Annotated in this window: 50 protein-coding genes and 4 pseudogenes (1 of these 54 cut by a window edge); 10 read left to right on the top strand and 44 right to left on the bottom strand. The window is 35.5% G+C overall.

The genetic code is table 11. The annotated features are described in order from the left end of the window. The 7 genes from ACFOZ1_RS02200 to ACFOZ1_RS02170 all read right to left on the bottom strand — a co-directional run. Nucleotides 1–5,679: the 5' portion of a Cna B-type domain-containing protein gene (locus ACFOZ1_RS02200; protein WP_390195347.1), read on the bottom strand. The gene continues 4,080 nt to the left of window position 1, outside the view; 5,679 of the gene's 9,759 nt are visible here — the first part of the coding sequence; it begins with the start codon at nt 5,677–5,679; its stop codon lies beyond the left edge, outside the window. 541 nt (nt 5,680–6,220) lie between these two features. After that, nucleotides 6,221–8,272, bottom strand: coding sequence for a beta-galactosidase (locus tag ACFOZ1_RS02195; protein WP_390195345.1), 2,052 nt, complete (start codon nt 8,270–8,272; stop codon nt 6,221–6,223). Nucleotides 8,273–8,293: 21 nt separating this feature from the next. Continuing rightward, nucleotides 8,294–9,346 carry a glycoside hydrolase family 53 protein gene (locus tag ACFOZ1_RS02190; RefSeq protein ID WP_390195343.1) on the bottom strand — a complete coding sequence of 351 codons (1,053 nt, stop codon included), beginning with the start codon at nt 9,344–9,346 and terminating at the stop codon, nt 8,294–8,296. A 23-nt stretch (nt 9,347–9,369) separates the two neighbouring features. Continuing rightward, a complete protein-coding gene (locus ACFOZ1_RS02185) occupies nt 9,370–10,212 on the bottom strand; it encodes a sugar ABC transporter permease (RefSeq protein WP_390195341.1) in 843 nt (280 codons plus the stop codon). Continuing rightward, entirely contained in the window at nt 10,212–11,459 is a 1,248-nt protein-coding gene (locus ACFOZ1_RS02180; protein ID WP_390198019.1) for a carbohydrate ABC transporter permease, read from the bottom strand. The genes ACFOZ1_RS02185 and ACFOZ1_RS02180 overlap by 1 nt, the downstream gene beginning before the upstream one ends. Nucleotides 11,460–11,603: 144 nt before the next feature. Further along, nucleotides 11,604–12,890, bottom strand: a complete 1,287-nt coding sequence (locus ACFOZ1_RS02175) for a sugar ABC transporter substrate-binding protein (protein WP_390195339.1) — start codon at nt 12,888–12,890, stop codon at nt 11,604–11,606. 124 nt (nt 12,891–13,014) lie between these two features. Next, complete coding sequence (locus ACFOZ1_RS02170; RefSeq protein WP_390195337.1) at nt 13,015–13,851, bottom strand: AraC family transcriptional regulator; 837 nt, start codon at nt 13,849–13,851, stop codon at nt 13,015–13,017. Nucleotides 13,852–14,378: 527 nt separating this feature from the next. Between ACFOZ1_RS02170 and ACFOZ1_RS02165 the strand changes: the two genes are divergently transcribed. Further along, on the top strand, nt 14,379–14,633 hold the full coding sequence (locus ACFOZ1_RS02165) for a helix-turn-helix domain-containing protein (RefSeq protein WP_390195335.1): 255 nt from the start codon (nt 14,379–14,381) through the stop codon (nt 14,631–14,633). A gap of 36 nt (nt 14,634–14,669) precedes the next feature. Here ACFOZ1_RS02165 and paiA read toward each other — a convergent pair whose 3' ends face one another. The 4 genes and pseudogenes from paiA to ACFOZ1_RS02145 all read right to left on the bottom strand — a co-directional run bounded on the left by paiA (nt 14,670) and on the right by ACFOZ1_RS02145 (nt 16,944). Further along, nucleotides 14,670–15,188, bottom strand: a complete 519-nt coding sequence (gene paiA / locus ACFOZ1_RS02160; protein ID WP_390195333.1) for a spermidine/spermine N(1)-acetyltransferase — start codon at nt 15,186–15,188, stop codon at nt 14,670–14,672. A 14-nt stretch (nt 15,189–15,202) separates the two neighbouring features. Beyond that, on the bottom strand, nt 15,203–15,658 hold the full coding sequence (locus ACFOZ1_RS02155; RefSeq protein WP_390195331.1) for a MarR family winged helix-turn-helix transcriptional regulator: 456 nt from the start codon (nt 15,656–15,658) through the stop codon (nt 15,203–15,205). Nucleotides 15,659–15,887: 229 nt separating this feature from the next. Beyond that, nucleotides 15,888–16,223: pseudogene (locus tag ACFOZ1_RS02150) on the bottom strand (nuclear transport factor 2 family protein). Next, nucleotides 16,216–16,944, bottom strand: a complete 729-nt coding sequence (locus ACFOZ1_RS02145; protein ID WP_390195329.1) for a class I SAM-dependent methyltransferase — start codon at nt 16,942–16,944, stop codon at nt 16,216–16,218. Before ACFOZ1_RS02145 ends, ACFOZ1_RS02150 begins: the two are co-directional and overlap by 8 nt. Nucleotides 16,945–17,080: 136 nt before the next feature. Here ACFOZ1_RS02145 and ACFOZ1_RS02140 point away from each other — a divergent pair, with 136 nt between their 5' ends. Both ACFOZ1_RS02140 and ACFOZ1_RS02135 read left to right on the top strand, forming a co-directional pair. After that, entirely contained in the window at nt 17,081–17,359 is a 279-nt protein-coding gene (locus ACFOZ1_RS02140; protein ID WP_390195327.1) for a helix-turn-helix domain-containing protein, read from the top strand. A 105-nt stretch (nt 17,360–17,464) separates the two neighbouring features. Continuing rightward, complete coding sequence (locus tag ACFOZ1_RS02135; protein ID WP_390195326.1) at nt 17,465–17,959, top strand: competence protein ComK; 495 nt, start codon at nt 17,465–17,467, stop codon at nt 17,957–17,959. A gap of 1 nt (nt 17,960) precedes the next feature. Here the strand turns inward: ACFOZ1_RS02135 and ACFOZ1_RS02130 are convergent, their stop codons facing one another. Next, nucleotides 17,961–18,422, bottom strand: coding sequence for an ASCH domain-containing protein (locus ACFOZ1_RS02130; RefSeq protein ID WP_390195324.1), 462 nt, complete (start codon nt 18,420–18,422; stop codon nt 17,961–17,963). 295 nt (nt 18,423–18,717) lie between these two features. On the opposite strand from ACFOZ1_RS02130, the gene ACFOZ1_RS02125 reads away from it, so the two are divergent. Beyond that, nucleotides 18,718–19,194: a CarD family transcriptional regulator gene (locus ACFOZ1_RS02125; protein WP_390195322.1), complete on the top strand. Its 477-nt coding sequence runs from the start codon at nt 18,718–18,720 to the stop codon at nt 19,192–19,194. Nucleotides 19,195–19,623: 429 nt separating this feature from the next. Here the strand turns inward: ACFOZ1_RS02125 and ACFOZ1_RS02120 are convergent, their stop codons facing one another. From ACFOZ1_RS02120 to ACFOZ1_RS02110, 3 genes are all read right to left on the bottom strand, one after another. Next, nucleotides 19,624–19,827 carry a cold-shock protein gene (locus ACFOZ1_RS02120; RefSeq protein ID WP_390195320.1) on the bottom strand — a complete coding sequence of 68 codons (204 nt, stop codon included), beginning with the start codon at nt 19,825–19,827 and terminating at the stop codon, nt 19,624–19,626. A 249-nt stretch (nt 19,828–20,076) separates the two neighbouring features. Next, nucleotides 20,077–20,496: an OsmC family protein gene (locus ACFOZ1_RS02115; protein WP_390195318.1), complete on the bottom strand. Its 420-nt coding sequence runs from the start codon at nt 20,494–20,496 to the stop codon at nt 20,077–20,079. A gap of 18 nt (nt 20,497–20,514) precedes the next feature. Beyond that, entirely contained in the window at nt 20,515–22,056 is a 1,542-nt protein-coding gene (locus ACFOZ1_RS02110; RefSeq protein WP_390195316.1) for an AbgT family transporter, read from the bottom strand. A 372-nt stretch (nt 22,057–22,428) separates the two neighbouring features. On the opposite strand from ACFOZ1_RS02110, the pseudogene ACFOZ1_RS02105 reads away from it, so the two are divergent. After that, nucleotides 22,429–22,593, top strand: a pseudogene (locus tag ACFOZ1_RS02105) (IS3 family transposase); the annotation flags it as partial. Between the two features lie 367 nt (nt 22,594–22,960). Here ACFOZ1_RS02105 and ACFOZ1_RS02100 read toward each other — a convergent pair. From ACFOZ1_RS02100 to ACFOZ1_RS02055, 10 genes and pseudogenes are all read right to left on the bottom strand, one after another. Beyond that, nucleotides 22,961–23,562 (bottom strand): annotated as a pseudogene (locus tag ACFOZ1_RS02100) (nucleotidyl transferase AbiEii/AbiGii toxin family protein). Between the two features lie 152 nt (nt 23,563–23,714). Beyond that, the gene (locus ACFOZ1_RS02095; RefSeq protein ID WP_390195314.1) at nt 23,715–24,308 is read right to left on the bottom strand and encodes a type IV toxin-antitoxin system AbiEi family antitoxin domain-containing protein; all 594 of its coding nucleotides are present in this window, start codon (nt 24,306–24,308) and stop codon (nt 23,715–23,717) included. Nucleotides 24,309–24,728: 420 nt separating this feature from the next. Next, a pseudogene (locus ACFOZ1_RS02090) lies at nt 24,729–25,261 on the bottom strand (IS3 family transposase); the annotation flags it as partial. 468 nt (nt 25,262–25,729) lie between these two features. Beyond that, entirely contained in the window at nt 25,730–26,728 is a 999-nt protein-coding gene (locus ACFOZ1_RS02085; protein WP_390195312.1) for a hypothetical protein, read from the bottom strand. A gap of 86 nt (nt 26,729–26,814) precedes the next feature. Continuing rightward, nucleotides 26,815–26,988 (bottom strand): hypothetical protein, encoded by a 174-nt coding sequence (locus ACFOZ1_RS02080; protein WP_390195310.1) that lies wholly within the window; start codon nt 26,986–26,988, stop codon nt 26,815–26,817. A gap of 292 nt (nt 26,989–27,280) precedes the next feature. Then, the gene (locus tag ACFOZ1_RS02075; RefSeq protein ID WP_390195308.1) at nt 27,281–28,537 is read right to left on the bottom strand and encodes a DUF2800 domain-containing protein; all 1,257 of its coding nucleotides are present in this window, start codon (nt 28,535–28,537) and stop codon (nt 27,281–27,283) included. 20 nt (nt 28,538–28,557) lie between these two features. After that, on the bottom strand, nt 28,558–28,899 hold the full coding sequence (locus ACFOZ1_RS02070) for an rRNA biogenesis protein rrp5 (RefSeq protein WP_390195306.1): 342 nt from the start codon (nt 28,897–28,899) through the stop codon (nt 28,558–28,560). Beyond that, nucleotides 28,874–29,050, bottom strand: a complete 177-nt coding sequence (locus tag ACFOZ1_RS02065) for a hypothetical protein (protein WP_390195304.1) — start codon at nt 29,048–29,050, stop codon at nt 28,874–28,876. Before ACFOZ1_RS02065 ends, ACFOZ1_RS02070 begins: the two co-directional genes overlap by 26 nt. A gap of 75 nt (nt 29,051–29,125) precedes the next feature. After that, the gene (locus ACFOZ1_RS02060; protein WP_390198016.1) at nt 29,126–29,368 is read right to left on the bottom strand and encodes a sigma-70 family RNA polymerase sigma factor; all 243 of its coding nucleotides are present in this window, start codon (nt 29,366–29,368) and stop codon (nt 29,126–29,128) included. A 539-nt stretch (nt 29,369–29,907) separates the two neighbouring features. Beyond that, entirely contained in the window at nt 29,908–30,114 is a 207-nt protein-coding gene (locus tag ACFOZ1_RS02055; RefSeq protein ID WP_102348331.1) for a hypothetical protein, read from the bottom strand. A gap of 333 nt (nt 30,115–30,447) precedes the next feature. Here ACFOZ1_RS02055 and ACFOZ1_RS02050 point away from each other — a divergent pair, with 333 nt between their 5' ends. Continuing rightward, a complete protein-coding gene (locus tag ACFOZ1_RS02050; RefSeq protein WP_390195302.1) occupies nt 30,448–31,128 on the top strand; it encodes a helix-turn-helix domain-containing protein in 681 nt (226 codons plus the stop codon). 64 nt (nt 31,129–31,192) lie between these two features. Here ACFOZ1_RS02050 and wecB read toward each other — a convergent pair whose 3' ends face one another. From wecB to ACFOZ1_RS01960, 18 genes are all read right to left on the bottom strand, one after another. After that, nucleotides 31,193–32,290 (bottom strand): non-hydrolyzing UDP-N-acetylglucosamine 2-epimerase, encoded by a 1,098-nt coding sequence (wecB, locus tag ACFOZ1_RS02045; protein WP_390195300.1) that lies wholly within the window; start codon nt 32,288–32,290, stop codon nt 31,193–31,195. A 58-nt stretch (nt 32,291–32,348) separates the two neighbouring features. After that, entirely contained in the window at nt 32,349–33,515 is a 1,167-nt protein-coding gene (locus ACFOZ1_RS02040) for a nucleotide sugar dehydrogenase (protein WP_168864881.1), read from the bottom strand. A 37-nt stretch (nt 33,516–33,552) separates the two neighbouring features. Next, entirely contained in the window at nt 33,553–34,047 is a 495-nt protein-coding gene (locus ACFOZ1_RS02035) for a serine O-acetyltransferase (protein ID WP_168864880.1), read from the bottom strand. 74 nt (nt 34,048–34,121) lie between these two features. Then, entirely contained in the window at nt 34,122–35,255 is a 1,134-nt protein-coding gene (locus ACFOZ1_RS02030; RefSeq protein ID WP_390195297.1) for a glycosyltransferase, read from the bottom strand. A gap of 18 nt (nt 35,256–35,273) precedes the next feature. Continuing rightward, a complete protein-coding gene (locus ACFOZ1_RS02025; protein ID WP_390195295.1) occupies nt 35,274–36,638 on the bottom strand; it encodes a lipopolysaccharide biosynthesis protein in 1,365 nt (454 codons plus the stop codon). A gap of 2 nt (nt 36,639–36,640) precedes the next feature. Further along, nucleotides 36,641–37,918, bottom strand: a complete 1,278-nt coding sequence (locus ACFOZ1_RS02020; protein ID WP_390195293.1) for an O-antigen polymerase — start codon at nt 37,916–37,918, stop codon at nt 36,641–36,643. A gap of 10 nt (nt 37,919–37,928) precedes the next feature. Continuing rightward, nucleotides 37,929–39,095 (bottom strand): glycosyltransferase family 2 protein, encoded by a 1,167-nt coding sequence (locus tag ACFOZ1_RS02015; protein WP_390195292.1) that lies wholly within the window; start codon nt 39,093–39,095, stop codon nt 37,929–37,931. Nucleotides 39,096–39,115: 20 nt separating this feature from the next. Further along, nucleotides 39,116–39,739, bottom strand: coding sequence for an acetyltransferase (locus ACFOZ1_RS02010; RefSeq protein WP_390195290.1), 624 nt, complete (start codon nt 39,737–39,739; stop codon nt 39,116–39,118). Beyond that, on the bottom strand, nt 39,736–40,383 hold the full coding sequence (locus ACFOZ1_RS02005) for a sugar transferase (protein ID WP_390195288.1): 648 nt from the start codon (nt 40,381–40,383) through the stop codon (nt 39,736–39,738). The genes ACFOZ1_RS02010 and ACFOZ1_RS02005 overlap by 4 nt, the downstream gene beginning before the upstream one ends. Further along, nucleotides 40,383–41,498 (bottom strand): DegT/DnrJ/EryC1/StrS family aminotransferase, encoded by a 1,116-nt coding sequence (locus tag ACFOZ1_RS02000; RefSeq protein ID WP_390198013.1) that lies wholly within the window; start codon nt 41,496–41,498, stop codon nt 40,383–40,385. Before ACFOZ1_RS02000 ends, ACFOZ1_RS02005 begins: the two co-directional genes overlap by 1 nt. Before the next feature lie 489 nt (nt 41,499–41,987). Beyond that, nucleotides 41,988–42,347: a prepilin-type N-terminal cleavage/methylation domain-containing protein gene (locus ACFOZ1_RS01995; protein WP_390195286.1), complete on the bottom strand. Its 360-nt coding sequence runs from the start codon at nt 42,345–42,347 to the stop codon at nt 41,988–41,990. 412 nt (nt 42,348–42,759) lie between these two features. Next, nucleotides 42,760–44,595: a polysaccharide biosynthesis protein gene (locus ACFOZ1_RS01990; protein WP_390195284.1), complete on the bottom strand. Its 1,836-nt coding sequence runs from the start codon at nt 44,593–44,595 to the stop codon at nt 42,760–42,762. Nucleotides 44,596–44,616: 21 nt separating this feature from the next. Then, complete coding sequence (galU, locus tag ACFOZ1_RS01985; RefSeq protein WP_390195283.1) at nt 44,617–45,498, bottom strand: UTP--glucose-1-phosphate uridylyltransferase GalU; 882 nt, start codon at nt 45,496–45,498, stop codon at nt 44,617–44,619. A gap of 124 nt (nt 45,499–45,622) precedes the next feature. Continuing rightward, the gene (locus ACFOZ1_RS01980) at nt 45,623–46,390 is read right to left on the bottom strand and encodes a tyrosine-protein phosphatase (protein WP_390195281.1); all 768 of its coding nucleotides are present in this window, start codon (nt 46,388–46,390) and stop codon (nt 45,623–45,625) included. Nucleotides 46,391–46,584: 194 nt separating this feature from the next. Further along, a complete protein-coding gene (locus ACFOZ1_RS01975; RefSeq protein WP_390195279.1) occupies nt 46,585–47,328 on the bottom strand; it encodes a CpsB/CapC family capsule biosynthesis tyrosine phosphatase in 744 nt (247 codons plus the stop codon). Between the two features lie 187 nt (nt 47,329–47,515). Then, the gene (locus tag ACFOZ1_RS01970; protein ID WP_390195277.1) at nt 47,516–48,220 is read right to left on the bottom strand and encodes a CpsD/CapB family tyrosine-protein kinase; all 705 of its coding nucleotides are present in this window, start codon (nt 48,218–48,220) and stop codon (nt 47,516–47,518) included. Beyond that, nucleotides 48,195–48,968, bottom strand: a complete 774-nt coding sequence (locus ACFOZ1_RS01965) for a YveK family protein (protein ID WP_390195275.1) — start codon at nt 48,966–48,968, stop codon at nt 48,195–48,197. Before ACFOZ1_RS01965 ends, ACFOZ1_RS01970 begins: the two co-directional genes overlap by 26 nt. Before the next feature lie 371 nt (nt 48,969–49,339). Beyond that, complete coding sequence (locus ACFOZ1_RS01960; RefSeq protein WP_390195273.1) at nt 49,340–54,655, bottom strand: InlB B-repeat-containing protein; 5,316 nt, start codon at nt 54,653–54,655, stop codon at nt 49,340–49,342. Between the two features lie 259 nt (nt 54,656–54,914). Between ACFOZ1_RS01960 and ACFOZ1_RS01955 the strand changes: the two genes are divergently transcribed. Together ACFOZ1_RS01955 and ACFOZ1_RS01950 are read left to right on the top strand one after the other, a co-directional pair. Continuing rightward, complete coding sequence (locus ACFOZ1_RS01955) at nt 54,915–55,139, top strand: AbrB/MazE/SpoVT family DNA-binding domain-containing protein (protein ID WP_390195272.1); 225 nt, start codon at nt 54,915–54,917, stop codon at nt 55,137–55,139. A 90-nt stretch (nt 55,140–55,229) separates the two neighbouring features. Continuing rightward, entirely contained in the window at nt 55,230–56,168 is a 939-nt protein-coding gene (locus tag ACFOZ1_RS01950) for a nuclease-related domain-containing protein (protein WP_390195270.1), read from the top strand. 457 nt (nt 56,169–56,625) lie between these two features. Here ACFOZ1_RS01950 and ACFOZ1_RS01945 read toward each other — a convergent pair whose 3' ends face one another. After that, a complete protein-coding gene (locus ACFOZ1_RS01945; protein WP_390195268.1) occupies nt 56,626–57,177 on the bottom strand; it encodes a nitroreductase family protein in 552 nt (183 codons plus the stop codon). Between the two features lie 113 nt (nt 57,178–57,290). Here ACFOZ1_RS01945 and ACFOZ1_RS01940 point away from each other — a divergent pair, with 113 nt between their 5' ends. Together ACFOZ1_RS01940 and ACFOZ1_RS01935 are read left to right on the top strand one after the other, a co-directional pair. Then, nucleotides 57,291–57,455, top strand: a complete 165-nt coding sequence (locus tag ACFOZ1_RS01940; RefSeq protein ID WP_390195266.1) for a hypothetical protein — start codon at nt 57,291–57,293, stop codon at nt 57,453–57,455. A 59-nt stretch (nt 57,456–57,514) separates the two neighbouring features. Further along, a complete protein-coding gene (locus ACFOZ1_RS01935) occupies nt 57,515–57,670 on the top strand; it encodes a DUF1540 domain-containing protein (RefSeq protein WP_390195264.1) in 156 nt (51 codons plus the stop codon). Nucleotide 57,671: the final 1 nt, after the last annotated feature.

Raw genomic sequence — 57,671 nt, 5'->3', positions numbered from 1 at the left:
TTTTTCTAAATTTGCGAATGTATAGGCCCAATTGCCATCCGTATCTGGTTCAATTACTTGTGTGTCAAAAGCTTCTGTATCATCATTTTTGAAAAGTTGCACTGTAATACTTTCAGGTCGAGCTTCTGTTTCTGGATTGTCTTTCCATTCCTTCGTTACAGCAATGGATGTTTTTTCACTTCTTACATTGGTGATTTGGAATCCTTCTTCTGTTTCCTCTATACCTTGTAGCTGATAACCTGCTACATCTGATTCTTCTACTGAATAGGTATATGCAACACCCGAATTATTGTATAGTGGCATATCTTCAAATGTGTATGACCAATTGTTAGCTTTAGTTAATGCTTCACTACGAACTTCTTGGCCATTTCTCAAAAGCGTTACAGATATAGACACAGGTCGTGCTGTATCATTCTCATCTAACCACGCTTTTTCTATCTTGATATCTTTGTTTTCAGCTCGTGTGTTTGTAATGTTGTATCCATTGACTTTCGCTTCATATCCAGTCGGAACATTAGATTCAGCAATAGAGTACGTATATCTGTTTCCATCATTATCTACTTGCTCTAAATCAGTAAATGTATGTGCCCATTCGTTACTTGTTGCATCACCACTTAAATCAAGCGATTCAACCGTCTCAACTGTGCCACTTCCTACTTGTCTGCGTAATTCAATTGTTACTTCACCTGGTCTAGTACCTTCCGCATCATCATTATCATTCCATGTTTTTGTAATTGGAATATCAATGAGTTTAAAATTCTCTACTGTTACCGTTTGTTCATGAGCTGTGTTGGCTAAATTAATTTGGAAAGATACATTTTGAGCACCAGTTGGTAATTGGTATCCGTCTAATGTCTTTATTTCTTCTAGATGATACGTTCCTGGTGTAAGATCAGTAACTTCGAATTCACCATTTTCATTTGTTATGAATGGTCCACCTGAATACGTAGCACCATTTACTAAAGAGTCAGAAACTAAATTAAATTCTACACCTTGAAGACTCTCGCTTGTATCTCCATCTACTTTTGTTACTTTTACAGAGCCTTTGATGATTGTATTCGTCATTTCTCTTGTGAAAGTTTCCGTTACTATACTTGTATCATCTATCGTGAATGGTAACGTAAATCCATCTCCATCAATAGAATAACCGAACGGCGCTTGCGTTTCTTGAAGCTTATACTCTCCTCTGGATAAGCCTGTAATCGTAATTTGCCCAAATGCATCTGTTGTTAGATTTTGATAACCATTTATCGGCATTTCACTTGATGCATCAACTACTTGATACACTGCACCTTGTAATAATTTATCTGTTTCTTCATCTTTTTTCGTCAATACTACTTTGCCGTATGGTGCATTTCCGATAGAACCTGTTACAAGCGTTCCATTCGCTACATCGTCAATAGTTACTTCGACTGTAATAGGAACGGAATTTAAAATATAACCAGTTGGCGCGTTGATTTCTCTAATCTCATACGTACCTGGTTTTAAATCTTCAAATACAGCTTTACCAGTACTATCCGTCGTTTTCACTTGAGTAGGAATCGTATAGTCACTTCCGACATATGTGAGTTCTAATTCTGCACCTGCTAAAAATTTACTCGGTAATTCTGTGTCATATTTTGTGATTTCGATATTTGTTGACTTGACTTCATTACGGAATTTTTCATTTACATCAATCGTCTCAACCGTATCACTTTTCGCAATAGTAAAAGGAATACTAGGTTGATCTGCAGGTAAATGATACCCATGAGGTGGCGTCACTTCTTTGACCGTGTAATCCCCAGGTTGCAATTCTTTTGTGACTGCATAACCGTCAGCATCAGAAGTCAGCGTGTCTACACGTTCTCCCGTACTATTAAAAACATGGAAAACCGTACCCGCTAAACCATTACCAGTTTCTATGTCTACTTTTTGTACTCTGGCTTTTCCAGGAACTAATTGATTGTCAACAGTCACCTGTATTGGCTCACGTTCTTTTTCTCCAATACTTACCTGAATTTTTTCTGTATTAAGCTGATAAAATTCTGGTGCTTTTGTTTCTTCTAAATAATACGTACCTTCACTTGGTAAATTCTCAAATGAAAGTTCACCACTTCCATCTGTTGTAGCAGTTCCCATTACATTATTATCTGCATCATACAACGTGAATTCTGCACCTGCTAATAGAATGTTCTCATCTACATCATCCGTTTTTAATAAATCAATCTGATACACAGGTTTGTAATTATCTACTGTTAAAATAGTTTTACTTTCTTCACTTCCTGCGACATATTCTTTATTGATTGTGATGGTTTGCTCTTCATTTGGTGTAACATATCCAGTTGGAATTCCACTTTCACGTAAAATGTATTCTCCAAAAAGTAAGCGTCCAAAATCAATCTGTCCAGTTGAATCTGTTGTCGCAGTTTTTAACAATTTACCATTATGTGCATCAATTAATTCAAATTCTGCACCTGCTAACTTAGATTCAGGCACACCATACGTTGAATCAATCTTATCGATGACTAGATAACCCGCTTGACCTGTCGCACCACCTGATGATAATTGTCGAATGGTCACATTACTTGTATCCTCAGTAGTATCATTAGCAACGATGTTACCACCTGTTATCTTATAATCATTGGATACACTTTCGTTATGACCTGCAAAAAATAGTGTCGAATACTCCACTACAAATGCATCATTGATTTGGTTGTACCACACTACTTGAAAACTACGGTTATCTGGACCAAATGTAATTTCATATTCACTATTTGGAACTTCTTCACCTTTTGTTACATCACCATTACCATCTACAATTCCCTCAAAGACATGTATAGAATCCTTCAAATAATCTTGATTATCAGAAATGGAATCTTCTAAGACTAAATTATCAATTAATTGCTGCCCAGGGTTCACATCAATCTTCCAATGTACTTGTTTTCCATCTTGAACCCCTGACTTATCTGCATATCTATCCGCTTTCGCTATCCCTACATTTGCTTCAATAGATTCTAAGTTAGTAGAACCATCTTTAATTGTTGCAGCATTCTTATAATTAATCGCAACATCAACTAATCCTGCTAGACTAGTCTTATACTCAATTTTGTATGCTTGATTTGTTTCACCAATGGTTACATTTAGTGAATTCGTATTCGTGTTAACACTCGCCACACTAGGATCGAGTGCATCTCCTTCTGTCATGCTCCCATCTGCATCAATAGTTAATGGTGTCACAACGACAGAGTCTTCTACAATTTTCTGATTGCCTAATGGTGTATCTTCAATAATCAAATTTCCGATTTGATTTTCACGGTAATTCGTATAAATAGTCCATGTAATCTCTCTTGAACTTGGATCATAGGAACCACTTTTCCAATGATTGTTCTTTGTCTTGTCATTTAATTCGGTGTTTACCGTAATATCTTTCGTAATCGATCCATCTTCACCCTCAGGCGTCCATGTTATTGCAGCTGTATTTGTAGGTCGTTGATTTGGAACCTCATCTGCTACAAAAATCGTTTGATAGTCGATAATGATTTTCTTGTCTGTTGTAAAATCATTTGGAAAAGCAATAGTAAAAGGATTACCTTCCGTTAAAGTAAAATCATGATATGCTTGACCATCGATTGTCACTGAGATAGAATTTGCATCTAACGCCAATCCCGCGCCTAATGTATCTTCAACCTTAATTTTCTCCATCGGATACTCATCATGGTTTATCTCAATGCGCCAGTCAATTGTTTTTTCGGCATAATTGATTGTACCAACTGATTTGGACCCGTAATATGCCCCAATTTGTGTACCTGTTCCTGTTTGGTACTCTCCAAATCCAGCTGTATTACTTACGTCAAAACTATCTAAAACACGTCCTGTCACTTTTGTTTGATACGTAATTTTGTATGGTTTATCTGTTGTGATGCCAGTTATCTCAAACTGGTCCTCCCCTTTCACAACTTCAGCACCATTAGGAAGTCCTGTCGTTCCTGTTTCCGAAGCATTCCCATTCTCATCAATGGTCATTTCTTTAAAAACGACACTACTTTCAACTAATTCAAGCTTTCCTGTTGGTGTCCATGCGTCTTTTAACGTAACATCTGTTAAACTTTTTTGATTGTAATTAAACTCAATTTCCCATTCTATGATCCCTGTTTTAGGGTCATAGCTTTTCGCAGCTTTCTTTTTAATTGGATCGCCACGATTAATCGTAACCGTTGCACCTGTATTCAGCTCATCCAAACCGTCTGCTGTTAAGCTTGCTTGATTAACAAATTGAGTAACATCTTCGTCTGTCACTGTTGTTACATATTCGATGCGATATGGATCATCAATATCACCTAGTGGAATCGATAAAGTACCATTTTCAAAAGTTGCATTAGAAACAGGAATTTCTTCTAGATCACCAATGATATTCCCATCGATATTGGCCTTAAGCTTCGTTACCTTAAGGCTTCCTTCTTTAAACGTCGTGCCTTCAGGAAGTAAATCCGTAATCGTTGCATTTGTTAAATCATTTTTCTCTTTATTAATAATTACTTCCCAGTTTATTTCATTTGCATTATAAGATTTATTAGGTGCCCCTTTTTTTTCAATGGTTGTTTGTTTTTGGTCATAGATAATCGGAATTCGCAATTGATCCTCATCACCAATCGGTTCAATAATTGCTTCTCCATCTTCTACTTCTACATTTTCCTTATCTAACATGGAAACAATTTGTAACCAACCAGTTACATTACTATTGTTCATCACATAATCTGTAAATGTTAATGTCACTTGTTTATCTGTTGAAATCGTATAATTTGCCACTACATTATCAAGGCTGTCTTTTAATTCTCCTGTCATTTCTTGGAGAATTGCTATGGCATTTGGCAATGTAAATGTAACCTGGTCTCCCACTTTATATGTGTGGCCATCTTTCAATTGCCAAGCTAACTTTAAATAAAACTCATCGGATGGATCTAATAATTGATCTTGAGTAAATGCATTTCCATTAAGATCTGTTAGTTGATCTAAAGTTAATTGGAATCCATCGTCTACCGCTGTTGCTGCTTGTTGCATATTGAATGAATTAGTTTCTGTTGTTGCGTTTGTCTCTTCTTTTACGGGTTGCTCTTCCTGCGTTAATGGTTGCTCCGTGTCTGTTGTAGTTGGCGCATCTGCTTGAGTATCATCCGTCTGTGGTTGTTGTTTAGTATCAGTTGGTGTCTCCTCAGCAGGCAACTGCTCCTCTTCTGTTACAATGGGAGCTTCCTCTGTGACGACTTCCTCAGTACTCTCTATCACAACCGCTTTAACCTGGAAGCTACCATTTGCATCAGGATATGTTGCTATTTCTTCTGTCAATTCAACAGTAACTATCCCATCTGTTGTTGCAAGATACGTACCGACTTCTTCTTCCTCAAACGTTAATACTCCAGCCTGTTCTGTATCAACACTTAAATTAGAAGGTACCGTAAAACTCTCCGTACTGCCTGCTTCCATCTCTAAATCAGCAATCGACCAATCGACAAGAATAGTCGCATTGGTTCCAGCTACCGCATCATCTTGCAGCATATTCCCCTCATCGTTCACTACTGCGATATTTGTGAAAACACTTGGTTGATCACTATTTGTTATCGCCTGTATTGGAATCAATAAGGAACTAGAGATTGTTTGAAAAAGCAACAATGCCATTAATAACACACTTACATTCTTTTTCACTGCTTCATTCCGCTCCTCTCCTATTGTCTTTATCTCAAAAATAAAAACCACACAAAAATAAATCACATCATTTCTATTTAATGTGACATATTGTGTTATACGTGATAAAAATAACGATTACTCTATGTTGTCTCGCGCTGTTTATCTCAGTGATGTATGTATGATTATTGCGTATCATTATTTATACGATGTTATTTTCATCACTAAGTACTTATATTAATAGACAACTCTTAACAATTTCTAAAATAATTACAGCACTCAAATACGAGTGTTAGTTATTAAGAACTAAATTATCAGAATATTCAATTAATAAAACGCATACTTAAAAAAATAAGTTAATCCAACAACCCCACATAACAATTCAAATAACCACACTGGAATTATCTGAGCCACGCAGGAATTCCTCCAGCCACACTGGAATTATCCGCACCACGCAGGAATTCCACACACTCACGCAAGAAATCCCACTCCCCAAAAAAAACAAAAAAAATAACAAAACCCATCCAAAAAGAACAGGTCTTGTTACTCCTTTAATAAAATATCACTTCTTCAACACACGAACCCCATAGCCTTCCACAACAACAGACTTCCCAACTTCCTCATCATTCAATAAATCTTCATACACTGCATCCACCAACTGAACTTCCTTCTCCTGATCAGAGAAATTCATCAAGAATACAAATTCATTCTCTCCGTCCGTTCTCACTTGCACACTCACATCTTTCGGTAACTGCCCATCAACTGCTTTCTTCAATCCAAGTTCTTCTGCTAACTTACCAAAAAACGCCTGATGAAACGCCTTATCATTTCTAGAAGCAATGTAATATGCTTTTCCTTCACCAAAATGATTAACAGTTAATGCTGCTCTACCTGCATAAAAATCTGAAGTGTATTCTGCTAGCACTTCTGCACCTTCTACATGAATTAAGTCGCATAATTCTCTTGCTTCAAAAGCACCCTCTAATCCAAATGAATTCTCACCAACTGCTTGAATTCCATTTCTTTCACTATCATATAATCCATCGATTTCTTCAGACCAAATACCTAAAGTTTTACGTAATGGACCGGGGAATCCACCTAAGAAACATAAATCATTTTCATCGACAATACCTGACCAATATGTCGCTACAAATGTTCCACCATTTTTGACAAATTGCTCAATTTTTGCTCCAACACCTGGGCGTACCATGTACAACATTGGCGCAACAAGTACTTTATATTTAGAAATATCTTTGTCCATGTCAATTACGTCCACACTGATTCCTTGTTCCCAGAATGCTTGGTAGTGTTCTCTGACTGTTCGTTCATAATACACGCCAGCATTTCTAGGCCCTTGTGCATCTTTTACAGCCCATCTATTTTCTGTATCAAAAATAACTGCAACTTCTGCATCTACAGTAGATCCAACTACTTGATCTAATTTACTAAGACCTTCGCCTAGCTCTTTCACTTCCTCAAAAACTCTTGTATGCTCATGACCTGCATGATCGACTACCGCTCCGTGGAACTTCTCACTGGACCCACGACTTTTGCGCCATTGGAAATATTGAACAGAATCAGAACCATGTGCAACTGCTTGTAATGAAGAAAGCATATGCATGCCAGGTTTTTTCAATTTACTAATAGATTGCCAGTTAGTCAAACTCGGCGTACTTTCCATTAGCAAAAATGGTTTGCCGTCTTTCAATGCACGGAACCAGTCATGATTCATCGCTGTCCATGCCGCTAATGCTGATTCATCTTGTTCATCATGCCATGTCGGGTAGGAATCCCATGAAACAATATCTAAATCATCCGCAAACTTTGCATAATTTAATCCTTCAAATGCTTCCATAAAATTCGCCGTTGCAGGTAAATCTGGATTTGCTGCTTTCAGTGGTTTGATTTCATGACGATAAAAATCTAGCGTCTGATCTGTAACAAATCGTTTCCAATCTAAATTCTGTCCGTGCACCATTGTTTCCCCATGAGGTGCTGGTGATTCCACTTGTGACCAACTAGTATACGTATGACTCCAAAAAGTCGTCCACCATGCGTCATTCAATGCGTCTAATGTCTTATATTTGTTCTTCACCCAATCACGAAATGCATCTTGGCAATAAGAACAATGACACTCGCCACCATATTCATTCGAGATATGCCACCCAATCACTGCTGGATGATTAGCATAACGTTCTGCAAGCTTTGTATTCATTTGCTTCGTTTTTTCACGATACACAGGTGATGTGAAGCAATGATTATGTCGCATTCCATGCAAATTACGGACACGATTCGCTCCAACACGAAGCACTTCCGGATATTTCTCCGACATCCATGTAGGTCTAGCGCCTGTTGGTGTCGCTAAAAATGCATAGATTCCATTTTGGTGAAAGGTATCTAATAATCGATCCATCCACTCAAAATTATACGTGCCTTCCTCAGGCTCTAACTTCGCCCATGAGAAGATGCCAACAGACATGACATTACAGTTCGCAAGCTTCATTAAACGAATATCGTCTTCTAATACTTCTGGATACTTCTCCCATTGTTCAGGATTATAATCCGCACCGTGAAGCATTTTTGGGATGTTGTTACTTACTGGGTTGAATTTCATAGATTGTCACCATGCTTTCTTTTATATTTTTTTGAATGCATCTAAACCTTCTAATTTATTACCTTCGTAATCAAACAATGTTAAATGTGACCAATTATTTTCGTGTCCGACAGACCATTCTTCTTTCGACGGAATCCAACAAGGTTCCCAATAATAGATTCCATGCCCTAAATTATTTGGCACATTTTTCACAGTAGCCATCAACTTAGTCAAATATTCCTTCTGCCCAACAGGTGTCGCTGGATATCCTTGAACAAGATTCTCACGGATATCTGGCGCTTCATCTACTTGTGGGATTTCATCAGGAATGGTCCACGGATACGCTACCTCTACCACATTTATTTTCTTCTGATATCGATTCGCTATATCGATTAAATTGTGTTCAAAGTCTTCATATGGCCCGTGCCACCATGGATAATAAGATAGTCCAATCACATCATAAGTAAGATTACTTTCTTCAATATGATCATAAAATTTTCGAGATCCTTCATTATCTCCACCACGATCAATATGAATCATTGTCTCCACTTTATCTGAAACAGCTCTTACTCCTTCTAGACCTGCTTGAACAAGTGCCAGAATACTGTCCCATTCTTCTATCTTCTTTCCATTTTCTTCTTTATAAATCTTTCCTTCTTCCCAAAGCATGCCGTTCGTTATTTCATTACCTATTTGGACCATGTCAGGTAGTACATCTTCCTTATCAAAAGCAAGCAATACATCCTCTGTATAGCTACGTACTTCTGCAACTAATGCATCAAAAGATAATGCTTCCCATGCCTTAGGTTTTATTTGCTTGCCAGGGTCTGCCCAATAATCCGAATAATGAAAATCTAGTAAAAAATGCATGTTATGTTTTTTTACCCTTTTCGCCATTTGAATCGTTCTATTTAAATCACAGTATCCCCCTGAAGGTGTGTGCCATAAACGAAGCCTAACTGCGTTTACCCCTGAACGATGCAACAATTCAATGACATCGACAGGCTTTCCGTCTTCGTAATAAATGCCGCCTTCTGTCTCCACTTCGTCAACAAACGACAAATCGACACCTTTTATAAAATCTATCTCTCTCATACTCTATCCTCCGTGTACCTCCATTAACCTTTCGTTCCACCTGCTGTTAAGCCAGAGATTAAGAAGCGTTGTAAGAACAAATAAACAATCGCAACAGGAATGGCTATAAGAATCGAACCAGCAGCAAATCGTGTGAAGTTATTGGAAAATTGATCATTAATGAAATTGAATAGTCCTAATGCAATCGTGTAGTTTTCGGGACTATTTAAAATAATCGATGGTAAAATGAAATCAAATAATGGTGTCATAAAGTTAAACAATGCGACAACTGCTAGAATTGGTTTTGCTAATGGAAGCACAATTCTTAGAAATACAGTAAAGTGTCCCGCACCGTCCATATATGCTGCCTCATCTAATTCTTTCGGAATCGTATCTAAGTAACCTTTTACTAACCATGCATTAAACGGTATTTGTCCACCAATATAAATCAGGATTAAACCTGTTAAAGAATCTAGCAATCCAATTAAATGTAGGAAAATATATAATGCTACCATTGCCATCATGACAGGGAACATTTGCAAGATTAGGAATGTATATAACCCGGACTGTCTCCCTACGAATTTGTATCTAGAAAAAGCATACGCAACAAAAGATGTCATAATCACAGAGAAGAACGCTGCACAAGTAGAAACAATCATACTGTTCTTGTACCACAGTAAATAATCACTTCTCGGGTCTGTAAATAACCATTTATAGTGTTCTAATGACCAATTCTCTGGAATGATAGATGAGGAATACAAACTATTCCCAGGATTTAAAGACATTCCAATTGCCCATACAAGAGGATACAGAATAATCACAGCCATGAATGCAAAAATCGTGTATATTCCAGCTAATTCTAGTTTTGATTTTGTTTTTGGATTCATTAAATATTCCCCTCCTCTTTAAATGAGCTTGTACGTCTGAATTGGAAAATGGCAAAGACAGACACAATCAATCCGATAATAAGTGAAATTGCTGCCGCCATACTGTAATTGTTTGTCTCGAATGTCAGCTTATACACCCATGAAATTAAAATATCTGTTCCTCCAGCATTCTGTCCTTGCACTGCAGGTCCACCTTCATTAAATAGATAAATAATGTTAAAGTTATTAAAATTCGTCGTATATTGAATGATAAGTAATGGCGCTGTCGCAAATAAAACATGTGGCAATGTAATATGTCTGAATTTTTGCCAACGCGTTGCCCCATCCACTTCTGCCGCTTCATACCATTCTGAAGAAATACTTTGCAATACCCCAGAAAATAATGCGAAAATAAATGGATACCCTAGCCATGTTTGAATCATGATAAGCGCAATTTTGGTGTAAACAGGATTGGTTAACCACGGTAATCCTTCTCCACCTACGAGTGGAATAATAATATCACGGTTGATTGCACCGAATTGATCATTGAACATCGCTGCAAAGATTAAGATAGACACAAATCCAGGTACAGCCCATGGCAAGATAAGAATGGTACGAATCGTTTTCTTAAACTTTACACGTGGATCATTCACTAATACCGCCAAAAATAGTCCAACAACAATTTGAAACGATGTTGCGACAAGTGTCCAAACTATCGTCCATGTAAATACACTTAAGAACGTATTTTTCCATAAATCAACGGTAACTAATTTCCCAAAGTTACTAAAGCCTACCCACTCTACTAAATTCCTCGGTGGGGAGTTATATAAGTCATAATTCGTAAATGCTAAAGCAATCGCAAATAATAGCGGGAAAACAACTGTAAAGACTAATAAAATCAGTCCAGGTGCTGTCATAATATAAGGGAATGCCTTATCATAGCCATTTCGAAGTGCTTGGCTGAATGTAGGCGGCTCCCAACCCGTATTTAATTTCATTGCTTGCTTACGTGCATCGATTACATTAAATACATAGAATGTAATTGCAAAAACTAGAATTAATATTGCAACGATTCCGTATACGAGTAAAAAGATAGAATGGTCAACACCTGGTATCGTTCCTAGTGTTGTGATTCCCCATAATCCTAAATGTAGAAAATCAAAAGTCGTTATGATAAAGGCAATCTCCAAAAGAATGAAAGAAATTCCCTTCACATAGCGCTTGTTATAGATTTGTCCCAGTCCTGCAAGTAGAATAGACAATACCATTGCTACTGTAGGATTTAATTTTTTTTGATTTTCTTTTCTATTTGTATTTATATCTTCGTTGTGGGCCACCTGAACCACCTCTTTCATCTGAAAAGTAATGATATAGAGAGTGGAAAAGAAATCATTCTCTTCCACTCCAACATGTTATTGTCCTGCAGACGCTGCAATCTTGTCTTTAATAGATTGAACGGTGTCTTTCACTGCACTTTCGACATCTGATCCATTGTTAATTAATTCAATTGCAATATCCATATCCCATACTGGATTCATTTCTGGAATATTCGGCATCAATGTACCATGTGGCACTTGCTCAGTATATCCTGCATAAATTGGATCTTCTACAGCATCTAAGATTTCTGGACGTGGTGGTAATTCACCTGTCACGTCATAGTACAATTGAGAATTCTCATCATTTGTCATGAATTTAGCCAAATCCGCTGCCCATTCCGGTGATTCACTAAAGTAAGAAACTAACCATGATTTCACACCAGAGAATGATGGTGCGATTTCTCCATTCATTTTTGGAAGTGGAGCTGTTGCTAAATCGTCACCTAATGCTTCTTTATAAATTGGCATATTCCATGGTCCACTCACTACCATTCCAACTTTTCCTTCTTTAAATAACCCATCAAGTACATCTACTGTTAATGTTTTTGGTAACACACCAGCATCAATAAACTCTTTGTATTTCTTTAACCCTTCAATAGAACCTTCATTATCTAAACCAATATCTGTTGCATCATACACGCCATCTTCTTGACCGAATACATATCCGCCATACGCATTCATGAATGAGTATAAGTAATAGAATTCAGGTGAAACCAAGAATCCATATTGGTCTTTGCTTGCATCTGTCAATTCTTTTGACATTGCTAACACATCATCGATTGTTTCAGGAACCTCATCAATTAAACTCTTATTGTAAAAAGTGAAGTATGTTTCAATTGCAACAGGCGCACCATAAATTCCACCTTCATACGTGAATGCTTCCATTGCAACATCTGTAAATTGACCTTTTTCTTCATCTGTATACTCAATTGGTACAGCTAAACCTTGTGCAACAATATCTCCTAAGCTATCTTGTGGCTGGAAGAATAAATCTGGTCCATCACCAGTAGGTCCTGCTAGAGCTAACTCTTGCACTTGATCAGGAATTGCTACCCTTTTGTATTCAATTTCAATACCTGTTTCTTCTGTATACTTGTCAAACATCTGTGTTGCCACATCTTCTGCAATATCTTCATCATTAACCCAAACAACTAATTTCTCTGGCTTGTCCGCTTCCTCTGCACCTTCTGTTTCCGTATTACCTTCTTCTCCACCATTATTTGTAGCCTCCTCCGCACCTTCACGCTCTGGCGCACATGCTGCAAGGAACAATGCAAGTGACATCATTAATACTAAACCCCATAAAGTTTTGTTTTTACCCAACTTCATGACCTCCTTAATAAATTAATTTTATTATCTCTACACACTTTATTATAAAGCGTTTTCAGATTCATGAATATATCAAATTCTTCTAAGTTACTTTCAAAAAACGAAACCTGCATCATAATTAATGCAGGTTTCGATATGTAGTAGGCGTCATACCCTCACGTTTTTTGAATGTAGAAACAAAATGACTCAATCCATTAAATCCAACTTGTTTCGCTATTTCCTTTAAAGACAACTCAGGATTTGTAATCAAAATTCGCTTCGCCTCCCGAATTCTCAATTGCACAAGAAATGAGTACGGACTAATGCCGAATGTATCATGAAACATCGAATTTAAATGCTGTGAACTAACTTGTGCCTTTTCTGAAATCTCAAGTAACCCAATATCTTGTGGATAAACTTGCTCCAACCACTCCACAACAAACCGAATCTTCTCATAAGATTGAAGAATAGATAATTTGTCATTCATCTGCCCATATTTCTTCAATCGTACTAAAAACTGGTACAAATCTGCTGAAATTTCATGTGCAATGTGATGTGGTGTGTCATTATTCTCTAATTTCCCAAGCATCTTCTCCATTTGATAAGAAAAAGAAATCTTATCTGTCTCTTCATAAAATGCAGAATAATTCATGTCAAGTGCATTCAATATCGGATCAATCGCCGCTCCAGTAAATGTAATATAGTAAGTCTCCCACCTCACGTCACTATCATGATCAGAGTAATATGCATGTGGTGTATATGGTGTTAATAATATACCTTTTCCAACAGGTAAAGGGAACGTCTGCCCCTGAAGTTCAATCACACCCTCCCCACGAACCGTCTGCAGCCAATGATAATAGGGATACCCCTCCGGACGCTTGAAATCCAATTCCTGCGGGTTGTACCCCATACTTTCAATATATAACGGCAAAGGATTCTCAGAAATAGAAAAAGTGAATCGTTTCTTTTCATTCATACAACCACTCATTTCTTAAAAAGTATCTCCATCTATTATATGAGATAATAGACATATATAAAAGGAATTATTTAATGAGACAATAGCGACACAGGGATTTCTCCAGCCACACTGGGATTATCCGCACCACGCAGGGATTCTTCCAACCACACTGGAATTATCCACACCACGCAGGAATTCCTCCAACCACGCAGGAATCCCAACAATTCGAATTTAATAAATTGCAATTCATTAAATAATTAATGATGGAATTTAATTAACTACAACATGGGCGTGCTTGGAATTCCTGCGTCCTATACTTATTCCCTGCATGGCTCATGGATTCCCTGCGTCGCACCAATATTCCCTGCGTCCCTCACACATTCCCTGCATCGCTCAAATTATCTTTGCGTCGCACCAATATTCCCTGCGTCAAACAAAAAAATAATTAAATCATTTAACAAAATCCAACATATAAGTTATAATCAAACTACACAAGTTACCTCTACAAACAAAATTTAAAAATATATATTTAAAAAGGAGTTAACATGAACGATTCAGAAAGAAAAGCATATCTAAAAGCTGTCGGTTCCTATTGTAAAGAACAACGAATCAAACAAGATGTTACACTAGCAGACCTAGCGTATATTGCAGATGTTAGTGAAGATTATATTGAGAGGTTCGAAAATGGCGAGATTGATATGCCTTTAGATAAAGTTGTTCTATTAACTCATTTCTTGAACATACCATTCGAAAAATTAAGTGAAATACATTTAGAAATCATCGAAAATAAGAAAAAATAAAGGACGAGCGTACACATCTATGTACCCTCGTCCTTTTCAATCCAATCTCTTCGTCATAATATAATCTGTCTGCTCGTCATCCCCCATATAGAAAGAATGCGCACCTGTTTGTACAAATCCAAGCTTCTTATAAAAAGCAAGTGCATTTTCATTATGCTCCCATACACCTAGCCATATCATTTTTTTATTCTGCTCCATCGCCACTCCAATCGCATGATCTATCAAAAATTTGCCCAAACCCATTTTTTGATAACGACTTCGAATATAAATCCGCTCAATTTCCAGTGATTCCGCCTCCATCTTTTCTGTCTGCGCTTCACCAGTATTCACTTTCAAATATCCTGCCACTTCTCCATTCACATAAACAAAAAAGAATTGCGACAAATCATTCTCCAATTCCGCTTCCAACTTGGCCAAATTATATGCTTTCTCTAGATAATCCTTCATATTCTCAGCTGAATTATGTGCTTCAAATGTCTCATTAAATGTCTCCACACTGATGTCTTGAAGTAATTGCACATCATCCACCGTGCATTTTCTTAATACAAATGGCATAACCAAAATCCCCCTTAATAATTTCTTTTATTTCCTTTTCTTACAAAATCCCAGTCTTTCTCCACATTCCTTCGCACTCTTTGGAGCAAATAAAATAGTGCCTCTTCTTCCTCTTCACTCAATCCATCTAATGCCATCTTATTCGAATACTCATTTTCTCTTTTGATAAATGGATAGACGCTTTTACCTTTATCTGTCGGAAAAAGTTTCTTTATCTTTTTATTATGCTGGTCTTCTCGCTTTTCGATAAAGCCATTCATCTCTAATTTCTTAATTGCACGAGCTGCTGTCGTTCGATCTACTTTGATCATTTCTGCTAATTTTTCTTGAATAATGCCTTCATTTTCACATATCCGCACAATATATAGGTACTGGCCTTTTGTTAGATTACATTCTTTGAATTCTACATTACTGATTGAATCCAGTGCTCTAGCAATCATCCCAATTTCACGTAGTGTTTCATTTTTCATCTTACATCACCTCACTTTTGTTGCAAATACAACAAAATTACCTCAAAAATATAACTCATTTTTATTGTAATTGCAATAAAAGTGAGTTTAGAATTCAATTTATGTTAACAAATTCAAGAAAAAACAACTTACAATTGCTTCATATTTCATCCGCACCAATCGATATAGCTTCTTTCGTCCTTGCATTGTTCTTTACCTTATAACACCCCTACCTCTTCACAACAGTCCCCTAATGGAAAAACAATTGCCATCTCCCATCAATATATTTCCAAATCGAACTTCTCAATGTGTTCTGTTGTCGATCCGCATCTCTTACCAGATATGTTGTCAGAACTGCCTCTCATGAAATCGAATGCATCTCAAAATCATATAGCGATAAGTCTCTAACACCAATTCCATCTTCTACTAAACAATCCTTTTTGTAAGTTACCCCACCTGAACTTCCAAATTCAAAAAAATCATCTGCCAACAATTGGTCAAGTTCCTCCACTGATGTACGTACTTCTGATTTTAGATGACTCTCTTCAAGTCCCTTCAACTGCATTTTTAGTATTTTTTCATCCATTGTGTTTTCTCTCCTTCTCATTCACCGCCCTCACAATAAGAAAATGCGGATTCCTCATCAAATAATGGTAAGCCTTCTCATCCACTTCCCTCATCACTTCCTGTGGCTTCGGCTCAATTAATTGTTCCAATCGAAAAAAACTCGTTGTTTCTTGAATGATTTGTTGCAATGGCCTTCTGTAGAAACTCACATCAATCGTAATTGTTGGTTTATGCCATGTCTCTTTTAATAGCGTCGTCTCAAAATAATTCTCACACTCAAATCGAGTAAAGTCCATAAAAGGGTGATGCACCGAAAACAAGAAAATCCCGCCAGGTTTAAGCACGCGCTGAAATTCTTGAAATGTTTGTGTCCAATTTTCAAGATAATGTAGTGTTAAGGAACTAATAATCACATCAAAAGAATCCTCTTCAAATGGCAAAGTGTCTTGCATATCATGACAGAGAAATGTGCCTTTTCCTGCTAGACGCTCTCTTGCCACTTCGATCATACGAGGACTACTATCCACACCAGTTACAACAGCCCCTTGTTTCACGCACTCAGCAGCATACCATCCAGCTGCACACCCTGCATCCAGTACCCTCTTTCCTTTTATAGAGCAAGATAACGCCTCCATCATTGCGGGACGTTCATAATATGCATTATATGGACTTCCATTATCAACATCATTTTGATAAGTAGATACTAACTGATCGTAAATTTCTCTCGTCGTATCAGACATTACCATTCCTCCATTCAACTATTCCCCACAAAAATAACCTTATTTCCATTATATTTTACAAAAAACTTATCAATATGAACTATAGTTCGTGTTATATTCGTAAAATTTCATGCATAATGGAGAGGAGGTCTAAAAAATGAACCCAAATGAACAAGCAAAATTTCTAGAACATGTTGGCGAATACTTCAGACAACAACGAATGGACAAAGGATATACGCAAAATGACATTGCATATTTAGTAAACAAAAGTATTCGTTGGGTACAGAAATTTGAAAAAGGACAAATCGATATCACTTTATCCTTATTCATTCAAGTATCACATTTCTTGGATGTTCCACAAAGCACAGTAATGGAATATTTCCAACATTTCGCTTACGAAGAGTATACCGCTCGTACCAAAGTATTAAAAAATTAAAAGAAAAAATAACACATCATACTACTGAGGAGAAGCGGCACAAAACCCTTCTCCTCAACCTATACCTACCTCCATCCCCTATATAGAAAGGACTGTTACTAGCCAATGTACCTGATCACACCACATACACTGGCATTACTACCACACTATTCAATTGACCATCAAACAAAAGTCTTAGAAACAAATCAAAGCATACTATGTAAAGAACCCCCACTTCAACTGATCAAGCTAAATTGTCTAATAGGCGGTTCTTCTTATGACGGACGGAAAGAAGCGATGACGTATCATTTTGGCTTCAAGCAACGCATTCCGATTGCAATATTCCCGCAACAAAACTTATATTTCTTCCCAACCAAATCACCTGAAGCACCTGACTGCATCTGGCTCTCCTTAGCAAATATTCGATTCATCAAACGACACGAGAATAAAACAAACGTTCAATTTCATAACGGATATATACTCACATTGGAACAATCCTTATATACTGTCAGGAAACAACATGAGCGAGCGGGAATGTGTAAATTGATGTATGAGATGGGAATGATGAGGAATCAAACAGAGTTGTATGCAGAGAAAGGTGTCTCAACATACAACTACTGATTTAAATACTATACACCACTTCAAAATCTTCAAATACTACAGGCATGTCTTCAGAGAATTCATAACCTAACATCTTACCTTCTTCTTTGTAAAACCTTATGTGTCCATTACGCCATGAATCAAGCGTATCATCTTCCCCTTCTCGCTTACATATATCATAGGTCATTTCAGAAAAGGGTAAAATTGTTACAGCTGTTGTTTCAATCACACAACGCGGATTTCCTTCCCAATCTGTAACAATGCTTAAGTCGCCTACTTCAGGCAAACGTTCCCCTTCGATTTCATAACTCCACAAACTACTAGCTGTTGCCTTTTTTTGACCGATTAGCACGAGATGTAAGAGGTCATTCGCTAGTTTTTCAGTTAGTTCGAAATGGAAAGCTTCTAGGTATGTGGTGGATTTGGGTCTGTTTGTTTCAGTTAGGAAGGTATTCCAGAAATTTGTTAGTTTTTGATTAGACATAATTGTACCTCCTTTTTGTTCGTGAATGAGTATCAATTATTAATGTTCTAGATTTCCCAAAATTCCTTATTAAGTTAAGGCTTTTATGCTTTAATTGTAGATTATTTGAGTGCAAAAGCAAGTTATACTCGATAAAAATTTCTGCGTTTCCGCTTTGCTAATCCGACACGATTCTATTGCCTTTGATTTTTTAATTATTCAAGATAAAATTGTTGACTAATAAAGTGAAATTATGATATTATTAAAAATTTGATTAAAAACAGCATCCATGTTAAGGTTAAAGAGGTTACAATATATGGAGGTGGATTATTTGTTTCAAATTGGCGAAAACATCATTTATCCAATGCACGGAGCAGGTATAATTAAAGCCATAGAAGAAAAGGAATTTTCAGGCAAAAAACAACAGTATTATATTATAAAAATGGTCATTGGTAATATGCAAGTCATGATTCCTACAGGTAAAATATCGAGTGCAAATATACGACCTGTTACTGACATTATTGCATTAAAACAAATCATGCACATTTTTCAGCATGGAGAATCAGATAGATTACTGCCATGGAAACAAAGGTATAAAGTGAATACAGACAAAATAAAAACTGGCAAAATAAAAGAATGCGCTGAAGTTGTGCGTGACTTAATGCGTATAAAGGAAGAAGCGAAACTGAATACCAGTGAAAAAGAAATGTTAGATACCGCACATGAATTATTGATTAGTGAACTGGGATGCATTAAAGGGATTACGGATAATCAAATAAAAAGTTTCTGTTAAAGTTAATGTAAGATACTATTTTATATCTCCCGAAAACACCCACAATTCTTTTGAAACATATTCATGAATACTAGTAAATCTTTTCAAGCATAGACAACTTCTCCAACTCACCAATAGAACATTCACTTCTTTTTTTATTTCTACAATTTAATTTCTTTATTATTTAAAGTTTCATCTAATAACTCGATAAAATGATCACTTGATATTTGTCATACTCACACGGATGTGGTGACAAGTATTGTAGGTCTTTCATTGTTGTAAGTATTCCATTTATTATTTTAGCGACTCGTTCTAACAGTATAATAAGGAACAGCACATAACTCAAAGCAAAAAGGGATTTCCAAATCAGGAAATCCCTTTTTTTCGCTATAAAAGAGTGCAAAAAAACAAGCTCTACGCAGAGAGCTTGTTTGTATAGTTGATTTAGAATTAAGAAGCTTTTTGAACGTTAGCTGCTTGCTCTCCACGAGCACCTTGCTCAACGTCAAATGTTACTTTTTGTCCTTCTTCTAATGATTTAAAGCCTTCACTTTGGATTGCTGAGAAGTGTACGAATACGTCGTCTCCATTTTCACGTTCGATAAATCCAAAACCTTTGTCTGCATTAAACCATTTAACTGTACCTTGTTCCATATTTGTTGCCTCCTAGTGCGTTCCCACACATGTATTACTACCCTTGCTCAAAGTATCATCAAGATGAAAGATGATATTCATACTATCCTTTACACCGAACAAAAATAATTAATCTTAACTATATCATGGTTTGTAATGAATTGCAAGTTGTTTTTAACGAATAGCATATATGTAGTGGCACAATCTATTATCTTTTTACGAATTAAAACATTTATGAAGCTATCGCAAACAACGATAGCTCCACACTACTTATTGTGCTACTTCTTCCCCGTTCAACACCAATTTATAAGAAATATCTGCACTTAATGAATCAGAGACAGAACAATACTTTTCCTCACCTAAGCGAATCGCTCGCCATACTTTCTTACTATCTACCTCACCATCTACCGTGAATGTCACAACAATATTTGTGAATCCTTTCGGTGGTTCTTCCTTACGTATGCCTTCTGTTTCTATATCAATCTTAGTAATTTTATCTAAATGCGGACGTAGAATCATCGTTACATCAATTCCGATACAGCCAGCAAGTGCACTTAAAAGCATTTCCGTAGGCGTAGCACCTTTTCCTAATCCTCCGTATGCTTCTGTTGCATCCATATTTACTTCATATCCAGAATCACCTTTTGCAGTAAAAGCTCTTCCGCCTGTCCATGTTGTGGTTACTTTCATTATTCACTCATCCTTTTCTTAGTAAGTTAAGCTTGTATCTGGTCCTACAGGTATACCTAGTAAGAACCAAATTATAAAGAAGATCGTCCAAATGACGAGTATTGCAATCGCGTGTGGGAGCATTAACGAAACAACCGTCCCTACCCCATTTTCTTTCCCATAACGTTGAGCAAAAGCGACGACTAATGGGAAAAATGGCATCAATGGTGAAATGATATTTGTCGACGCATCACCCACTCTGTATGCGACCTGTGTAACTTCAGGAGAAATCCCCATTTGCATAAACATCGGAACAAATATTGGCGCCATAATTGCCCACTTCGCCGTATCTGCTGCGATAAATATATTAATAAATGTTGTAATCACGATAAATGCAACAAGTAGAAAAACACCATCAAGATGGATTGCTTCTAACACACCCGCACCTTTCACAGCAATAATCGTTCCTAAGTTTGTATAATTGAAAAGTGCCACAAACTGCGCCGCAAAAAAGATCAATACAATAAATCCAGCCATTGTTTCTAATGAAGATGCCATTAAATTGGCGACATCCTTATCACTTCGAACCGTTTTGGTAATCATACCATAAACAATCCCTGGAACTAGAAAAATAAGCATCATGATAAATATGATACTACTCATAAATGGTGAAGAAGCAAGACTTCCACCTTCCCCACGTAATGGCGCATTCTCAGGGATCACTAATAGAGCGAGTGCGATCATTGTTAGTAAAATAGAAATATTTGCCCATCGTAAGCCCTTTTTCTCGAGTGGTGTAATGCTTGTCTGCTTTGCACTTGCGCCATCTGTCGGAAAATATTGGCCTAATTTGGGTTCGACCAATTTATCTGTAATCAGCGTTCCAATTACTACAATTAAGAAAGTAGATGCGAACATAAAAAACCAGTTGTCTGTAGGATGAACGACATAATCTACATTCAATATTCGGGCAGCCTCTGTCGTGATCCCTGCTAGTATTGGATCATTTGTTCCAATGATTAAATTAGCAGAATACCCCCCAGACACCCCAGCGAATGCAGCAGATAGACCTGCTAGCGGATGGCGTTTGAAACCTAAGAAGATGATTGCACCTAATGGTATTAATACGACATACCCAACAGAAGCTGCGACATTGGATAGTACCCCCATCAATACAACGATTGGCGTTACCCATTTTTTCGGAGCTTTGGACACCGTATTTGTCATAATCGCACTTATATAACCACTTTTTTCTGCCACTCCCACACCTAGCATCGCGACCAATACTGGACCAAGCGCGACAAAGGATGTGAAGTTATTTACAACACTAGAAAAAATATGTGCAATTCCTTCTGATGTCAACAAACTGATTGCTTCCACAGTAAGCATTTCTGTTTCCATCGTCTCGTTGTTGACTCCTCTAAATGAAACAGAAACACCCATAATATATAAAATGTGAGATAAAATAATAACTGCTAAAGTAAATAGGACAAATATCGTCACTGGATGTGGTAGTTTGTTCCCGATAACCTCTATTTTATCTAGTAACTTTACTGTGTTGAATTTTTGTTTCTTAGTCATCGTATGCCTCCTCGTGTGTTGGATGATGTTGAATCTACTTGTTGGACTTATTTTTAACCTGGATAATTTTTCGAAAAATGCTCTTTGATTTTTAGGTATGTATCATTTCGAGTTTCGAACGATTCTCACAGGACTAAAATAAAAAAACACATAATACCAAGTATACATATAATATTAATAAAGTATAATAGATTGCTTGCTCTTAATTATATTTTTTTATTTTCTTACATTTCACTGTAGTAAGAAGAATAGATTGATAATAGTCATTCTTTTCAGTTGGATGTATTTCGCAAGTTAAAAGTGTCTCTTAGGCATTTTTGGGGATGATTCCTAATAATGCGTAAGAGCTATTTCTGCATTATCATTTATACTACATGTAAAACGATCAAAACAGAATTCGTTAAAGGGGCTTATTTTACTAACCAACAAGAACATGACATTAAAGCTTTTGATTATGTTCATTGGTTTAATCGCATCCGAATTCATGGTTCATTACATTATTTAACACCGAATGAATACAAGTTAATGAACCTTTAAAAATTTGTTTAATTTAATGTTGACATACCATCAGAGCCTCCATTGACTTATACTGCTTATCAAATTGCGAAGTTACTAGATTCATCTCACTGCCTAACACCTTGACATTTCGATTGATCTCCCTAACGGAATTCTTAAATCCCTTCTCGCCTTCAACACCAATTTTGAGTCCGAAGTTATTTGGCAAGGTTCCACCACCTCTCTTTTTAGGCATAAAAAAAGACCAGCGATTAGCAAGCCTTCAAACTTATCTATAAAATTATTATTTAGATTACTAACTTTCTAGATTTGCATTGATAACATTCCACAAATTAATTAGCGAAACGTTAATATCTTCCCACGTAATATCATCGGCATAACTATTTTTCTATTGATAGTTTAACCAGTGCCTTTGCATGCCATCATCAAACCGAACCTCATCAAGAATAGCTTGTCCACTCGACAAAGTAGAAATAGACCCTCTTTTTTCAGCTGTTTGTCTTACTGCATCGCTCAATACAGCATTCTCTACTTTATGTCCTTGTAGCTTAACAAGAATGTAGATATCATAAAAACCCCTCATTCTTGTATTAGTAATGCCTCTGGTTAAAAGAGTTTCAAATTTTTCAGCAATAACTGTTTCAATGTTATATGCCAGAATATCAATGCTTCTATCCTCAAGTAATAAATCAAAAGTATAGATTACTTCTTTAGGTGTAATTAAATCACCAGTAGTAATATCCACCTTAATCGGGATTCGAGCATTGTCCATTTTAGCTTCTATTGACAAAGATAACCATTATATTGATCCTCGTCACGTATCTCATCAATTTGTTTTAGTGTCATTTCCACACCATCATCTATTGGCATACCTAAAATCACGTTAAATACGGCTTCAATTGACTCCCTATCTACTGGAAAAGATTTAATCGTTGCATCCATATCTATGGTGGAACGCATATCCACACCAACCAGGGCGGCAACCAACATGCCACCCTTTAAAATGATATTATCCTTATACTCTGATCTGGAGATTCTTTCTAGAAGTCTTTCCAACATATAGTTTCTCAGTAGTATTTGTGCATTTACTTCCTTTTCTTTTGCAAGGTTTCTTATTAAGGCTTTTATTTGAGTAGAACTCTTCATAATAAAATCTCCATATAACTTCTTAGAATTTTTTGGACCCGTAACTCTTTGGCATATTTCATTAATAAAGAAATATTCTTTTCTTTACTGTTGAGGTATCTCTTCAATGCGTCATTTAAGATGGCAATATCCATGTTATTTCGATTTCGAATAATATCACAAATGGTTCTTTCCTTGTCATAGGCCGTAACCTTTCTTCCAAACAAAGTTTCAACATCAGTAGTTCCCATTAAATGTAACGATTTTTTAACAGAATGTACTTGGATACCAGAATCCCTTAGTTTAGTAGCATTGTACCCGTTAGGTACTGTCACGGACCATTCAAGTGGATCTCTATCTGTTAAATCATGAAAAAATAACGCCGTTTCATGAGAGAATACCACTTTAGGACTTTTCACCTGAAGCATATACATTTCATCTTCAAATGACTCAGGAGTTACATAAACTCCATGTGAAGCACGATCCAACATTCCCTCTCTTGAAAGAAGCGTTAAATAATGGCGAGGGATACCTTGTTTCTCCACTTCACGCGTCACAATGATTCCATTGTTATCTGCAATTAAATTCTCTAATTGTTCACGATAACTCATATTATCGACCTCTTTTTGCTTTTATGCTTTAATTATAGATTATTTGAGTGCAAAAGCAAAATTATCAGAAGGTCATTTTTTGCATTTACGCTTTAATTATTTTCAATTTGAGCATAAACGCAAAAAATCATGTCCTCACCAGAATCACATCATCAATCGATACTTCCCTCATCGGTTTAGCAATCCCATTAAACCTGTTTATAGCATTCCCAAAGGTCTAGCAAATATCCCAATGGCATAAGCCACACTTCATCTTCATAACGATTCAATAATGCGGTTCCATAATAAATAAGTCGGATAATCAACTCTTCATCGCTTACCCGACTTCCACGTTTTTTGAGGCTTTACTCTCAATATACCTTTTTGTTCCTTTCAACGTACTGGCCATGATGGTATGTCAACACTAAATCAAACAAATTTTTAAAGGCTCATTAACTTGTATTCATTCGGTGTTAAATAATGTAATGACCATGAATTCGAATCCGATTGAATCAATGAACATAATCAAAGAGTGCAAAGTCAAGTTCTTGTTGGTTAGTAAAATAAGCCCCTTTAACGAATTCTGTTTTGATTGTTTTAAATTTAGCTTACGCAACGGCATTGTCGTATAGTGTTCCTTTTTTACTGAGTGAGCGTTCGATACCGAATGTTTCAAGTTTCTTATCGATTAATTGATTCTTAAACTCACTTTCTCTATCGGTATGAAGCATTTCGAGGTCATGTAGATTGTATGGTACAGATGCAAAAGCGCATTGAACTAAGGCAGCACCTTTGTGAGGTCCTGCACTGTGTCCGATTATTTCACAGTTATATAAATCAATTAAAATTCATATATAATGCCATCTTTATCCGACTTATACATAGGTTAGGTCACTTACAATTACTTACAATTCTTGGTCCTGACCAAACTCTCGATTCAACGTATTACCTATCATGGGTTCATTACATGGTGATAGTGACGGTTGTTGTGAATCGCATCTACTTTCGTCCCATGACCAGCTCGGCTTGCTTTAGTATGTCGTTTCTCATGACTAACTTTTCATTCTTCACGGTTTGTTATTTGAACCAAGTCTAACTGACCTTAATTATGTTATCCAATTAAGTGTAATCTTTCCAAAGTTCCTATTAAACAACTTCTCTCCTATTGCCGATAACGCTTGAACCTCTAGTAATTCTTCCGTCAACAATGACAAATATTTTTCAAATAAAAATCGCAACATTCTTATAGGTATCAGATACATATAATGCGATTGTATGATTGACATATGCAACCACACGATACTAGACGGAATTTCTTATGAAATAAGCCTCGGGCAATGTACTGCTGTTTAGTTATTTAATTAAATATAATAATTTTCTGTTCATGAAACCACTCTGTTATAAACTAGATTCACATACACCTATTTCATACTAAACGTATTCTAATCTTCCATATACATTGCTTTTTTCACCATTACTAAACTATCTTTTTCTTGATTACCATGAAGATCCTTCTGAAAATCTCTAATTAATCGCGCATAATCTGTCTTCTCGTTATATGCTTCTGCATATTTTAATATAAATTGTGCTACTGCATTTTCCAACTTGGTTTGTATTTCTTCATCTGCTTTGTAGAACTTTTCATATAGTTTCTTTGCAATCACATATTGCTGTTGTTTAGCATGACTATCTTGTATCATAATTATTTCTGCATGTCTATCTATTACGGATGATAATTCTAGATTCTCATCACTCAGAATTACCCGAATCATATATGTTGTCCATTGAATGGCTAGTTCTTCAAATAGTGCAGCTTCCTCGGTACGATCAACAGTAGAATGCCTAATAATAAATTCTACATCACCTCTAAAATAATCCATAAATTTATATGTAAATAGATTATCTGATTGACCAAATGTATTGATTTGGCTAATTATACGTAATGTATTACAAACGTAAATAATAGATTTCTTTTTACTGTCCTCATTTTCAGGACGAAAGAGATTAGCAATATATATCAGCCAACGGTCTTGTGCTTCTGAATAACGGTATAGTTGGAAGAACTCATGACTTATATCTCTTACTAGACTAGTATCTTCTCTATATACATACGGAGTAGCGTCCATCTTCATTTGTTTTAACATTTTACTTTGCTTCTTTCGATTGTAGATGATGGAATTGGGACCGAATGCTTCTTCAAATAGTATTTCTGCATCTGTATTTGTTTTATCGAAAAAGCGGATGACATTGAGTGAAAGTTTCTTATTTGTTCTCATGCCATCTTCAATCTTAGCGACAATGTCTGGGTTATATGATGTTTTATCTTTACTTTTGATATAATGTCCTAATAATTCTTGTTCCAATATTCGATTTTTTATGTATTTATTTTCTATAATGATATATGCAAAAAAGTAATAAATAGCAAAAACAAGTGATGACATGAGCACCCAGAAGTGGATGAAGCGGTATTCATAATTGTTAACGATAATAATAAAAATGGAAACGATATTAATAATTGCAAAGATAACTATACATAATAGATTCGAATCATTCCAAATAACTTATATTTTGTTAATAAGAATCTGCCATAATCTATACCAATGATAGATTTCATATCTGCTAATGATGTTAACCCGATAATCGTCATGTTAATTGCTATGATTGTGTACATTATGTTTGGATCTGTTATTATTGTTTTCATTTGGTTACCTCACTAAATATAGAAAATTGATTTTTTTTGAAGCTTTCATATTGAATAAGAATAATTGAGGATTACTTTTATAGTTCTATTATATCATTGTTTGGTAAAATTTGATGGTACTTGTCGTTTTTTTAATAAAAGTGTAGTTAATTAAAATTTGCATGAACAATTTTTATCAATGGGGAGAATGATATATCAAGAAGAAAATATTGCATTGGAGATATTAATCTATCTGAGGATTGAATTAGTAGGAATGAGTTGCTTGTTTATTCTAGCACTCAAAGTGAATTTTCTACCTATTAAAGATGAGCGGATTCTTACTAGATTTACTAGCCTCATTGAACTTTTCATTAACAACATCTACATAGGTTTTTACAGCTTGTTCAACTTCTGTGTTGTAAAATTCATTTTGTTTCATCTGCTTCAGGTAAGCTTTTATTTCTGGTTGCTTGATCTTGCCCGGCGCATTTGTAATAAGCGACCCCAGCAACTCTTGAAATACTTTTTTATCTAACCCTTTTTCTAGAGTAGTAATCGTATTGAGTGATTTCTTATAAATCACATCACTGTCATATCCTGCAGCAGTATGTGCCTCAACTACTGCATTTTCATCACTATACTTACGGCTACCTCTACCCTCAACCAGTTTCATCCCTGGCCATTGCTTGTTTTCATTCATCGCCATAGCAAAAGCATATTCTTGTACATCTTTTGCCCAGCTCATCAACTGATCAATAGAAGTTAACACTTCTACTACTTCATCATCTGTCAGTAACGGAGGGTTCTGAAAATCCATACAAGCAAGTTTCAAATTTTCCTCTGCTCTTGCTCTACAGGTCGCCTTCACCTTACAAAAGCGGCAATGCTCACCTGCTAAGAAATCACCTTCACCCTTAAATGCTAACTCCGCTTTGGGCTTGACCTCATTCTCTGCCCATTCCAATAGTTCTTCGACCTGCATTTCATCAGTGGAGATATTATCTAACCTTGGCTGCACAATGGTCATCAGTATTTTCTGAGTATCATAGAGTACACCAAAGTTGTTTAATGCACCCAAAGCGTACAGTCGCATTTGTGGGTTTTCAACTGCTGAAACCTTGACACCTTTCCCACCCTTAAGATCAATAACTTCTAATCTATCACCATAAATCAGAATAATGTCCACGGTTCCGAATCCATCTGGAACATAGGGACTAAAATCTACCCTTTCCTCAATAAGGATGAGCGGATCCTTGCTAGATGCCCTAGCCTCGTTCATTTTTTCAGTAACAACATCTACATAGGTTTTTACAGCTTGTTCAATTTCTGAGTTATAAAATTCATTTTGTTTCATCTGCTTCAGCTTTTTATTCAACTGTGCTTTTGTCATCTTTTTTAATTCATAAGACAAATAGAGTTCTGACAGCTCATGCATGAATGTACCTTCTTTGGCAAAGGTGCTTGTTGTTTCTTCGTACTGCTCTGACAACCGAACACTTGGTGGACAAGCTAACCAGCGACTCGCACCAGAAGCACTTAAACTTGCATGAGCTCTTTCTGAATGGTTCATAGAATAGTAGGAACCTCCTTTTAAAGCTTTTCAGCTTCTTCTAATAGTTCAGGATACTTTTCCGTTGGGATATCACTCAGTTTCTTGGCTCCAAACCCTGTAATCAGCTCTTTCACCTGTACCTGTTTTCCGGCCTGAGAAAGTGCTGCAAGTTTCGCTCTCACATCTTCCAAAGATGGTAATTTAGCTATAGGAGGTTGTTCCGGTTTCTTTGCTTCCTTATTTTCTTTCGTTTGTTTTTTCTCAACGGTAGCTACAGAGTCCGTTTGATTGCTTTCTAATGTAAACACCAATGATTCAATACTTCCTGCTAGATTTCGTAAGTCCGTCACTACATCAAGTGCGAGTTTGGTTTTGCTCATTTGCTTTTTCTCCTTTCTTCTCATTTTGTTCATCAAGCTGGCTCAGTCGATTAGCTAGCCTTTTAGAAACAATACTGATAGCCGTAAGAACACCAACCATCTCTTCCTGCATATCTTTATTAACACCATTCTGCTTTACTTGTGTTGTCATCCCATTCACCTCCTCGCCTTGGATATTGCCCTTCACTTATTAGCCAACGGGGATGGTTGTTTGGAAACCAAATTTTCAAAAAAACTTTTTCAATTTGTCTATAATTTTTTTATGACGTTTTACAACTGCCATGTGTGAGACGCCTATTTCTTTTCCAATTTCTCTTGTAGTTAAATTTTTATAGTAAAGATTCTCAATCAACTTTTGTTCCTCACGATCTAGCTCCGCAACAGCTTCCTGCAAGATTAATAGAGTTGCTTTATCACAAAGAATTTCTTCAATCATTTGATCATCATGAAAATCTGTACCTTTTTCCATCAAACGATTAATTGAATCTTCTTTGCTCGGGACAAAATCAACTGTTTCTGTTTTATAATCAACAGCTATCCGTCCAAGTTTGACATCCTGTTCCAGTTATCTCTGACGTCTCCCCATTTTGTAATACTCTTTGTAAATTTCTTTGCTAACACAGACCTGCGCCTTGCCGATTTTGATAAAAAACTCGCTCATTCTCTTTTCCTCCCATGGCACGGCAGTGAGCCGTAGGGGAAAAAGAGACAAAAAAATAAGCGGACACAGAACGCCCAAACTGCATTAATTTGCAGGGCGTACTATGTCCGGCTTATAGGTAGTTCACACCACGACTCCATTGCTCGGTACCGATTATTTTTGATTCAATTTGCATTCACTTGCTAGATGATCATTTCTCCTCAAAACATCAGATCATCCGGCATGGGTAATGCATACGATTCCTCGCTCGGTATTATCGTGGTATGAACTTTTGATAAAAATTAAAAAGGTCCAGGTACATCAGTTTTACTGATTTCCCGGACCTTAAGGTAGAATTAAATTGCAACTCATGGCGAATCGCTATCTCCTTTTCGTCTCGTTATTGGTTTTCCACTAACTTTTTTAAATTCACCTGTAGCGAGTTCAACTTCCCAAACCCGCTTACATCTAGCACACTTCGTTTGTACGGGACCAGCAGCTTCATTCCCTTTATCCAGCAGCCTGTAACCACAAGCAGGACATTCAACTCGCATAACCTTAGCTTCTCTTATCATTTGTATTCCTCCCAACTTTATTGAAGCTTTTTATAATTATTTGTTATTTCAATATTAATATTTTACACAAGAACGTATGTTCTGTATAGTAGGAATACCAATTTTCTGCCTTTCCAAATTATCATTATTCATACCATCCTTTCTGCGATACATTTTATTTTGTTGCATATTTGGGAAATGGAGATAAATAAAAAAGTTATATTGTTAACAATTTCCATTATACTTCGACAGAATAATCACGTCAATCCCAAATACGCAACTTATTTAAAAAGTTGCGTATTTTGTTGCGGCGGCTTATACTATTATTGTAGCAAGAATGTGGGGGGCAATTGTATGAAGAAAAATGAAATGGATAAGACCGATCAAGAAATACTTCGAAGGCGCTTAAAGGAAAGACGTCTCTTTTTAAATATGACATATCAAGATTTGGCCGAGAAAACTGGCATCAGCAAATCTTCTATACAGCGGTATGAAACGGGAGGAATTAAAAATATTCCATATGATAAGATTTTTGCCTTATCAGAAGCATTAGAGGTAAGACCTGAATATTTTACTGATTTGACTAAAGATTATACTGGAGAATCTGCTTTTGAAGTGAAAGTGATTAAAAAAGAGGATAGATCGCAACATCTAGATCATATTAAAGAATTCGAGGAAAGAGCTATCAGATATATAACTCCAAACTTAATTTCACAGGGATATAACATAGAACGGCACAGTCATGGCTCTGTAGGAGATATTGTTGCAACGAAGGGGAAGCAAATTTGGCATATTGATTTTCTTTACACGAGAGATGTAAGTATATATCCAACTGGAATGGGAATGGGTCGACAGCAGCTACTTTTAAGGTTTGGAAGACTTGCTGTTTACGACAAACCGATTACTAAATACTCTATTGTGATGGATAGACGTGTACTAGCAGAGCAATTCATAAAATTTAAACCGATTCATTTAGATATTGAGACGAGTATCATTATTTTACGGGGGACTGATTATGAGGAATTACATTTCTAGGAAAAGATAAACAACGCAAATAAGCCCGCCAAGCCATTACTGCTCAGCGGGCCTTCAAGTTTAATTACATTTTTCCCTCCAGAACATCAGCAATTCTTTTACTTGCATATCCGTCACCATAAGGGTTACTTGCTTTACTCATTTTTTCATATTCTTCATTATCTTCAAGGAGTAATTTAAAATTCTTATAGATGTTTTCTTCATCTGTGCCTACTAATTTTAATGTTCCAGCAGCTATACCTTCTGGTCGCTCAGTAGTATCACGCATAACTAGAACTGGCTTACCTAGGCTCGGTGCTTCTTCTTGAATTCCACCACTATCTGTAAGTATTAAATATGACCTCGAGAGAAAATTGTGAAAATCTAACACTTCTAATGGCTCAATTATTCTTACTCTATCATTATTTCCTAGTATTTCATTAGCAGCTTCTCTGACAATCGGATTCATATGGATTGGATACACTGCTTTGATATCTGGATATTCATCCACAATTCTTTTAATTGCTTTAAACATATTCCGCATCGGCTCACCGAGATTTTCTCTTCTATGAGCAGTAATCATAATGAGTTTACTATCCGATGCCCATTCAATTTGATCATGAGAATAATCTTCTCTAACTGTAGTATTAAGTGCATCAATAGCCGTATTACCTGTAACATAAATAGATGAGGGGTCTTTGCCCTCTTTTAATAGGTTCTCCTTGGACATTTCGGTTGGAGCAAAATTATACTTTGATACTATTCCTACCGCTTGACGATTGAATTCTTCAGGATAAGGAGAGTGGATGTTATAAGTTCTTAGTCCTGCTTCAACATGTCCAATAGGAATTTGTAAGTAAAAACAAGCTAAAGACGTAACGAAGGTTGTAGAGGTATCGCCATGAACTAAGACTACATCCGGCTTAACTTCTTCAAGCACTGATTTCATTTTTTCTAAAATATTAATTGTTACATCAAATAGCGTCTGCTTTTCTTTCATTACTGATAAATTATAATCCGGAACAACGTTAAATGCGTCTAGAACTTGGGTTAACATTTCTCTATGCTGACCCGTTACACAAACAATAGTATCTAACTTCTCTCTTGTTTTCAATTCTTTTACCAAAGGACACATTTTAATAGCCTCTGGTCTTGTCCCAAAAACTACCATTACCTTTTTCATTCTTATCAACCAACTTTTCCTTTATTATTCACTCACAAACAAATCGACTAGCAAACTACTAATCCCTACTAAATAAATCCCTAGTATATACCTTATCCTCTACTTCACGTAAATCATCAGATAATCGATTCGCAACAATTACATCTGATACTTTCTTAAATTCTTCGAAGTCATTAATTACTCTAGAATTATAGAATTTATCCTCTTGCAGCGCTGGCTCATACACAACGACTTCAATGCCCTTTGCTTTTATTCGTTTCATAACTCCTTGAATAGCAGATTGTCTAAAATTATCTGAATCCATTTTCATTGTGAGTCGATAGATTCCAACAACCTTAGGACTTCTCTTAATAATCATATCAGCAATGTGATCTTTTCTTGTTCTATTCGCATCTACTATTGCTGCCATAATATTATTTGGTACGTCCTCATAGTTTGCTAGTAATTGCTTCGTATCTTTAGGGAGACAGTAGCCTCCGTAACCAAAAGAAGGATTATTATAATGATTACCTATTCGTGGATCTAGACCAACACCATCTATAATTTGTTTGGTATTTAAACCTCTAATTTCTGCATAAGAATCTAGCTCATTAAAGAATGAAACTCTCATTGCTAGATAAGTATTTGCAAATAATTTAATAGCTTCAGCTTCTGTTGAATTCGTATATAACACGTCAATATTTTCTTTAACTGCTCCCTCTACTAACAAATCAGCAAATACTTTGGCTCTTTCAGACTGTTCACCAACAACAATTCTTGAAGGATACAAGTTATCATATAATGCGTTACCTTCTCTTAAAAACTCTGGTGAAAAAATAATATTTTCTGTCTCAAACTTTTCTCGAACTGCTTCTGTATAACCTACTGGAACTGTAGATTTAATTACCATCACTGCATCTGGGTTGATAGACAATACGTTAGCGATAACAGCCTCCACAGTTCTAGTATTAAAGTAATTTCTTTCCGGATCATAATTGGTAGGTGTAGAGATAATTACATATTCAGCATCCTTAAATGCTTTATAATTGTCCGTTGTTGCAGTTAAGTTCAGATTTTTTGTTGCTAAGAATTCTTCAATCTCATTATCTATTATTGGAGACTTTTTATTATTTATCATATCTACTTTTTCTTGCAAAATATCTATTGCAACAACCTCATTGTGTTGAGCTAACAAAATTGCATTAGATAACCCTACATAACCGATACCAGCAATTGTAATATTCAAAAGTAACACTTCCTAAATAAATAATTATAATTTTTGATCACTTCACCTTTGCAGGTATTCCCACAGCGGTTCTATTTGCAGGTACATCGTTGGTCACAACTGCATTTGCACCAATTTTAGCACCTTCTCCTATAACTATTGCACCCAATATCTTTGCTCCAGCTCCTATAAAAACGTTATCTTCTATTCTAGGAGCTTCTCCATTATCTTTTATAGTGCCAATTGTAACTTGATGATATATCGTTACATTATTTCCAATGATAGCTTTAGAGCTAATAATAACACCTTTCCCACCGTGCGGCAGTTTAAGGTTCTCCCCGATTTTGGTTGGATAATGTATTTCTGAGTTATTAAAACCCTGAACAATCAATAAATCTAATAATTTATAAAAGCTAATTAATATAGGATAAACCAATGGGTAGCGAAGATTACTATAAATATAATTACCCAATCTATAAATACCGATGCTCAAAATCCCATAACCAGAAATTTTCCATTTTTCTTTTAAAAATTTTATTGAGAATATTTTCATTGAATTAACCTCTTTGCAAGAACTGATTCGATATTAGATTTAGTGTTAATAAACATGACTAGTATTGATCATGCTTAACTATTAATAATGTTCTTAATTTTTTCTATTTCTTTATTAACTGTATTATTATTATGAAACTTATCTGGTAAGTTTTTAATATTATATAGCTCTAAAACAGAATTATAGTTATTATCATATCCGAATTGGGAATTAGGAATAAAAACAACATTCGGGAATTCATTTAACATTTCTCTACAAATTGGTATATCAGAGGTTATACAAGGCATTCCATAAGTGGCTATTTCACATACCATAACACCTTGAGAATCCAATCTTGTTGGCATTAAAGCGCATTTATATTTGTTTAATAGAGCAGGAATATCTTTTTGCTCAATGAAACTTTTAATTACTTTCACATTGTCAGGAATTGCGTGATAATCAAAATAACTACCTTCTCCGTAAATATGAAAAGTATAATTAGAATTGCTTTCTGCAAATTTTACAATTAGGTCGATACCGTATTTAGGTTGATCTAATGGCCTTATAGAAACAAAGTCAGCTAAGTAATTGTTTTCATCAAATTGGTATTTTTTACTTATAAAAGCTTCATTAGCAGCATTAAATATTATTTCTGAATTGTTTTCTACCTTATCCTGGTATGTTTCAATATTTTTAAGGAAGTGTTCCTTCATCCAAGAGCTTACAAAGAAAAATTTTACTTTGTTTTGTTCAAAAAGGTTATTAAATAGCTTAGAAAGAGTTCTTAGTTTATATTTATCATAAATTGATTGCATTCTTTTCTTGAAGAAACTTCTGTTATATTTATAGTTTTCTGGATAATAATTATTTAATGGTAATACTTCATGCCCATGAATTACAAAGATAATTTTTCTGAACAACTTAGAGTTTTTATTAATGAATTTTACATGATTTTTCACATTAGGAGCATGAGAAATTAATAGATGATAATCTTTTTCAGATTTCTCAAAATCATTTAAAGACATTACATTTATTCCTTCATAAGAATAATTAACTTTTGATTTGAAACTTAGAACACTTACATTGAAATGCTTTTTATAAATTAGATTTCGACTGTGAACATAAGACATAGCGTACTTATTATTTAAACTTGGATAATCTTCACTCAGTACTAAAATATTTATTACCCTCACCTCTTTAACCTTGATTGTTACAGATAAGTCATACACCAAACTAAACTCCCAATATTATTGTCTAATCAATTTGAACAGTAGCAAGAATTGAAGTACTACAAGTAGTGTTGAGAGCTGGATAATATCAAAAAACGTTACAAATAAAGCATAAAAGTATAAATTTATTACTATAGCTATTAATATTTTTGATTTCTTGATAAACCGCAAATAATTTTGTCCTATAAACAAGCGCAATATATATAGCAATAAAAAAGTAGTACCAACACCAATTGAGGCTCCTATAGAATTTAAATTGTTAATCAGTATAAGTAATAAAAACACTTGAAAAATCAGTATAAAAAAGGAGATTCTAAAGTGAATATAGCTTTTTTTACATAGATTTATGCCTATAGATACGGTTTCAGATAAAGTATAAAATACAGGCATTAAAACTAACATTGGAATAAGAGAGGTTGATTCTTCAAAATTCTCCCCTAACAACACCGAAAAAGCCTCTTTGAAATTTATTAACACAATCGCAACTATGACCATAACTACAGTTAATAAATTATTAATTGAGTTGAACTTATCTTTATAACCGTCTGTTTGGTAAACAGAATAAGCATATGGTACCCAAAAGGAATTAAACGCAGATTGAATAATATTTAGTGATAATGCAATTTGTAAGGCAGAAGTATATATACCTAACTCATGATCTGTAATAAATAAACTTAATAACATTTTATCAATATTAAGTACAATAGTTATTAGTACAGTTGACACCATTAAAGGTACTCCAAATTTTAGTAGGGACCTACTTTTTACAGAATTTTCCAACGTATCAAATTTACTTTGTGAGTTAATTAATCGAAATAAAAAAATTAAACCCAATATAGATGGAATAAAAAATCCTATAATTGAACTATAAATTAGATACAAATGCACCGCAGAAAATAAAGATATAAACATTACTATCAATGTTAGTTCAGTGAACCTTTGGCCAATATATAGTAAGGAAAACATATAACCTTTTTGTTCCATCCTTATAATAACCAATATATACCTGAATATATTTTGGGCAAACAGGAAAAAAATTAATAAATATGCATATTGATATTCACCTTTAAAGAAATGATTAATTGAATCTTTATTAATTAATATTATTAAACCAAATGTAATTATTGATAGTATAGTTAGTGAACTGATTTTTTTCAGTAAAATTTTAGGATTCACTTTATCGTAAAACCTAGCATAGGATTGATCTAACCCCATGATTGAAATATTACTAAAAACCATCGCGATAGAAATAAAAAGCATACCCCTTCCATATTCTTCGGGGGTCATCACCCTGGTTAAAAATGGAATACTTATGAATGCTATAATGCCTGCTCCGAAACTACCAATAGAGAATGAAAAAAGCTTTTTTAAAAAATCCAGCATATTTAATACCTTTTCAACTTAAATTTTGTAATGATACTTAATATTTTTATGATTATATATCCAATAGCGAAGTAAAAAACACCATTGTATACTGAACCTCTTCCTATAATCACTAGCATAGTACCCGCCAATACAAATACAGGAAAATAAAATGTACTGTTACTAGATTTGATTTTAGTGAGCCATTTGTTAAAAAAGGTCAGTATTATTACTAAGATAATAGAGGTAGTTAAACCTACCATTCCAAAGTTTCCGAATAAATCTCCATAGAGGGTTGGGTGCATTGAATAAGAATTGTTATTAAAATTAGATATATACGCACTACCCATACTTATTGTAAAATCTGGAGGTTTTAGTCCAAAAGTATAACTAGTAGGAAAAGGCATTAATAGAATTCTTAAATAAGTATGACCTTCTAGGAAATTTGGAAAGTTATTATTATGCTCTATGAAAAAATAGAATGCATTTTTCAAAGACAGTTCCCCATCACCCGATAAAAGCATAGACATTACTTCTGAATTCAACTCACCCAACGACCTCATTTCTAACATATCCCCAAAACCACCATATATTCTAATAAGTCTTAAGAAATATACTATATACACCGTTAACATCCCAAATATCGCTAAATAAAAAACAGAAGTTAATTTCACTTTCTTGTTATATAAGAAGGGATATATGCTAGATATTAGTAAGGGTAAGATAGTTATTCTATTACCAGTAGTTAAGGAGTATGTTAGGATAATTCCTAAAACTAAAAGATACATCTTTTTAGAATTTTCATAAAAAATCAAGCCAACACCTGCAGTTGCAAAAAACAAATATAAGGAGATTTTAAAAGGATTTAATAATCCTAATTCTCTATTTACATTGATGTATTCTCCCCAGGAAACACCAAAAACCTTGCCGAAAAATATATAGTTTGATATATATAAGATTAATACACTAACAATAAATGTACCGAATAGAAGTTGAACTAGTTTTCTATTTCCACCCTTATTTTTGTACTCATCTTCTACTAATTCAATATTCTGGTTTTTTGATAAGATTGACCTGGTTATTATATATAAAAAATTGAAGAGTATAACGAATAAGGAAGCAGTATTTAGTGTTTGAATAGTATAACCACTTGAACGAAATAAAACTTCAAGAAAATGAGGTACTCCGAATAAAATAAGAAGTGCCCCCCATAAGAAAATCAAAATTGATTTCATCTTGTATTCATATAATATGATTAATATGATTAAAACCAGCTGTAAAATTCCAAGTGTACTGCTCATCTTTTACTCCTTATCTTGTAGATTCTGCCTTCTCCCAAAACGGCTTTGCCTTTCCAGTCAATATATTATAGACTCCTACCCATTGCGCAAGTATGGTTACACAGTAGTAATAAACTAAAGTCAAATACTTATTATTCGATTTTGTAATTACTCTTACTAGTGCCAAAAGATAAAACAGCACCTGACCTGCAAAAGTTATAATATAAAGCAAGGACGCTTGTATTAGTAAAGCATTAGTTATAAATACTAATAAATGAGAAATCCATAATAAATATCTACATGTTCTGTGCCCAAAATAAAAATATGAAAACCATTTATACTTAAATATGTTTAGTATTCTCAAATCAGGTAATATATGTTTAAGAATAATACGGTTCATCCTTACTTTACGCCCGAATTCATCCTCTATAACTTCTCCAGCTTTCTCATAAGCGATAGCATCATGATTTGCAATTGCCCTTTTACCTTGGAGTGCATATAACGGTGGCATTGCACTATCATGACATTGAATTGGATCAAAGTCATAGTAATCCCTCGTCCTACAAGCATATAAAGCCCCATTACCCGCAGTTATTGACTGTATTCTACCTTCAATCTCACGGGTAGCTAGATCACTGTCCCAATAACTTGCTTCAGCATTACTCACATCACTAGATGCATGATTTACGATAGATAATCTTCCAGACACATAAGCAATATCATCTGAAGTAAAAGAGGCCATAAGTTCTTTAACAGAGTTTTTATCCATTATTGAATTAGCATCAGTCATAACTAAATACTCAGTTGTTACCGTTTTTTGCGCTTCATTCTGAGCATTTGTTTTTCCTTTTCGTGCTTTAACCTCATAAAGTCGTATATTCATGTTTTGATGTTCTTTTATGAATTGCTTTACGATTATATTTGTTTTGTCAGTACTATTATCTGAGGCAATTAAGAATTCAATTTTATCTCGAGGATAGTCTAACTCTATAATGTTATTTAACTTTTCTAGTATTACTTTTTCTTCATTGTGGGCAACTACCATTACGCTTACTGTAGGTTGATGATTATAATCCTTATTAAGCCTTCGATCCTTTAATAATTTCCCAATAAACTTCAACGAAATTGGATAACCAACCATTGCCCATACTATAATAAATCCACTTATATAAAATAAAATTTTATATAATAATTCCATTTGATTTCTCCCTTATACTTTTAGTAGTCTAACTTTTTTGCTGGTGTTCCAACATAGACTCCAGGTTCATTTATGTCCTTAATCACAACCGAACCAGCACCTACTTTGCATCCGTTAGTGATGTTTATATTATTGCTAACTACACTGCCGATACCTAACCAAGACCCTTTTCCAACTCTGACAGTACCAGCTAAATGGGCTCCCGGTGAGATATGAACAAAATCTTCTATATTATTATCATGGTCAATTGTAGAGCCTGTATTAACGATACAACCCTTACCTATTTTGGTACAGCTGTTAATAATTGCTCCCGCCATAACAGCTGTACCAATTCCTAAATCTACTTGTGCCCCTATAACTGCATTCGGATGAACTAATACGGGAATATTAGCTCCAAATGTTTCGAGCATTTCATGAACCTTTTGTCTCGTAGCATTGTTTCCGATGCCAACAAATATTTCATATTCATCTATATTTGTAAAAACATCGCCAGAGGTGCCAAGCACCTCCAAACCCATTGATGATTTAATACTTTGATTATCATCTAAAAAAGCAACACTCTGCCATTTATTCATTTTTAACGCAATGTCCGCAACTACTTTTCCATGTCCACTAGCACCTATTATAAGAAGTCTACTTTTCATAGTTCCATTCTTCTTTCTTTTTTTGTCCCCTTAAAAGGCTCCACGGTAGCAGCAGTCTCTGAGTTAATTCCTTCCCTGACAAAAACCTTTTTAATAGTAGAAAAAATAATCTTCCAATCATTCATAAAACTAACATTATCAACATAATTCACATCTAGATTAAATTTATCTTCCCAACTAATAGCATTCCTACCACTTACCTGAGCTAAACCGGAAAGACCTGGCCTTACTTCATGACGCCTCTTTTGGTGTTCGTTATAAAGAGGGAGGTACTGTACTAATAAAGGCCTTGGACCTATAATTGACATATCTCCCTTAAGAATATTAAAAAGTTCTGGTAGTTCATCAAGAGATGTAGAGCGAAGGAATCTTCCAAACTTCGTCAATCTAATACTGTCAGGAAGCAGTTCTCCATTTTTATCCCTTTCGTCAGTCATTGTTCTAAATTTATACATCATGAAGACATTCTCATTTAGCCCTGGTCTTTTTTGCTTAAATAGTACAGGGCTACCTAACTTCGTTCTCACAAGCAAAGCAACTATTAGTAATACTGGACTAAGAACAATAATAGCGATTAAAGAAAGTATAAAATCCATCGGTCTTTTTACAAACCTTCTATAAATACCGCCCTTGGAATTCTTCATTATTCTAACCACAACCCTTTAATAGTCTTGACGATTCTTTCTAAGTCCTCATCCGTCATCTTCGTATCAGACGGTAAACATACACCATTCTCAAACAATTTCACCGATACACCTTCACCAATAAAATCATACTTCTCAAAGAAAGGCTGCAAATGCATTGGTTTCCAAACCGGTCTTGACTCAATATTCTCAGCTTCCAATGCATCAAAGATATCAAGAGGTCTAACTTTACCAGTCAATACTATCGAGCTCAACCAATAATTCGGTTCATCCCATTCATTGCTAGGCATGAATTCAATGCCTTCAAGCCCACCAAGCTCTCTTTTATAGAACTCAAAAATGTAGTTCTTTTTGGCAACTCTTTGATTTAACACTTTAAGCTGCCCTCTACCAATCCCAGCAACCACATTGCTCATTCGATAATTAAAACCTAATTCGCTATGTTGATAGTGCCTTGCTTGGTCCCTAGATTGAGTTGCCCAGAATCTTACCTTCGCAATTCGTTCTTCATTATTTGAAACTAGCATTCCACCACCAGAAGTAGTGATAATCTTGTTCCCATTAAAAGAGAAAATGCCATAATCACCAAAAGTCCCAGTATGCTTACCTTTATAGTAAGTACCCAAAGACTCTGCAGCATCTTCAATAACTACTACATTATGTTTCTTACAGATCTCCATAATTTTGTCCATATCTGCAGACAAACCATATAGATGCACAACAAGTACTGCCTTTACTTCTGGATACTTATTAAATGCCTCTTCTAATGCCTTAGGACTCATATTCCAAGTTTCATAATCACTATCGATAAATACAGGAATAGCATTTTGATAGATGATTGGATTTGCAGTAGCTGAGAACGTAAGTGTTGGACAGAATACAATATCCCCTTCTCCAACTCCTGCTGCTTTAAGAGCCAAATGAATAGCAGCAGTCCCTGAGGAAAGTGCTGCAGCAGCTTTAGATCCTACTTTTTCAGCAAGCTCTCTTTCGAATCCATTTACGTTTTCACCAAGGGGCGCAATCCAGTTTGTATCAAAAGCTTCTTTAACATATTGCATTTCAAAACCCTCATCACTCATATGTGGTGAAGAGAGGAATATTCTTTCTTGCACTTTTGTTGTCTCCATCATCTAGACTTCCTTCCCAAGATAAGTTAATATATTTTAGTAGATTAGGACTTAATTAGAAGATCTAGCTCTAACCAACTACTAAACCACTAAAATTGTTATCTACTTTTCATAGCCACCTCGTAGTATCTATTCAATCTAACATAAAAATACGAAATAGATATTCACTCCATAATCAATTCAAACCGAATTTCTTCCTGCTATATATACCATTCAATCAATCTATAATTCTCACTAAATCAGTCTCAAACCCTTATACTGCAAGGTTTCTAGCGCTCAATCTAACCATGATAGTCAGTTCCACATTACCATTCAATCCAAACTTACACAATTCACTAAACAAAATATTGCCCCCACGTATATCTATATAATCTAACTTAACAAAATAGTTAGTACCAATCCTATGAGTTTATTCTAATTAAGGGATACTATTTTCCAAAACAACAATTCATTTCAATCCTCACAACATATTCATCACAAAATAGGAACTTCTCCACTCCCACCATCATGATTCCCATGCTTACTACAATCTATCTCCTCACCAACAAGTTGATAAATTCCATCATTAGGACAGCGCACTTCATCATATCTCAATTGCACAAACTCTTTAAAAATAATAGTACTACTTGTTTTATCCTCTATAGCTAAATAATCACGATAATTCTTACTTACCATTAATCGATTCTCAGCACATACATCTTTTCTAGAAGATTCTACTATATTACTAATGCTAGGAATAGCGATTGCTAAAATGATTCCTAATATCGCTATTACCGCTAGTAATTCAACTAGTGTAAGGCCGGCCATTTCTATTTGTAAACAAAATAGTAACAATTCTGTTTTTCATCATATATAAGCTCCTATCTATAATAGTTAACTCTATGATGACAATCTAATTTCTAAAAAAACATTAACTATCATTGATATAAATCCCCCAACCCAAAAAATACAGATTGAAAGATCTATACCAATATATCAAAAGGGGCATCCAACCCCACCTCACATCCCACTACCGACGACTAGCGTCTAAGGTGCCCCTAACACCCACAGCATGACCGAGTGCCTCTATTGATATTGGTAAAGAGACATCACCATTCTTATACGTTCATCTGAATTACTGCGAGAAAAAGAAATAATAGATTCATTCCTTCTTTTTCTCCCAATAACTCTGTTGATTCATCTCACATGTGTATACCAATCGACAACTAGCAATCTAGAAATCGATTGGTATCAACAATGTTCTTCTTTATTTCGCAAATTCTGCATCTACATCGTCTAAAATACGCCCATAGACAATGTCCATCAACTTGTCCTTTAACTCTACATTCGATAACTCTTGGAAACTAGCGATTAAATCAAGTAATATATGTCCATGCACATCGACTGTCTTTCCAACATATATCTTTTCATATACTGCTTCAGGATGTACTTCATCTTCTCCGAGTAATTCTTCATACATTTTCTCACCAGGTCTAATACCAGAGAATTTAATTTCAATATCTGATTCATTGTAACCTGATAATTTGATGAGATTTTTGGCTAAATCGACAATCTTGACTGGTTCTCCCATATCAAGGACGAATATCTCTCCACCTCTTGCAAGTGTACCTGCTTGAATTACTAGTCTCGATGCTTCTGGTATTGTCATGAAGTATCTCGTCATATCCGGATGTGTGACTGTAACAGGTCCACCTTGTTCAATTTGCTTTTTGAAGAGTGGAATCACACTACCACGGCTTCCTAATACATTTCCAAATCTCACTGCAACGAATTTCGTCTGACTACGTGAAGCCAAATCTTGAATCACCATTTCTGCGACACGCTTTGTTGCGCCCATTACATTTGTTGGATTCACCGCTTTGTCTGTCGATACTAACACAAATGTATGAATACCGAATGCATCTGCAGCCTCTGCTACATTCTTCGTTCCAATCACATTGTTCTTCACAGCTTCATGTGGATTGTACTCCATTAATGGTACATGCTTATGTGCTGCTGCATGGTAGATAATCTCTGGCTTGTATTCATTCACAATATCGAATATACGCGCACGGTCTTGGACATCAGCAATAATTGGTATAATTTCAATTTCAGTATGACCGTATTTTTGACGTAATTCCATATCGATGGAGTAAATACTAAATTCACCATGACCAACAAGTAAAATTCTACTTGGTGTAAATCGCATTAATTGACGACAAATCTCTGAACCTATCGATCCACCAGCACCTGTCACCATAACAGTATTGTCTGTGACATATTCAGAAATCGCATTGATATCTAGTTCTACTGGTGCTCTTCCTAGTACATCCTCTACATCCACATTCTTCAGTGCACTAACAGATATTTTACCTGATACGATATCTTCTATTTTCGGAATCATTTGTACTTTGGCATTCGTACTATTACATTGTGCGACAATTTCTGTTAATGCACCTTGTGTTAAGGAAGGAATGGCGATAATGATATGTTCAATCTCTAACTCTTTTACAATAGCAGGGATATCTTTCGATCCACCTGCAACTGGAATGTTATAGAGTTGCATTTTCTGTTTGGTTAAATCATCATCGATAAATGCGATGGGGCATAGTTCATTATGATGTTGTTCTACTTTTAATTGTCTAGCAATCATGGCACCAGCAGCGCCAGCTCCGACAATTAATGTACGCTTTTTATTTTTTGTGTCATTGATATATCTGTCACGCAAGACACGCCAGACGAAGCGTGAACCACCGATTAAGATAATATGTAGCAGCCATGTAACAAGTAATGCACGCCGATAAATAGAGTAGTCATTGATAACATATTGGACAATTCCTGCAGCAATAATCGAGAATGTGATTGCTTTGACAATTGCCATTAATTCACCTACACTCGCATAGGCCCAAACTTTATGATAAAGCTTGTAGACCCATGCGAAGATGTGATGAAAAACAAGTAAAGCGATGGAGCTAATAATAAGTGTGCTATCCACTATAATATTGCTTGATTGGTAGACAATCCATGTTGCAATAAATATCGCAGTACTTACAATGACGGAATCCATTAATACTAATAATAATATTCGTGATTTATAACCCATAAGGGCCCCCGCCTTCTGTTTTTACTTATTTTTGATTGTCGATTCGACTATTTCTTCTAACATTTTGCGAACTTCATCACCAATTTCTTCATTCTGTAACGCGAACTCGATGGTAGTTCTTACAAATCCTAATTTTTCCCCAACATCGTAACGTTTCCCTTCGAAATCATATGCAAAAACGCTCTGTGTCTCATTCAATTGTTGGATGGCATCTGTTAATTGAATTTCGCCACCTGCACCTAACTCTTTACGTTCTAAGAATTGGAATATTTTTGGTGATAGTACATAACGGCCCATAATTGCTAGATTAGATGGTGCTGTACCTTTTTCAGGTTTTTCTACAAATTTATTTACTGAGTAGTTTCGGCCATTTTGTTCGTTAGGATCTACAATACCGTAGCGATGTGTCTCATTCTCAGGTACTTGTTGTACACCAATAATCGAACCACCTGTTTCTTCGTATTGGTCAATTAATTGCTTTAAGCATGGTGTTTCTGCTTGTACAATGTCATCACCTAACAATACTGCGAATGGCTCGTCACCGATGAACTTACGTGCACACCATACTGCATGTCCTAGTCCTAGAGGTTCTTTTTGACGAATATAGTGGATATCTACTTGCGCAGGTTGTTTTGCTTTTTCTAATAAATCATACTTACCTTTCTTCAATAAATTATCTTCTAATTCGAAGTTATTATCAAAGTGATCTTCAATCGCACGCTTGCCTTTCCCTGTTACGATGATAATATCTTCAATTCCTGAGGCAATTGCTTCCTCGATAATATATTGAATCGTTGGTTTATCTACAATTGGTAACATTTCTTTCGGCATTGCTTTCGTTGCTGGTAGGAATCTCGTACCTAGCCCTGCCGCTGGAATAATTGCTTTTCTCACTTGTTTCATTTTATTACCCTCCGAGTATATCTGTCATGTGACATGTATAGTATTTGTATAGTTGATTATGCTACTTTTAAAGATGCAAAAAAAAATACATCTTATATTATACGCTTGTTTTAGGTAAATTCAGCTAAAAAATACCCAAAATTTTCTTTCTTTTGATTTGTTCTGGTGGATTACTTATGACGATTTGATTATTTATAAGGAATTGTGCATTTTCAAGGAACCAGTATAAGCGTTGTGAACCGAATTCTTTTTTTACGACACTATGTGCTTCTACATTTGCAAAACCACGTGATGTTATATTATGTGCATCTGATGCAATAAAATGTGTTAATTCTGATTCAATTAGTTGTAGGCTTAAGTTCTTGATCTTCTTTCCGAACATACCAGCAACACTTCCCGCTGTCACTTGGGTGAGTGCACCATCAGAGACGAACTCATAAAGAAGATTAGGATTCTCCATAATCTCTTTGTTTCGCTCAGGGTGAACGATAATTGGCGTTATTCCTTTTACTTGTAAGTCGAATAGAATTTGTTTTGTATAACGCGGAACATGACTTGAAGGTAGTTCCACGAATAAATACCCACTTGTTTCATTAAGTGGAAGTAGGTGTCCATTCTCTAAGTCTGTGATTATATCTCCATTTATTCGTGTTTCTTGTCCTGGTAATAGGATGAGAGGAATATCTTCTTCTTGGATGACAGTATTTAATTCTTTCACTGCTTCTATTATATCAATTTTGTAATTATCGTAACTGCCATTTCTGTGATGAGGTGTAGCAATAATTGTAGTAATCCCTTTAGATACTGCATCTCGTGCCATCTCAATACTTTGGGCTACATGTTTTGCTCCATCATCCACACCTGGTAAGATGTGACAATGAATATCTATCATAAATGTTCAGCACCTTTACTAGCTTTCTATTATTCACAAAATGATTATATCAGTATTAAGAACAAATGAAAACAGGTGATGGCAAATTCTTGTCAGTTTTTTGTAAAAAAATAATTAGATATGATTAAAATTAGCGAAAAATAGCAAAACTATCACTAGTAAATTAGTGATAGTTCATAATTTTAATGCTATTATCACATAAACGAAAAGAAACTTTTTTTCTTAATACGTGATGGTTCGTTCATGATTATGGGATATCCTGTTTCGATACAGGAGGAATTCTCTAGGAAGAAACGTTCTACTTCATCTCCAAAATCTTTTCTTATCTTACTCCACACTTTCTCTTCTTCCATTATCAAGGTAGTGTCTATGTTAACAAGGTGCGCCAAATTATGTTCAATCATTTGTTTCGCAAGTTGTTGCGCTTTCTTTCCGCCTTTACCAAGAATGGATTGTCCGTTAATAAGAACAACGAGACCTTTTTTCACCATCTGGTAGATAATACTTGAATCATTTTGGATAATCTTATTTTGTTCCGGATACACTAATATGGGTTGATAGCCTTTCATCTGAAGTTCGTATATTGTTTTTGCAGTATAACCATGTATGTGCCCTTTTGGTAATTCAATCAGTACATAGTCATTCACGCTGAATGTCAGTATCTTCTCTTCCATTATATGTTCCAATAAATGATCATAGATAGTCACTACATGCGCAGGAACGACATTCCACTTATTAGATAGACGCTCTGTCAATAAATTATTGATTCGCAATACTTTTTCTTTATTCCATTCATCCATTAATGGCATATGCCTTTGAACAACATATACATCTTTCCGATTCTCGTTCGTTATATTATTTAACAAATCGTTAATTGTAACTTTATTAAGAACGTCACTATCTACTTTTTCTAATAAATCCAAATGGAAATATACCAACCCAAACATCCCCTCACAAAGAATATATCGTTCTATATAAAGAATAACACATTCATAATAGTTTGAAAATAGGATATTAGTAAATATTAATTATTTTTTGTGGGTAATTCTAATTATATTTATAGCTGCAGCAGAATATTTCTAAACAAAGAAGCTATCACCCTAGCGATAGAATGATAGCTTCTGATTAATTTGTACCATAGTAATAATAATAGTTCGAACCTTTTTTAAATACTTTATCATTTAGAACAACACCTAATAGCTTAGCTTGTCCTACTTCTAATAATTCTTTTGCTTTTTGTGCCGTTTCATACTCTGTTCTCTTACTACGTACAACCATTACAACACCATCACAGATGTTACCTAAGATTTGCGCATCTGTTACCGCTAATACTGGCGGTGTATCAAAAATCACTAAATCATAGATACCGTTCAAGTGTTCTAGTAGACGTTTCATAGATTGAGATCCTAATAGTTCAGAAGGATTCGGTGGTATTGGTCCACATGGCATCAAGTCCAAATTTGCTTCATCACTTTCCACAACCGCTTCTTCAACTGACGCCCCACCTACAAGTACGCTACTTAATCCTTGTTGATTGGGAATACGGAATGTATAGTGTAATGTTGGTTTACGCATATCAGCATCAATTAGTAATACCTTTTTCCCTTGTTGGGCAAATACTACTGCTAAATTTGCTGTTACTGTAGACTTTCCTTCTGCCGGACCTGATGACGTCACAAGCATCGAGCGAACTTCACCGTCTACTGTTGCAAATTGAATATTTGTACGAATCGTCTTGTATTGTTCTGTTACAGGGGATCGTGGGTTAATTTTTGTAACTAAGTGCCTCATGTTCGAGTTCAAGTTAGACTGTTTTTTTCTTCGCACCATTGATATTACCCCTTTCCCGCTTTACATTACTCACCTGCGCTCTAGATATGTGTGCACGTGACATTTCCTCATCCGTCACATGTGCCACAACACCTAAAATAGGCAGACCTAATTTATCTTCAATATCTTGTTCTGTCTTAATTGTATTATCTAAGTACTCTAGTAAGAATGCAAGTCCTACACCTGCCATTAGTCCTACAACAATAGCAATCGCAATATTCAGCATTGGCTTTGGATTTACTGGTGATGGATTCGCACCTGTTACTGCTTCTGCTAATACGCTGACATTATTGACATTTAAGAGTACTGGTACTTCTTCTTGGAACACTTCGATTGTTTTATTTGCAATATCTGCTGCTAAATACGGGTCTTCATTTGTCACTGTTAGATTCACGACTTGCGAATTCTGTTGGCTACTTACAGCAACTTGACTTGCTAATGTGCCAGATGAATATGGAAGATCTAATTCTTCTACCACTTGATCTAGTATTCTTCTACTTACGATTATTTGATTATACGTATTAATAATTTCAACATTGGAACGTATTTGATTAATGTCTACTGTGCTTGATTCTGCATTTGTATCTTGGTTAACAATAAATTGCGCATTAGACTGATACGTTGGTGTAATAACAAAAAAACTAATAATTGCACTGATACCTGCTGCTACCACAGTGATAGCGATGATTAATCCTAGACGTTTTTTCAGTACGGCGAATATTTCTTTCAATGATATTGTTTCTTCCATGACTTATTTTAACCCCCGTGAAGATAGTTTGGATGATAGCACACACACACTTCTCCATCATACCATAAAAGAAATTATAACATAAATAGATTTTTTTCTATACTGTTAATTTGTTAGATTTTACAATATATTTATTTTTTTGATTATTTGGGTGGGGAGTGGCTCCTAGGATGTTTGTGTAGATGGTGGAATCGTTGTGTCATGGGATTTTCATTGCGTGGCTTTGGAATTCCCTGCGTCGCTTGGATTATTCTTATTCCTGCTTGGCTCGGATTATTCCTGCGTGGATCGGGGATTCCCTGCGTCGTGCGAATTTTCCCTGCGTGGAGATAGCAAAAAGAGGAAGGTGCGTCCTTCCTCTTTTCATTCTATTAATTATTTGGTTGTTTGCTTATTCTAATAGTGATGCCTGCTAGTAATAAGAGAATACCTATTAGAATCCAGTTGTACATGTTTGTTGCTGTATTTGGTAATTCTTGTTGTTTTGTTGGTTCTTCTTGTTTAACTGGTGTTTCTTCTTGTTCATTTGGTTCTTTAGTTGGTTGTTCATTAATTGGTTCTTCTACTGGTTGCTTCGGTTCTTCTTCTGGGTCTTTCACTTCTTCTGTTGGTTGTTCTTCTTCAACCTGTTGTTCTCCATTTAATACTAGAATATCATCTGGATGGAAGACTCCAAATACACTGAAGTGATTTGTTCTTGCTACAATGCTTCGACCGATTAATTCTCCACCAATTAATTCCCATTTCTTTGTTTCTTCATTGAAATAATATACTTTTAATTCTTCTGGTAATTCTTCTGGATTTTCCACAGTTGTATCAATTGGGAATGTAATCTCGATTGGATCTTCAAAAGTAGATATTACTTTGTCCCCTTGCTTAATCATAAATTTGTAAATAGATCCAACTGCTCGTTCTTTTGCTTTTTCCACTTGTTGCTGTTGTGGGTCTTCGAAAAGAGTCATCAAAATATGAAGAGGTCCTTCATCTTTGAAGTTACTCGCTGGAATAGATAGTGCCGCATCCTTCTTTTTACTTTGAATAATGGCATGTTTTCTTCGCAGTTGCTCTAATTGTTCTTCTTTTAACGATACATTCTCACTCTTGTCCGTCAAATTTGTAACAAGCACACCATTTTGATCTAATACCTCAATATCCTCTGTGTTCACCTCAACACTTTTATCCTTTACGATGACATCTGCAACTTTTTCTTTTACTAAATTAACTAGATTGATTGTGTATTGTTGTTTAGTAGAATCTTGTGCTGTTACCGTAATGATGATCGATTCTGCATCTACTTTCGTTTGTTTACCCGATTCAACCAATTGACCATTAACTTCAACTTTTGCATACTTATTCATCTTCGTTGGTGTAAATGGAATAGTTGTCACAGATGGACTGATGAACATTTTGTATTCATACTGATTTTGCTCAAATACAGGTGAAAGTTCAAGATTTTCACCTATAGTTAGATTACTTAATAGCGCATTATTCGACTTTTTCTTAATATCTACCTTTATTCTCTCACTAGTAGTCACTGCTTTCTGTTCACCTGTTGCCTGTTCATTCGTGTTCGTTACAGTCACATAGTAATAAAAAGTTCCGACATTATTTGTTGGCACTGCGTACTCACTAGAAGTAGCACCTGCTACCTTCTGTCCTGCTTCAGTTGATGAAGTGGACTTGTACCACTCGTAACTTAACTTGCCGCTATCCTCAATCGTCGCTTCTACAGATACTATTGGAGATGCATCACCTTGAAATGCTTCATTGCTTGTAGTTTTCACTTGGACTAATGGTTTAATTGCATCGATTTTCTTTATAAATTGTGCTGTGACAGTTAAAGGACTTATGATTGATGTGAAATCAACATCCCAACCTGTAAATAGATAACCGTCTTTTGTTGGATTGGCTGGTACTGTTGCTTTACTTCCATGCTTCACATTTGTTGTATGCCATACTTGTCCGTCTCCGTCTAAGAATGTTACTTCATATTCGTTAATCTGCCATTTTGCATGCAACGTTAGGTTTTCTGCTGACATTGTCGCATTTTCCCAGTTGAAGGCCTCTATTAATGCTTCATCTGTGTACCAACCTTTGAACGTGTAGCCTTCTTTAGTTGGTGGTGTTGGTGCTTCTAATAGTGCATTATAATCTGCTGCAATTGGTTCGACATTACTTCCACCTTCAGAATCAAATGTAATCTCATATTGATTAATTGCATACTGAGCTGTAATTTGTAAATTTTCCGCTACAAACTCGAAAGTCTTATCCCAATCAATAAATGTATATCCAATGCGTGTTGGGTGGATTGGCTCTGATGCTTCATGGCCGAAATATACGACTTCCCTCGCCAATTCTGTACCATCATAGTCTTGGAAAATGACGGTATATTGATTGATTTCGTAAATTGGACTAATGATTAAGTCTCCTGTTACATTAGAGAAGTCTCTGTCCCATCCAGTGAATGTATACCCAATTCGAATTGGTGGTTGTGGAGCAATTGCTGCATCTCCATGTTGCACAAACTGCGAATCCATCTCCATACCGAGTGCATCTTGGAAAATTACTTTATATTCGTTAATTTTCCATTTTGCATATAATGTTACATCTTCCGCTGGCATTGTCGCACTTTGTAATGAAAGTGGTTCTGTTAGTGCTTCATCCGTATACCACGCATCAAATGTGTATCCTACTTTTATCGGTATTGGCAATAGGTTCAGTGGCGCGTCAAATTTTACAGGCATTGCATTCATTGAAATGCCACCATTTGTTTCAAAATGAATTGAATAGATGTTTTTCACATATTGAATGTTTACTGTATACATTTTCGTCGTGCCATCTTCTGCCATCACTTCAATCTCGACTAAATTATCCCCTTCTACTAAATCAATTGTAGTAGAATTGGTGCTTTCTGATTGAATTTTTACATCAGCTAATGCATCTGATTTTGTTGCAGTGATTGTAACTTGATTTGCTTCGTCCGCTAGTATCGCAGTATAATTGGTTGCATCACTTGCGAACGTTTCATTAAGTGCACCAACACTAAGCTCGATATTCGACAAATCTGCATTATTGCTTAATCGTTTGACATGTACAGTGTATGTCTTTATTGATTGGTCCCCTGCTGTTACTTCAATTGTGAGAACATTATCCCCAACATTTAGTGGTATATTTTCCGAAGTATCTCCAGAAGCAACTGTCTTACCATTTATTTTTACTGATGCTTGCTCATTTGCAGTAGTTGGGACAAGTGATATTGTTGTGATCGCGTTATCTACTACTAATTCATAATCTAATACATCACTATCGAAATTCGGTGACAATGACCCATCACTAGATTCTAAGTTCGTTAGACTATTATTACTTGAAGCATGAATGACTGTCACATTTGATGGTACGCTTTGAAGTTGATTTACCTCTTGTACCACATAATAATTTGTTTCAAAGTCAATCGCATCAAACGTATATGTCCCATTTTCATTTGCAGTTCCTATTGCGACTTGTTCATTTGCTTCATTCATTAGGTATAATGTCGCGTTCGGTTCTGCATTCTTCACATCTATACTTGGTAATTGTGCAGATATGCCAGTAAGTGTGACTTTAGTAGGTATTACTTCCACTTTTCTACTAACTTCTGCATCATTCCCTGCCGTATCCTTTACAGAATAGGTAACTGTATATGTGCCAATGGTAGATGTATCCACATTGTCATTTACAGTAACTGAATCAGTAAGATCACCTTCTGTTTCATCTATAACCGCATATCCTAATTCTGTATATGCTTGTCCCTTTTTAATCTGAATGGTTTGATCACCGTTCAATGTGATAACAGGCTGATCTCTATCGATATTGGAAACTTCTATTTCTGTAACTGTTGTATTACCAGCAATATCTTTTGCTAGAATTGTATATGTGCCATTTTCCGTTGCTACAAAAGCTCCATTTGTAATCTGCTCGCCATGAGTATTCATATAGGATTCGTCATGACTTCCTTTTGCCCATTTGAGTTCGCCATATTCATTCATATATACACTAACTATCACATTTCCGTTTGTCCATGTGGAAGGATTTTTAGTATAAGAAATAGTAGGTGCAGTTCGATCAATTGTAAAACGAACTGTTGTACTATTCCCAGCATCATCTTTGACAATTAATGTATACGAACCTTCCTGTGAAATAACAGTATTAGACGGAATTTCTATACCATTTAATGTAGCTACTCCTTCTGTGAAAATAACCGTACGTTCTGTTGAATAAATAGAATTATTTGTTACACCTTCTACTACAGGGGCAATTCTATCTAATTGAATAGAATCAAAGGCAATTTCAGATTGATTCCCAGCTTTGTCTCGTAGTCTCATAGATATGGTCTGTTCTCCGTCCACATCTTGAAGTATGAAATTTTTTATAGATGAAAAGGGCTCCCATTGTGACCATTGTGACCATGTTCCTCCATTTGTTGAGAATTGCATCTCGTTTTGTGAGTTTTCCTCTTCATGCGATACATGAAGTACAACACTAGTGCTGTTTGTTACAGCAGCACCATTATTAATTTGAATAGTCGGATTGGCTGGTGGTGTGCTGTCATATACTACTGTAAAATTATAACTCGCCTTATTACCATTACCCATATTATCTATAACCGCATTCTCATTAAGTGTTAATGTAACTTCTCCATCGTTATTTGGTGTAATTTCAATATTGTGGGTTTCATAATAGCCAGAAACACTTGTCACTTCGCCATTTGATACAGTAAAATCATTTACATCTAGGCCAGTTACAGTTTCACTAAAAACAATGGTTATTGGTATAGGATTTGTATTTGTCGGGCTTATCTCATAAGTATAGAATATTACAGTTGGTTTATGATCAATTAGCATTGTATATGTTTCATTACTATAACTTGTACCATCATGGACATCAAAACGGAAAGATCCGTATCGAGATGTATTTTCTAGATATTTTAATTCACCCTGTTCGATACTTTGTCTAGAAATATTTCTTTCTGTGGAGATATACTCTCCTGGATCTATATAATTGTTGTTATTTTTATCATGAATTAATGCACCATTTGTCTGCCCTTTAATTCGAATATGATGCAATTTATCTCCATCTGCGTCATAATATTGAAAGTCTGATATAGAAAAAGTATACATATTGCCATCTAAAGTTATATTTCCATAATTTGCGCTTGGAGGCGTATTGATTTGCCCATGAAAGAATTCAAGAATACTATTGCTATCATTAACCGTCACCCAACTCGCTCCAACAGGGATACTGTATATATCACTTACACAATTCGTACTATTAGATGCTGGATAACAAAACTGTAGACCATAATTATCTGGAAAGTTCTCTACAGCCCAGACTGCATTATTGGGTATTGTAGCTGCTCCTTCAGTTTTGTAAATAGATATTCCATCAGAATAATAATATTGATTATTATTCTGATTAATAGAAACAACCCAATTAGCATTAGCAGGAAGCATCAAAGGATCAGGAACACTTTTAATCTCCTCATTATTTTCCACGCCATAAAAAAACTCAGTTCCATAAACAGTAACAGCCCATTTCGCATTTGATGGTACTAAATTTATATCAGTCACCATTAATGGTATTCCTTGCAATGGAGTAATATTGACAGACAATAAAATAAAAATTAATAATAACGAAAAAAATTTTTTCATTTTGTTTCACCTCTCTTTTTTTAATGTTGTAACAAATAGAATAATTTTTATCCTCCTTTTCAGTTTTTGTTATATTACTGGGAATTTTGTATCGAAAGTCTTGGATAGTTGTGATTAAAGTAACTTTTTGCACTCTTTATTATAGTTCTTATGTAACAGAATAGATACAATTTTTTTGAGTATTTCAAATATTTTTTAAAGGGATTTTAATATACTAATTGAAGTGTAGATAATACTAGTTTGCAAAGGGTGAAGTTTGTTGACAAAAGTTCAAAAAGTGGGAAATGGTTTAGCTTTACGAATACCGACATGCATTGCAAAAGAGCTAGGAATTGTGCATGGATCTGAAGTCGAACTTCGAGTATGTGAAGGGAATTTGATAATGAAACTAACATTAGAAATTTTGTTATCTCAAACAAAAGGAAAAACAAACCCACATTTAGTGTATAACTTCGGAGGACCAACAGGTAAGGAAATAATTTGACTGTTTTAGTTACAGTCACTTTTTTTATATTCAAAAAAGGATTTTGACCAGTTATGTCGAATATTAACTTATAGAAAGGAGGCTACTAATTTGAACAAACGTAAACCATCAGATTCACTGATTCGATTACGGCGTGGCTCCGTCCGTTATGCAGAGTCACCCATCCGCAATGAATTGGAACGACAGTATCAACGCGAAAGGAAAGGCCATGAAGCTGAATGTGATTCAGACTTTCATATGGAACGATTGGGATTTCTACATTCCAAAAAGGCCATCTACATCCCCGGTATCCGCCTACCAACAAAAATAGGTAACACATACTTCCAAATAGACTCCCTTTTGCTCACAACTTCATTCGCATTAATCATTGAATCCAAAAGCAGCTCTGGTCAATTCAATTATTCCGAATACGGGAAGAACTTTATCCATGATAAATTCGACATGCTAGATCCCATCATCCAATCTGAAGAACAACGCGACCAACTCCAACAATGGCTGAATAGAGCCGACTACCCTATTGAAACAATTGTTGGTTTAAGCAATTCACACGCAAAAATTATTACAGATCAAACAAGCAAATGGATCCACGAACGTGTAATGCATTTCGGCCATCTGAAAAGCGCCATCCCCCATCTAGCTAATAAACACCAACAAGAAATCCTAAAACGCGATCAACTACTAAGATTAAAGAAGTACTTATTAACCCACCATACAGAAAGACATTACACATTTAATACTTTTTTCACCCCATATGCACAAGGTGTTCTTTGTCCAAAATGCTATACACTTGGCATGAAGCGCACCCGCTATACATGGTGTTGCCTCAGATGTAAGCACGTCTCGCGCGATGCCCATCTTGAAGACCTGCTCGATTATTTCTGCTTTGTTCACAATCGCATCACAAACAGAGAATGCAAACATTTCTTAGGATTAGACAGTTCCCACACCGCGTATAACCTATTAAGACAAGCACCCTTTCTAGAACCAAGAGGAACATCAAAAGGAAGATATTATGTGTTGAAGAAATGAATGGACGGTTGGATGGGTGGGAATTTGAGCGACGCAGGGATTCTCTGTGCCACGCTGGAATTCCACCAACACAGCACATTAATCAACATCCAGCCAACACACAATAAATCAATTTAATAAAATTCAAATTAAAAAATGCTTGGAATTTAATGAAAACCAAGCATTTTTTTAATATATTCTTTTGTTGGTGGAACTTATTCAATGTTGAGTTGGTTTATTCAATAGTAGATCACATAGGATTCGTGCGTCACTCATGGAATTCCTGTGTCTCGCATTTTATTCCTGCGTCGCTCCAAGTTTCCCGGCGTCTCGCACTTTATTCCTGCGTCGCTCCAGGATTCCTGCGTCTCGCATTTTATCCCTGCGTCGCTCCATGTTTCCCGGCGTCTCACACTTTATCCCTGCGTCGCTCCAAGATTCCCTGCGTCCCACCAAAAACCTCTAACTCACCAAAATCTCACTCAAACTTCCCATACATCACCATACTATCCAAGCTATTACGCCCAGATGGTGTTTCGCGTTCTCTTAGTGTTTCATCTAATGTATTTTTATCATCTTGATAACCAATTGCAATACAGATTTGAACTTCATATTGGTCTGGGATATGTAGGATTTCTTTTGCTTTATCTTTATAGATACCGCCCATTGCATGTGTTGCTAGACCATTTTTGTGCGCTTGAAGTGCTAGGTAACCCCATGCTGCTCCTGCATCGAATTTATGTGATGGACTTGCTTCTGTATCTGATATGAGTAGTGCATATACTGGTGCATTGCGACACCACGTGAGGTTGCCATCCATGATGAATTGATCGAATGTTGCTTTGTCTTCTTCTGTTGTTGCTAGGATGAAGCGCCATGGTTGTTTGTTGCTGCCAGATGGTGCCCAACGAGCTGCTTCTAATATACTCATTAATAGTTCTTCTTTGACTACTTCTTTTTTAAATGCTCGTGGTGACCATCTATTTAGAAATATTTCGTCAATTGGATAATCTGCTTTTCTTGTGCTCATCATTGTGCCTCCCTTTTATTATCTCTTTAATTATAGAAGATTATGTACATCTATTCAAATACACCAAACTGGGCGATTGTCATATATTGAATGTAAAAAGGAGGAATGTCACTTTGCGCACTACTTTTTCCTTTGTATTTATTTTTATAATTGGCTTTCTTCTATTTATTCCAATCTTGTTAATTGTGATTCCAATGGTCGGGTTGAAGACATTCTTCGTCGTTGTTGGAATATTGATTATTGGATTTATTGTCGAACTCATTTTTAAAAAGGAATAAATTTCTAATTATATTATCGGATATAGTGGCTATACTAATTTGTGTAGGAGGTGTAGATGATGGCAAAGGATGTAAAGTGTGAAGTAAACAACTGTAAGTACTGGATGTCTGGAAACAGATGTCAAGCAGATATTATTTACGTTGTGAGTCATACTGGAAAAAGCGCTGCTAATGAAAAGGAAACAGACTGTCAAACATTTGAAGCGAATGTTTAAG

This window comes from Gracilibacillus marinus (assembly GCF_042651725.1).
Taxonomy (GTDB): domain Bacteria; phylum Bacillota; class Bacilli; order Bacillales; family Amphibacillaceae; genus Gracilibacillus; species Gracilibacillus marinus.
Note: the sequence above shows the minus strand (reverse complement) of the source record. Positions and strands in the feature narration are given on the sequence as shown.

Excerpts from the sequence above, each read along its gene's own strand:
- ACFOZ1_RS02195 (WP_390195345.1), bottom strand. The coding sequence starts at position 8,272 with ATGAAATTCAACCCAGTAAGTAACAACATCCCAAAAATGCTTCACGGT.
- ACFOZ1_RS02190 (WP_390195343.1), bottom strand. The coding sequence starts at position 9,346 with ATGAGAGAGATAGATTTTATAAAAGGTGTCGATTTGTCGTTTGTTGAC.
- ACFOZ1_RS02185 (WP_390195341.1), bottom strand. The coding sequence starts at position 10,212 with ATGAATCCAAAAACAAAATCAAAACTAGAATTAGCTGGAATATACACG.
- ACFOZ1_RS02180 (WP_390198019.1), bottom strand. The coding sequence starts at position 11,459 with ATGGTATTGTCTATTCTACTTGCAGGACTGGGACAAATCTATAACAAG.
- ACFOZ1_RS02170 (WP_390195337.1), bottom strand. The coding sequence starts at position 13,851 with ATGAATGAAAAGAAACGATTCACTTTTTCTATTTCTGAGAATCCTTTG.
- ACFOZ1_RS02165 (WP_390195335.1), top strand. The coding sequence starts at position 14,379 with ATGAACGATTCAGAAAGAAAAGCATATCTAAAAGCTGTCGGTTCCTAT.
- paiA (WP_390195333.1), bottom strand. The coding sequence starts at position 15,188 with ATGCCATTTGTATTAAGAAAATGCACGGTGGATGATGTGCAATTACTT.
- ACFOZ1_RS02155 (WP_390195331.1), bottom strand. The coding sequence starts at position 15,658 with ATGAAAAATGAAACACTACGTGAAATTGGGATGATTGCTAGAGCACTG.
- ACFOZ1_RS02145 (WP_390195329.1), bottom strand. The coding sequence starts at position 16,944 with ATGTCTGATACGACGAGAGAAATTTACGATCAGTTAGTATCTACTTAT.
- ACFOZ1_RS02140 (WP_390195327.1), top strand. The coding sequence starts at position 17,081 with ATGAACCCAAATGAACAAGCAAAATTTCTAGAACATGTTGGCGAATAC.
- ACFOZ1_RS02135 (WP_390195326.1), top strand. The coding sequence starts at position 17,465 with ATGTACCTGATCACACCACATACACTGGCATTACTACCACACTATTCA.
- ACFOZ1_RS02130 (WP_390195324.1), bottom strand. The coding sequence starts at position 18,422 with ATGTCTAATCAAAAACTAACAAATTTCTGGAATACCTTCCTAACTGAA.
- ACFOZ1_RS02125 (WP_390195322.1), top strand. The coding sequence starts at position 18,718 with ATGGAGGTGGATTATTTGTTTCAAATTGGCGAAAACATCATTTATCCA.
- ACFOZ1_RS02120 (WP_390195320.1), bottom strand. The coding sequence starts at position 19,827 with ATGGAACAAGGTACAGTTAAATGGTTTAATGCAGACAAAGGTTTTGGA.
- ACFOZ1_RS02115 (WP_390195318.1), bottom strand. The coding sequence starts at position 20,496 with ATGAAAGTAACCACAACATGGACAGGCGGAAGAGCTTTTACTGCAAAA.
- ACFOZ1_RS02110 (WP_390195316.1), bottom strand. The coding sequence starts at position 22,056 with ATGACTAAGAAACAAAAATTCAACACAGTAAAGTTACTAGATAAAATA.
- ACFOZ1_RS02095 (WP_390195314.1), bottom strand. The coding sequence starts at position 24,308 with ATGAGTTATCGTGAACAATTAGAGAATTTAATTGCAGATAACAATGGA.
- ACFOZ1_RS02085 (WP_390195312.1), bottom strand. The coding sequence starts at position 26,728 with ATGTCATCACTTGTTTTTGCTATTTATTACTTTTTTGCATATATCATT.
- ACFOZ1_RS02080 (WP_390195310.1), bottom strand. The coding sequence starts at position 26,988 with ATGAAAACAATAATAACAGATCCAAACATAATGTACACAATCATAGCA.
- ACFOZ1_RS02075 (WP_390195308.1), bottom strand. The coding sequence starts at position 28,537 with ATGAACCATTCAGAAAGAGCTCATGCAAGTTTAAGTGCTTCTGGTGCG.
- ACFOZ1_RS02070 (WP_390195306.1), bottom strand. The coding sequence starts at position 28,899 with ATGAGCAAAACCAAACTCGCACTTGATGTAGTGACGGACTTACGAAAT.
- ACFOZ1_RS02065 (WP_390195304.1), bottom strand. The coding sequence starts at position 29,050 with ATGACAACACAAGTAAAGCAGAATGGTGTTAATAAAGATATGCAGGAA.
- ACFOZ1_RS02060 (WP_390198016.1), bottom strand. The coding sequence starts at position 29,368 with ATGGAAAAAGGTACAGATTTTCATGATGATCAAATGATTGAAGAAATT.
- ACFOZ1_RS02055 (WP_102348331.1), bottom strand. The coding sequence starts at position 30,114 with ATGATAAGAGAAGCTAAGGTTATGCGAGTTGAATGTCCTGCTTGTGGT.
- ACFOZ1_RS02050 (WP_390195302.1), top strand. The coding sequence starts at position 30,448 with ATGAAGAAAAATGAAATGGATAAGACCGATCAAGAAATACTTCGAAGG.
- wecB (WP_390195300.1), bottom strand. The coding sequence starts at position 32,290 with ATGAAAAAGGTAATGGTAGTTTTTGGGACAAGACCAGAGGCTATTAAA.
- ACFOZ1_RS02035 (WP_168864880.1), bottom strand. The coding sequence starts at position 34,047 with ATGAAAATATTCTCAATAAAATTTTTAAAAGAAAAATGGAAAATTTCT.
- ACFOZ1_RS02025 (WP_390195295.1), bottom strand. The coding sequence starts at position 36,638 with ATGCTGGATTTTTTAAAAAAGCTTTTTTCATTCTCTATTGGTAGTTTC.
- ACFOZ1_RS02020 (WP_390195293.1), bottom strand. The coding sequence starts at position 37,918 with ATGAGCAGTACACTTGGAATTTTACAGCTGGTTTTAATCATATTAATC.
- ACFOZ1_RS02015 (WP_390195292.1), bottom strand. The coding sequence starts at position 39,095 with ATGGAATTATTATATAAAATTTTATTTTATATAAGTGGATTTATTATA.
- ACFOZ1_RS02010 (WP_390195290.1), bottom strand. The coding sequence starts at position 39,739 with ATGAAAAGTAGACTTCTTATAATAGGTGCTAGTGGACATGGAAAAGTA.
- ACFOZ1_RS02005 (WP_390195288.1), bottom strand. The coding sequence starts at position 40,383 with ATGAAGAATTCCAAGGGCGGTATTTATAGAAGGTTTGTAAAAAGACCG.
- ACFOZ1_RS01990 (WP_390195284.1), bottom strand. The coding sequence starts at position 44,595 with ATGGGTTATAAATCACGAATATTATTATTAGTATTAATGGATTCCGTC.
- galU (WP_390195283.1), bottom strand. The coding sequence starts at position 45,498 with ATGAAACAAGTGAGAAAAGCAATTATTCCAGCGGCAGGGCTAGGTACG.
- ACFOZ1_RS01980 (WP_390195281.1), bottom strand. The coding sequence starts at position 46,390 with ATGATAGATATTCATTGTCACATCTTACCAGGTGTGGATGATGGAGCA.
- ACFOZ1_RS01970 (WP_390195277.1), bottom strand. The coding sequence starts at position 48,220 with ATGGTGCGAAGAAAAAAACAGTCTAACTTGAACTCGAACATGAGGCAC.
- ACFOZ1_RS01965 (WP_390195275.1), bottom strand. The coding sequence starts at position 48,968 with ATGGAAGAAACAATATCATTGAAAGAAATATTCGCCGTACTGAAAAAA.
- ACFOZ1_RS01960 (WP_390195273.1), bottom strand. The coding sequence starts at position 54,655 with ATGAAAAAATTTTTTTCGTTATTATTAATTTTTATTTTATTGTCTGTC.
- ACFOZ1_RS01945 (WP_390195268.1), bottom strand. The coding sequence starts at position 57,177 with ATGAGCACAAGAAAAGCAGATTATCCAATTGACGAAATATTTCTAAAT.
- ACFOZ1_RS01935 (WP_390195264.1), top strand. The coding sequence starts at position 57,515 with ATGGCAAAGGATGTAAAGTGTGAAGTAAACAACTGTAAGTACTGGATG.